The organism is Phreatobacter oligotrophus (assembly GCF_003046185.1).
Classification (GTDB): Bacteria; Pseudomonadota; Alphaproteobacteria; order Rhizobiales; family Phreatobacteraceae; genus Phreatobacter; species Phreatobacter oligotrophus.
This window is the reverse complement of the sequence record NZ_PZZL01000009.1, coordinates 164,074-211,339: the sequence shown is the minus strand read 5'-3', so window position 1 is coordinate 211,339 and position 47,266 is coordinate 164,074. Positions and strand designations below refer to the sequence as shown.

Here is a 47,266-nt window from a genome sequence, read left to right as displayed (position 1 = left end):
CCGAAGCCGAGGAACGCTATTACGCCTCGTTGGCAGAGACAGCGATGGCCGCATAACTTAAGACAACCGGCCTCCGGCAAAACCGGGGCGGTTCAGTACATCCCTAAAATGCGGAGGCTGCGCCGAGAGCCGCGTTGCTCTCATTCGATCCGCCTGCGTTTTTCTCCTTCCGAACAGTAGAAGTCGATAAGCCCCTAAGACTGATTTCTCTTGCCAAGTATTTCGAAAAATAGTCAGCTCCGACAAATATTGGGTGGGCGCGGTGCGATAATGAGTACGGAAGGCGATCTAGGCGAGAACGATCCGCCACCAGCGCGACCGCTCGAGCGGTATCAGAAATTGCTGGGCGCAATTTTGGCGTTGGCGATGCTTGCGTTGCTCGCAATGGTCATCACCATTTGGCCAGGCCCTCCTCGCGCGCCGGCAATCGGGCCGCAGCTGCTTGATGACTATACCAAGGCGCGTGCGGACGTCGCCCGGGTCGAAAAAGCTCACCTAGCCCTGTTGCAGCCACCCGCCGGCGATCAGCGCGCTCCCGACGTGGTCGCGGCAGAGGTCAGCAAGCTCGTTGGAGAGCGCGCGGCTGCGCAGCAGAAGCTCACAGTAGCGGAAGCCGCCATCGCCGCCTTGGCGACCGCCGGTCCTGCGCAGTCGTGCAGTTCTATTTTTTGCCTTGGTCCTGAACCGACACTGCTGCTGCTGGCCGCCCTCGCTGGCGCTCTCGGCGGTGCGGCGCACGCAGCCAACTCGTTGGCCGCGCATTCCGGCAGCGGTCGCATGACCCCAAGTTGGACACTTTGGTACTATTTGCGCATTCCCGCTGGCGCAGCGCTTGGTCTCATCGCCTATTGCGTGGTCAGGGCTGGCTTCGTAATCGGCTCGGTGAGCGCCCTCGGCAGCGGCGCCGAAACTATAAATCCATTCGGCGTGGCCGCGGTCAGCGCGCTCGCCGGCATTTCCGCGAAAGCCATCCTCGAGAAATTCGGGGCGCTGGCCGATGGTGTATTCGGCCCGCGCGCCCCGCAGCAGCAGACGGCGGAATTGCCGAAGGCGACCATTGATAGGGCCGGCAAGAAGTTGCTGCTGGAGTTCAAGCAAGATCCCGTAGGTGTCAAAGTCACGATCGGCAGCCGTATCGTGGCACCAGCCGTCTCAGGCCGCCGCGCAACAGTCGACCTTCAGGCAGACGAGCTCAACCAATCGAAGCTGTCAATTAAGCTTTCTGGGGCGGGGCTGCCTGCTGATACGACGATGCCCGTCGACGTGCCCACAGGTTGATAGGATCGACATCAAACGAGACCGGAGGATCAGATGAGTACAGGAAGAGCCATCGTCTCACCTCCCCTCCACCGAAAGCTACGCATATTCTCGTATGATCCGAGCGTTGCAGCCGAGCACGATAGCCTCGACATCGGCTCTGTCACCCTCAATGTCCGGTGGGAGGCGTTGGAGCCCGGCCCCGTCGGCGAATACATCGAGGTGGTCGATGTCGATCCCGCGAGCGGCGTCATCTATCTGCCCGTCGATCTCAACGATCCCCGGCTTCTGGCACAGGACGGGCATGCGCCCTCCGAAGCCAATCCGCAATCGCACCAGCAGATGACCTATGCGGTCGCCATGGCGACCATCGCGCATTTTGAGCGCGCCCTCGGTCGAGCGGTGCTCTGGTCGGATTACCGACCCGACAGCCAGAGTAGGCATTTCGTGCGGCGCCTCCGCATATATCCACATGCTTTGCGGGAGCGGAATGCCTATTACAGCCCCGCCAAGAAAGCCTTGCTCTTCGGATACTTTCCCGTCGATCGGAAGGATCGTCACAATACGCCGGGCACCATCGTCCATACCGCTTTGTCGCATGACATTATCGCGCATGAGGTGACGCACGCCCTGCTGGACGGTATCCACCCTCGCTTTAATGAACCCTTCAACGTCGACGTCCTTGCCTTCCACGAGGCCTTCGCCGACATCGTCGCGCTGTTCCAGCACTTCTCCTATCCTGGCGTCCTCAGGGAGCAGATGGCGCGCACCCGCGGCAACCTCGAAACTGAGAACGCCCTCGGCCAGTTGGCGCAGCAGTTCGGACGCGCCGCAGGCCGTGGCGGTTCGCTCCGCGATGCTCTTGGCGAATTCGACCCGGAGACCAATGCTTGGCGACTCAGGTCGCCCGATCCGACCGCACTAGAACGGACGGACGAGCCGCACGATCGCGGCTCGATTCTAGTGGCGGCTGTTTTCGGTGCCTTCATCACGGTCTACAAAAAACGCACTCGGGACCTCTACCGCATCGCTTCGGACGGCACCGGCATTCTGAAGGCCGGCGACATCCATCCCGACCTCTCCGGCCGGCTCGCAGATGAGGCGACTCGCTGCGCGCAGCGCATGCTGCAGATGTGCATCCGGGCGCTCGACTACGCGCCGCCCGTCGGTATCACCTTCGGCGACTACCTCCGTGCGCTGGTCACCGCAGATCACGATCTTCTGCCCGAAGATCCGGCGGGTTACCGCGTCGCTGTCGTCGAGAGCTTTCGGCGCTGGGGAATTTATCCCGCCGGTATGCGCTCGATGTCGGTCGAGAGCCTGCTCTGGCCCTCGGCAGAGGATCTCGCGACAGCGGAGGCAACGCGCGAGGTCACGCTCTACGCAGAAAAGGCGCTCCGTTTGCGCGACACCGAAGCCAGCCTACAGCGCCAATACAGCAAGCAACGGCCAATGTCGCAGACCTCGGAGTCCATCCAGCGCAGCATGCTCTCCGAAACCGGCGAAGTGCTCGACCCTGCCGCCCTACAGTTGCCGGACCGACTGGCAATCTGGAGGGGCGCGCAAGAGCAGGCCAAGGCCTTCTGGCACTGGCTGAATGACGAGGACGAGACACTGTTGCGCGCGATCGGCATCGTCCTCACTCCGCGGCAGCGAAAGCTGAGCATCTTCGAGAGGCACGGTCGCTACCGGACCGAAATCCACTCGGTTCGGATCGCCAACCGCGAAGGTCAGAATGGTTGGCCAGCCTCGGAGATGGTCGTCGAGATAACGCAGCGCCGGCGTGGTTATCTGGACCCTGCGGAGCAAGCCGCCGTGGACGATGGTCGGAAATTCGTCGGCGAGAATGACAAGGGAGATTTCCGCTACCGAGCAGGCTGCACACTTCTCGTCGATCCCGAGACCATGCGGCTGCGCCGCGTCATCCGCACGGGGGGAACCATCGACGACGATGTCGCGCTCGGCAAAGTTCGCGCCTTCTTGAGCGGAGAGCGTCTGTCGCCGGGCAACGCCTTCGAGGCCGCGAGCGCGGCAATTTCTCGCGCCGAGCCCTTCGCGATGTTGCATAGGGGAGGACATTGACATGCCGGGCAAAAAAAAGCCGAAAGCGAACCCTGCGGCGACGCCTGTGACGCAAGGCCTGATCGGCGATCCGCCTCCCGGCGGCTGCGTCATTCGCATGTACCGCATTGGCCATGGCGACTGCTTCCTGCTGGCTTTTCCGCGCGACGGCGGCGGCAAGCCCGTCTTCGTGATGATCGACTGCGGGTACAAGCCTGGCTCGACGAGCATGATCGAGAGTCCGTCGCCAGCTACCGTCGAAGAGGTCATCGCCAATCTCAAAGCGACGACCGGCGGCTTCATCGATGTGGTGGTCATAACGCATGAGCATCAGGACCACCTCAACGGCATTACCGAGAAACGATTTGGCGATGTCCACATCGGCGAGTTGTGGCTGGCATGGACGGAGAATCCCAAGGATGAAGTCGCCAATGCGTTGCGCCGCTCGTTCAAGGACCGACTGGTAGGCCTTATTGGCGCGCATCGGAGCATGGTCGGCCTGCTGGAGCAGAAGCGCAGCCTCGGCCTCGCCGGCACGTCGGAGGCGGAAGCAGAAGCGGCACGCGCCGAACGGCTCGCTGACCTTCTCGCGTTCGAGCTGGGCGGCGACCCCAGCGATGATATGCGGCCTTCGCTCGCTGTGGGCGTCGGAGCAGCCTTCCCGGCCGACGGAATCGGCGCCAACAAGGCGGCCATGGCGCTGTGCAAGCGCAACGCTTCCGAGGTCCGGTTCCTGTCGCCACAGGATCCTTCGATCGCGCCGCCCGGCGCTGGCGCAGTGAGGGTCTTCCCGCTCGGCCCGCCCCGCGACGAGGCGAAGATCGAGGACCTCGATCCCGAAGGCGACGAGCAGTTCCACCTCGCACTCGACTCGGGTGCGGAAGGCTTCCTGAGCTTGTTCGGCGCATCGGAAGCCGAAGCTGGGTCGACCGCTTGCGACTATCCCGACAGCTGGACGTCGCCGTTTCATCCTCGCTACGCTGTGTCCCTGTCTCAGGCCGGCGATGATCCTGAAGTAAGCGATTTCTATCGACGTCGGTATGATGGAGCCCCATTGCCGCCCAACGGCGACGAGGTTCCTGACAGCGCGAACTTCCGCCGCATCGATGGCGATTGGCTGGGCGCAGCCGAGCAGATAGCGCTCGACATGAACAGCTACACCAACAATGCGAGCCTCGTGCTCGCCTTCGAGCTTTCGCCAGGTGGCAAAGTCCTGCTCTTCGCCGCCGACGCCCAGCGCGGCAACTGGATGTCATGGGCCGAACAATCGTTCTCGGACGGGAACCGAACGGTGACCACCCGCGACCTCTTGGGCCGCACTGTGGTGTACAAAGTCGGGCATCACGGCAGCCACAATGCGACGTTGAACGGAACCGCCGCTGCGACTCACCCTTGTCTCGGCTGGATGGGACAGGGGCCGGCAGCCAAGGAGTTCGTGGCGATGATCACGGCAGTCTGGCCTTGGGCCAAGACGCAAAAGGGGTGGATCCATCCCCTGCCGGCCATCAAGGCGGCGCTGGCCGAGAAGGCATCAGGCCGCGTGTTCCAAACGGACACGGACTTCGAGACAATGGCAGCCAAGGCAGGCGCCAATCCCGAGTGGTCCGCTTTTGCAGCGCGTTCAGAGGGCAATCGTCTGTGGTTCGACCTGAAAATCAATCCGAGCTGACCGCTTCTAGCCAAGAAGTCAGGGCAGATAGAACTACACCAACTGAACCGATCTCAACGAACGCGTCAGAGAGTTGGTTTGAGGGCGCCTTTGATAACCAGCACAAAGTAACAAAATATCGCCTATCGAAGCCCTCGTTTCTTCTATACATCAGATAAAATATAAGCTATAGACATAGAGACCAACTATTGAATTTGGAGGATTACAAATGCCGGCGACATGGGAACTTCATATCCAGCGAACAGGTGAGCAAATCGGCAATAATAAGCGCCGTACAGTCGGACGCTATCAGGTGCTGTTGGATGGCTCCCCGGTGCAGGACTTGTCCGGTGCGACAGCCGAGACGCGCGGCCCTGGCGCAAACGCGCCAGCTGGCAACAACCGCTGCATCGAGGCTGGCTCGTATAATCTTCACGTCCAGAGTGGGGAGAAATACGCCACCATCGGCTACACCGCGAACACCAATCCCACCGCACTGAGACGCCCCGGCCTACTGCTGATGCCGACAGGCCAGCGCGTCGGCATTCTGATCCATCCAGCGCGTGGGTTCCTGTGGTCGGTCGGCTGCATCAATCCAACCGCAGCGCTTCCTAACGCCGCGAGTGCGATCGACTTTCTGGATTCCCGCCGCCGCGTAATCGCGCTCATCGACAGCCTGCGCGCTTTCTGCGGAGCGAGCTTCCCGACCCAAGCCGGCGCGCGCATTCCCGGCGCCAAGGTTATCATTAGCGAGACTTAATGGAGCTCCACCATGAATCTCCCGCAGGATTGGTTCGATGCCGCAGTCGCGATCACGCCTGGTTTCGAGGTGCAGGGCGACCCCTATCTTGGGGTCTCTGGCGATTTCGACGGCATGGGGATTTCGTGCGGCGCCCTACAATGGAATATCGGCAAGAAATCGCTTCAGCCGATGGTTCAAGCGGTCGGCGAAACAGTCGTGCGCAGCACAATGCCGACGTTTGGAGCAGACATGTGGTCAGCTTGCGGCGGCTCCATAGCCGAGGGGCTGGCGATTGTCCGGAGCTGGCAGAATGGAACCACGCTCAGACCGAAGCCGAAGGCGGAACTGCGGGCTCTGATGGGCTCTCCGGCAATGCGCCAGGAGCAGAACCGGAGGATTGGCAAGGTGGCGGATCGGGCGCTGAAGGCCGCCAACACATGGGCTGCTGACAGTTCAGGCGGAACAGCTACCAAGCGCTCCTTCTGCTGGTTCTTCGATCTGACCACGCAGAACGGCGGGCTGAATGGCCTCACGCCAGCGGTTCTGAAAGCTTTCATGCAGGACCACACCCCGGACCGCGTCGATGACTTCATTTGCGACTTCCTTGCCACACGACCCGGCAATAGTGGCCATGCCGCCGATGCCCGTAAGAATGCGACCCTCTGGCGTGGAACGACGCAAAACGAAAAACTTGAACTCTTGTGCATGAGTTTCTTGCGCTCCCAGAGCTCGCTGCCAAAATGGCGGCACGTGGTACTGAACCGGAAAGGCGCCATTGCAGTGGGCAAAGGATGGGTGAATAGCGGATTGAAGGACTTCTCTAGCTACGGTCTTTAATACAATAAGGCAGCGTCAGGGGGCAGACATGCCGGACATCAAGACTGTTCTCGATGAAGATCGGACCAAACCGTTGGAAGAGGCGCCGGGTCTGTGCCTATCGGGCGGCGGCTATCGCGCCATGGTGTTTCACGTTGGGGCGATCTACCGGCTGAACGAACTCGGGCTGCTCGGCAAGCTTGGTCGCATCTCCAGCGTGTCGGGTGGCTCAATGACCGCGGGCGCGCTAGCGGCGCATTGGCCTGATCTCGCCTGGAGCAACGGTCGCGCCACCAATCTTGATGAGCAACTGCTCAAACCGGTGCTCCGGCAGGCACGTGAGTCGATCGACGTCTCGTCGGCGCTGCAGCGTTTCAATCCGCTGTCGTCGCCAGCAAGAGCGGCAGCGAAAAGCTACAGCCGCAATCTCACGAAAGGCCTTGCGCTAAAGGACATCGTCGCGCCGCCAAACGGGCCACGCTTTGTATTCAACGCAACCAGTTTAATGACTGGCAAAGCAGTGCGCTTCAGGCAGGATTATATCGCAGACTATACAGTCGGCGTGTTTACTGGCGTCAACGTGAGCCTAGCGCAGGCTATCGCCGCTTCGGCAGCGTTCCCGCCAGTGCTGTCGCCGGCGTCACTTTCGCTAGCGGGGGCGGCGCTCGATCCTGCAACGAAAGGGCCCAGCGCGGCTGGAGCGATGCTTGAGACCTGGCTGCTTACCGATGGCGGCGTCTACGATAATCTTGGCTCAGAGACAGTATGGAAACGCTGCAGAACGATCTTCGTCAGCAATGCCGGCAAGCCCTTTGCAGTGGACGAGCAGCCCCCAACCGACCTGCTACAGCAGCCATTGCGTGTGCTGGATTTGATGGGCGCGCAGCAGGAGGATTTCCGCGAGCGAGTGCTAGCGCACGCCTTTGATATTGGTGCGCGCGTCGGCGCGATGTGGGGCCTGACCTCCAGCGGCATTAACCTGGCTGGGCCAACTTCTCTTTTAACACAAGACGAATTCCTGGCAGCGCAGGCAGTTGGTACGCGGCTGGAGGCAATGAGCGATGACACGCTGCGCCTGCTCCTGAAGGCAGGCTATGCCCGCGCGACCGCGCGGCTGCGCAGCAATTTCGGGCCAACCCAAGGTGGCGTGCCGGATGCAAATGAGAGTGGGGCGCCCAAGCCCACTCCAACCTGACGGAACGGTATCCGTCTGTCCGCCGTTAGCGCTGGCGGGACAGAATCTGGTCATTTGTGAAGAACAGACCTCTGGCTCGTTGCAGCTGACGGGAAACCAGACCCAGTGAGGTGATGACGCGCAGGCTTGGTGTTGCAAGCGGTAATTTGCGATGGTCATGCACTTGATCCCCTCCCTTTAGAAGTTAGATCAAGATGGTATGGCGGTCACCGATTTGGTTCCCTGAACCTAAATCGAATTGCGCGCGCTTTCCCTGTTCCGGCCCGAACATTTCCCTGTTATTGATCGTAGGGAAAGTGCACCTATCAAACTGTGAGATAATGCTATTTTCCGCATAAATTTGGCTATAACGGGCTAGTTTCTGCATTTTCCCTGTTCTTTTCCCTGTTAGCAGGGAAGTCACGCGCCAGAGCGGTTCGTGTTGGACTGCGTGGCGCACCAATTTTCTGCTTCTATGCAGATGAACGCTTGGCGTTAGCGCCCACTACCGCCTCCGTCCCGATCGTCTTGAAGCCTGCAACGGCCGGCAACACAAACTGTCCTGCAACGCATCTTCTCCCGCAGCCCCCGGAGCATCGCAAGGTCGATGGAGAGGCCTCTGGTCCCAGCCGATGGACCCCAGCACAGCCCGCGTTCGAAACCGCCGAGGTTCTCTCGCAACGCGCGTTACGCTGGTGTGTGGCAAGGCCCGTGGCGTGCCCGCACGATAATCCTGACGCGCAACGTCAAACTATTTCTTCGCCAGGCCTCACCCGGTTGACGCCGCCCCGACAGTCGCTGCCCTGCAGATGGTAGCGACCGTACGACAACATGCTCCGCTGCTCGGCGACTGCGGCGCAGACGTCGAGCCGGCAGCCAGGCGATGACATCGGCGAAGCGCGCCGCTAGGTTTGCCGGCTACGCCGCAGATCCTGAACCATAGCGGCGATGCAGCAGGGGAAGTGTCCATGGTCCGCTTGATCTCGCTCGCGGTGCTGGCTTGTCTCGCCTCGGTCCCGGCTCGGGCCCAGGGCGTGCTCAACCTCTACTGCTCCGTGCAGATCGAGTGGTGCCAGGCGGCTGCGACCAATTTCCAGCGCGAGACGGGCATCCGGGTGAACGTGACGCAGCGCGGCTCCGGCGAAACGCTGGCGGCAATCCGCGCCGAAGCGCAGAACCCGCGCGGCGACCTCTGGTTCGGCGGGACTGGGGATCCCCATCTCGCCGCTGCCGAGGAGAACCTCACCCAGGCCTATGAGAGCCCCCATGCCGGGCAGCTTCAGCCCTGGGCCCTCGCCCAGCACCGCCAGTCCGGCGGGCGAGCCATCGGCGTCTATGCCGGTGCCGTGGGCTTCGGCTTCAACAGCGAGCTTCTCCAGCGCCGTGGTCTGGCTCCGCCCCGCAGCTGGGCCGACCTGGTCGATCCACGCTATCGCGGCGAGATCCAGGTGGCGAACCCCAACTCCTCCGGCACCGCCTATGTGATCATCGCAACGCTCGTCCAGCTCATGGGCGAGGACCGCGCCTTCGCCTATCTGCGGGAGCTCCACCCCAACATCAACGCCTACGCGCGCTCCGGCACGGGACCGATCAAGGCAGTGGCGCGCGGCGAGACGGCCATCTCGCTGTCCTTCGTCCACGACGCGGTGACCGAGAAGAATGCCGGGTTTCCGGTGGGCTGGACCACTCCGACGGAGGGCACCGGCTTCGAGATCGGCTCGATGTCGATCCTGCGCGGCGCGCGCAACCTCGCCCAGGCGCGCCGCTTCTATGACTGGGCCCTGACGGTCGAGGCGCAGCGCCTCGGCTTCGACATCGGCAAGCAGTTGCAGACGCCCTCCAACAGGGCCGCCCCGCTGACGGAAGGCGCGCCCGACCTGACTGTCATCAGGCTCATCGACTATGATTTCGCGCGCTATGGTCGTTCGGCGGAGCGCCGCCGACTCATCGAGCGCTGGGACCGCGAGATCGGCGCCCTGCCGCGCTGACCATCGGAAGGGGGAACCATGTTCATCCGTGCAGCCCTGGCGGGATTGGCCGCCCTCGTCGCGCAGGTCCTGCCGGCCTCCGCCCAGGGGCAACTCACCATGCTCTGCGCCCCGCAGGCCGAATGGTGCGAGGCAATCGCCGCGGCGTTCCAGCGGGACACCGGCATCCGCGTGCTGATGACGCGCAAGTCGACCGGCGAGATCCTCGCCCAGTTGCGCGCGGAATCCGCCAATCCCCGCACCGACATCTGGTTCGGCGGCTCGGCCGAGACGCATTTCTCGGCAGCCGAGGAGAACCTTCTCCAGGCCTATACATCGCCGAACATGGCGGCGCTCCACCCCTGGGCGCGCAAGGTGCACGAGCAGTCGCGCGAGCGCTGCGTCGGCGTGTCGACCGGGGCCATCGGCTTCGCCTTCAACACCGAGATCGGCGCCCGCAAGAACCTGCCGGCGCCGAGGCGCTGGGCTGATCTCGTCGATCCGCGCTATCGCGGCGAAATCCAGATGCCGAACCCGAATTCGTCGGGCACGGCCTACACGATCATCGCCGGCCTGGTGCAGATCATGGGCGAGGATCCTGCCTTTACCTACCTCGCAAAGCTCCATGCCAACATCAATGCCTACACCCGTTCGGGAGCGGCGCCCCTCCAGGCGGTGGCGCGCGGCGAGACCTTCCTCGCCCCGACCTTCAACATGGAGACGCAGACGCAGGTCGCCGCCGGCTTCCCCGTCGCCATGACCTATCCGGAGGAGGGGACCAGCTACGAGGTGGCCTGCATGTCCATCATCCGCGGCTCGCGCAATGTCGCCAATGCCCGCCGCTTCTACGACTGGTACCTGACCCCGGCCGCCATGGACGTGATGCTGCGCGCCAACCAGTTCCACGTGCCTGCCCATCCGGGAGCGACCGCCGATCCGCGCATCCCCAACATGAGCGAGATCAAGCTCATCGACTACGACATTGCGACCTTCGGCACCTCGGCGGTCCGGCGGCGCCTGATCGAGCGCTGGGAGCGGGAGATCGGCGCGAGGCCGCGCTGACATGAGGCGGCAGGCGACGGGTCCCTTCGCGATCTGGCTGATCGCCGTCCTGGCGGTCTGCGTGCTGCCCTGGCACATGCCGCAGGGCAGCCTCACGCTGTCCGGTCTCATGGGGCTCGGCCGCAGTGATGCGGACGAGGCCTCGGCGCTCTGGCAGGCCATCGCCCACCGCCGCTTCTGGTTCTGGCCGGTCGCCGCGGCAGCGCTGCTGGTGCTGCCGGGGGTCCTGCCGACGCTGGCCAGGGACCGCCGGGCCACGGTCCTGCTGGCCGGCGGCATCGCGGGGCTGGTCGTCATCGCCGTCCAAGGGCTCGCCATCGGCGTGCAGGGCTGGTCCTTCCCGTTCCTGGAACGCCGCTTCGGCGATCTTGGCGACCGCCAGTTCGGCATTGGAGCCGGAGGCGCCCTCGCCTTTCTCGCCTTCCTGCTGCTCACCACCGACGGGCTGGCCTTGAAGGGCTATTTTCGCGGCGACCGTTTCGTCGCCGCGGTCGTGGGGATCCTCGTCGCCTGCATCGTGCTGTTCACCGCCTGGCCGGTGGGCACGGTTCTCTCGCAGATGCTGGTGCCGCGGGAGGGCCTGACGCTCACCGCCTCGCTCGGCGTGAGGCTGTTTGATGGCAAGGTCTGGGGCCTTGCCTGCGTCACCTCGAGCGCGCAGTGCGGCGTGTTCTGGAACACGCTCCTTCTGGCCACCGCCACCGCCACGGCCGCCACCATTCTCGGCCTGTGCTTCGCATTGCTCGTGACGCGCACGCGGATGCCGGGGCGGCGGGCAATGCGGCTGCTCACCGTTCTTCCCATCATCACGCCGCCCTTCGTCATCGGGCTCGGCCTGATCCTGATCTTTGGCCGCTCGGGCGTCGTCAACCAGGCGATGGAGGCCCTGTTCGGCCTGCAACTCGGCCGCTGGATCTACGGTTTCAACGGCGTTTTCCTGGCCCAGGTCTTCTCCTTCACGCCCACCGCCTTCCTGGTGCTGATCGGCGTTGTGGAGGGCCTTTCGCCAACCCTCGAGGAAGCCTCACTGACGCTGCGGGCAAGCCCCATGCGCAGCTTTCGCACCGTGACGCTGCCGCTGATGCTGCCGGGCCTCGCCAATGCTTTCCTCGTGGTCTTTGTCGAGAGCCTCGCCGATTTCGGCAATCCCATCGTGCTCGGCGGCTCCTTTGGCGTGCTGTCCACCGAGATCTTCTTCGCAGTGGTGGGCGCGCAGCAGGATTTCGGCCGCGCCGCAGCGCTCGCCCTGCTGATGCTCGTCCTGGCGCTCGGGGCCTTCCTCGTGCAGCGCCTGGTGGTCGGGTCGCGCTCCTATGTCTCGATGACCGGCAAGGGCGATGCGGGCCTTCGCCAGCCACTGCCGCGCCTGGTCGAAAGGGTCGCCTATGCGATCGCCGTCCCCTGGGCCATGCTGACGGTGGCCGTCTACGGCATGGCGCTGGCCGGCGGTTTCGTGAAGGTCTGGGGACGCGACTGGACCTTCACGCTCGACCATTTCCGCCGGGCCTTCGCGCTGGAATGGACGCGCGACGGCTCCATCATCTTCGCCGGTGGGGCCTGGCACTCGCTGGGGACCACGGTGCAGCTTGCCGCGACCGCGGCCCCCATCACCGCCGCCCTTGGACTTCTGGCGGCCTGGGTTCTCTCCCGCCAGCAGTTCACGGGCCGCGGCGCGCTGGAATTCGCGCTCATGCTCACCTTCGCCGTGCCGGGAACGGTGATCGGCGTCGCCTACATCCTGACCTACAACGTGCCGCCTCTGGAAATCACCGGCACGGCCATCGTGCTGGTCGCCTGCTTCGTTTTCCGCAACCTGCCCGTCGGCCTGCGGTCGGGCATGGCGGCGATGAGCCAGCTCGACCGGTCGCTGGACGAAGCAGCCCTGACCCTGCGGGCCTCCACCTTCCGTGTCCTGCGCACGGTGGTGCTGCCGCTGCTGCGGCCCGCCATCGTGACCGCCCTCGTCTATGCCTTCGTGCGGGCCATGACCACGGTCTCGGCGGTCATCTTCCTTGTCTCGGCCCAGTACGAGATGGCCACCGTCTTCATCATCAACCGGGTGATCAACGGCGATTACGGCCTTGCCATCGCCTACTGCGCTGTCCTCATCGCCCTGATGACCGTGGCGATCGGGCTCATCCAGCTTCTCGTCGGGGAGCGTCAGCTCGGCCGGCGCGTGGCCGCGGCCGACACCAGGAGCGCGCACGCATGAACGGCATCGGATGCGAGGTCGTCCTTGCGGGCGTCGCCAAGCGCTATGGATCGGTAACGGCGGTCAAGCCGCTGGACCTCGCCATTCCCGGCGGCACACTGACCACCCTGCTCGGACCGTCTGGCTGCGGCAAGACCACGTTGCTGCGGATGATCGCGGGACTCGAACAGGCGAGCGAGGGACGGATCCTCATCGGCGGCCAGGACGTGACGCGCCTGTCCGCCGGCGAGCGCAACGTCTCCATGGTGTTCCAGTCCTATGCGCTCTTTCCCCACATGAGCGTCGTCGAAAACGTCGCCTATGGCCTCGTCTCTGGCGGGATGACCCGGCGTGCCGCCGCTATCCGGGCTGAGGAGGCGCTGGCGACCGTGGGTCTTGCCGGCTTCGGCGACAGAATGCCGAGCCAGTTGTCAGGCGGCCAGCAGCAGCGTGTCGCGGTGGCCCGCGCGCTGGTGCTCGAGCCCGCGGTCCTGCTCTTCGACGAACCGCTGTCCAACCTCGACACCCGCCTGCGGCGCACGATGCGCGACGAGATCCGCTCGCTGCAGCAGCGCCTCGGCCTCACCGTCGTCTATGTGACCCACGACCAGACCGAGGCCATGGCCGTCTCCGACATGATCGTCGTCATGCGGAACGCCGAGATCGCCCAGTTCGGCACGCCCGAGGAACTCTATCGCCGACCGAAGTCAGTCTTCGTGGCCACTTTCATGGGCGAGGCCAATGCCGTGAAGGCCCGCATCGTCGAGACGATGGGCGACCGTGCGGTCGTGGACCTTGCCGGGGTGACCCTCACGGCGGCCAATCCGGGCCTGCCGCCCGGTTCGGCCGATCTGATCATCCGGCCGGAAGCGATCAGCGTCACCGCCCCGGGCGAAACGCCGTTTGCCGCCGAGGTGAGGACATCGACCTATATGGGCTCGCACGTCGAATATGTGCTAACGACCGCGCTTGGCGATCTCTACTGCCTGTCTCCCGCCGATGGCGGGCAAAGGATGACGGGGGAGGCCGTGTCGCTGCGCATCGCCGAGGAGGGCACCGTGCTCGTGCGGCCCTGACAGGCCGGCGACATCCAACCACGCCGGATACCCCCTGCCCCATCGTTCGGGGCGGATGGCTGTCCCGCTTGCGGGTTTCGTTTGCCCCGCCGATCACCCATCCACGAGGCGCTGCCGCGCAGGTCGCCGGCGGCCTCCGGAATGGGGACGGCAATGCTGGTCGGGTGCGAGACGATCCGCTCCAGGTCGCGCAGCACGTTTCGATGGAGGGTGCTGGTGGCCAGCGCTGCCGGAGAGCCCTGGCGCAGACGCTGGAGATGGGAGCGGATGGCCTCCGCCTCGGCGTCGCGGAATCGGTCCTTCTCGGCGACCGACAGCCGGGCAAGGGCCGGATCACGGCTCCGGATGGCTCGCCGTGTACCCGTGCGGTACGGATCACCAGCACCGGTGGCGGTTGGGGCTGCGGCTCCCCTCGCAGGCAGGATCGACCGGGTCGGCGCACGAAGCCGGGGGTCGTGCGCCTCTGGCATGCGTCCGGTGGTGTTCAGCCGAGACACGCCGCGAGGTCAGGGGAGATCAACGATCTCCACCCAGTTCGGATCCTTGCCGAGCGGCAGGCGGTGCACCGCGCTGAGATGGCCCGTCGCCGGGTCGATGGCATAGAGCGTCGCCGCATGGGACTTCTGCCCGACGGCGACGAGGAACTGGCCGGCCGCATCCAGAGAGAAGCCGCGCGGCTGTTCCTCGGTCGGGACCACGGCCGTGCGCCTCAGTTGGCCGGTCCCCTCATCAACCGCAAAGACGGACAGGGTGCTGGAGCGCCGCTCCGACGCGTAGAGCCTGCGGCCGTCCGCGGTGATGCGGATCTCGGCCGCCCAGGGCGCCCCGCCCTGGAAGCCATCCGGCAGGGCGCTGGCGCGCTGGATTCGGGCGCCCATCAGGCCCGTTGCGGCATCGTAGGGATAGACGTTGACCGTGGCATCGAGCTCGTTGAGCAGATAGGCGAAGCGGTCGCCCGGGTGAAAAACGAGGTGCCGGGGCCCCTGGCCCTTATCCGTTTCGATGGCAGGCGGCGCATTGGGGGCGAGCTGCCCTGTGGCGGCGTCAAAGTTGAACTGCAGCACCACGTCGCCGCCGAGATTGGTTGCGAAGGCGCGGCGATTGCTGCGGTCGGTCAGCAAAGCATGGGCGTGCCGGCGGGTCGCGACGACCTGCAAGGGTTCGGCCGCCACGGTGCCATTGGCGGCGATGGCATTCACGGCCAGCTTGTCGCCACCATAGGAGGCGCTGAGCAGGAACCGTCCCGTCCGATCGGTCGCGACATAGGCCATGCTGTCGGGCAGGGGCGAGGTGGCGATGGGACTCAGTTCGCCGGTCGACGGATTGATGCCGAACGCGGCGACCGAGAAGGGCTGCGAGCGCAGGGCGACGTAGAGGAACCGCTTGTCCGGCGAGATCGCCATGGGCATGGCGGTGCCGGTCACCTGAACCGTCTGAACCGGCCGCAGGACGCGTGCCTCGCGATCCAGCCGGAGGACGCTGATCTCCCGGCTTTCGGCATTGGAGACGTAGACATAGGTCGCTGCCACCGCTGGCGGTGCATGTGCACCGAAGACGGCCGCAAGCGCAGTCATGGCGAGCATCCAGCGTTTCATCGTTCCCTCCCGTATCGGCCGTCGGCCGTGCCCGCTTGTCGCGGTGCTTGAGGGCGAGGCTATCGTGACGGCCACGCCCCTCGCCAAGCCAATGACGCTATCGATCGATGCCGTGATGGAATGAGTGGAGTCCCGGCATCGATCGCCTGTTCAAGCGGCCTGCTGTCGCGCACCGAACAGACCGCCGTCGAGACGGGCGACGAGGGCGGCGAGTTCGGCGGTCTCCGCCTCGCTGAGGTCGGTGAGCGGAGGGCGGACCGGCCCGGAATCCCGGCCGACCACCTTCATGCCCGCCTTGATGATCGAGACGGCATAGCCCTTGCGGCGGTTGCGGATGGCCAGAAGAGGCAGGATGAACTGCTTGAGGCCTGCCTCGACGGTGCGATGGTCGCGCTGCCGGACGGCGGCATAGAAACGGGTCGAGAACTCCGGCACGAAGTTGAATACGGCCGAGGAGTAGGTCGTGACGCCCATCTCGAGGTAGGGCATGGCGAAGGTCTCGGCGGTCGGCAGGCCGCCGACATAGGTGAGCCGGTCGCCCATCCTGAGGCCGATCCGCTGCATCAGCTCGAGATCACCGACGCCATCCTTGAAGCCGACCAGGTTGGGGCAGCGCTCGCAGAGCCCCGCAATCGTGTCCTCGGTCAGGATGGCGTTGTCACGGTTGTAGACGATCACCCCGAGGCTCGTGGAGCGGCAGACCGCCTCGACATGGGCGGCGAGGCCCGCCTGCTCGCCATTGACCAGATAGGGCGGCAGCAGGAGGATTCCGTCGGCGCCTGCCGCCTCGACACGTCGTGCGAGGTCGCAGGCGATGGCCGTGCCGTAGCCGACGCCGGCGAGCACGGGAACACGACCGCCTGTCTCCGCCACGGCGATGGCGACGATGCGGGCGACCTCCTCCGGGGTCAGCGAGAAGAACTCGCCGGTGCCGCCGCAGGAGAACAGCCCGGCCACATCATATCCGCACAGCCAGTCGAGGTTCGAGCGATAGCGCTCCTCATCGAAGGCGAGGCCGGCGTCGAACGGCGTGACGGGGAAGGACAGCAGGCCGCCACCGATCGTCTGGGCCATTTCCTTGGGGGTCATCCGGGCCATTTCTGCCGCTCCTGTTCGGTCCCTGGGGGATTTCGATGGGGCGGAGAATGGCGCCCTCGCCGCCGGGGCGCCCGATCAAAGGCTGGATGCACCGATACCAAATTTGGAATGATCGGCTCAGGCCGCCATCTTTCGCGCAACGTCGAGCAGAATGGGGATGGCGGGATTGGTGCTCTGCTCCCGCCAGACCATGTAGAGTTCGGCGAGCGCCGGCTTCTGGGATGCGATGGGCCTCAGCACGACATTGCGGAACTGAAGATTGTCGGCGGCCTGCGGCACGATGGCGATCCCGACCCCGGCATGGACCAGCGCGAGGATCGAGTGGATCTGTGCGAGGTACTGCACGTAGTTGGGCGACAGGCCGCCTCGCGCCAGGATCTCGACCACGAGGTCGTGGAAGTAGCGGGACTCGTAGGGCGCGTACATGATGAAGGGGTCGGCGGCCAGCTGCTCCAGCGTCACGCTCGCCTGGCGCGCGCGTGGATGATTGCGCGGCAGCGCGACGAGCATCGGCTCGGCGATGACACGGAATGACCGGAAGCCGACGGGCGGCATGGGCGGGCGCATCAGCCCGACATCGATCTCGCCCGCCAGCAGGCGCTTGAGCTGGTCGCCACTGACCATTTCCTTCAGCGACAGCGCAACGTCCGGCAATTCGCTCCGGCACGCCGCGATGAGGCTCGGCAGATAGCTGTAGGCCGATGCGGCGGTGAAGCCGAGCTTCAGCGAGCCGGCGCGCCCACGCGCCACCCGCTTCACCAGCAGCGCCGAACTCTCGGCGAGGCCGAGAATGTGACGCGCCTCCGGCAGGAAGCTCTGCCCGGCCGGCGTCAGCTTCACGGAGCGGCTCGATCGCTCGATGAGCTGCACGTCGAGGATGCGCTCGAGGATCTGGATCTGCCGGCTCAGCGGGGGCTGCGTCATGTTCAGCCGCATGGCAGCGCGGCCGAAATGGAGTTCGTCAGCGACGGCGACGAAGCAGCGCAACTGGCCAAGGTCAAACATCGACCGATCCTCGTGGGCGGCATTCTGATCCGGCGGGCATGCTACTCTTGGAAGACCTCCTCGCGCTTGGCCCTGACCGCTGGAAGAACGAGAACGGCAAGAAGCAGCACGGTGAGAAAGAGCAGCGCAGCACTGATCGGACGTTCGACGAAGACCACGGGGTCGCCGCGCGACAGGTTCATCGCCCGGCGGAAATTCTCCTCCATCAGCGGCCCGAGGATGAAGCCGAGAATGAAGGGGGCCGGCTCGGCGCCCACCTTGACGAAGAACACCCCGACCAGGGCGAAGATCAGCATCAGGCCGATGTCCAGCTGGCTGTTGCTGATCGAATAGGTGCCGATGCAGCAGAACAGCGCGATGGCCGGGAAGAGGATGCGGTAGGGGACGCGCAGCAGGGATACCCACAGGCCCACCAGCGGCAGGTTGAGGATCACCAGCATCAGGTTGCCGAGCCACATCGAGGCGATGACGCCCCAGAACAGCTGCGGCTGCGCCGTCATCACCTGCGGGCCGGGCTGGATGCCCTGGATCATCAGGGCGCCGACCATCAGCGCCATGATGGCGTTGCCGGGAATGCCGAGCGTCAGCAGCGGAATGAACGAGGTCTGCGCGCCGGCATTGTTCGCGGCCTCCGGACCCGCCACCCCTTCGATGGCGCCGCGGCCAAATCTCTCGGGGGTCCGGGACGTCTTCTTCTCCACCGCATAGGACGCGAAGGACGACAGGGCCGCCCCGCCGCCCGGCAGGACGCCGAGGATCGAACCGATGGCCGTGCCGCGCAGCATCGGGGGAACGCAATCCCTGAGCTCCTTGCGGCTCGGCCATAGCTGGCTCAGCGCCACGGAGAGCAGGGTGCGGTCCTGCGGCCGCGACAGCGCCACCATCAGTTCGGAGATGCCGAAGAGACCGATGGCGATGGCGACGAAGCCGATGCCGTCGCCAAGTTCGCCGATTCCCAGCGTCATCCGCGGCAGGCCGGTGTTCACGTCGATGCCGACAAGGCCGAGGAGCAGGCCCAGCAGCACCATGGCAACGGCCTTGATGGCCGAGCCGTGGGCGAGGGCGATGGAGCCCGTGAGGCCCAGCACCATGAGGCTGAAATACTCGGCGGCCGTGAACTTCAGCGCGAGGGCGGAAAGGGGCACGCTCGCCACGGCGATGATGATGGTGGCGATGGTGCCGGCGAAGAACGAGGCGATGGCGGCGATGGCCAGGGCCGGGCCAGCCCGGCCCTGCTTCGCCATCTGGTGACCGTCGAGGCAGGTGACGATGGAGGAGGATTCTCCGGGCAGGTTGACGAGAATGGCCGTGGTCGAGCCGCCATACTGCGCGCCGTAGAAGATGCCGGAGAGCATGATCATCGCCGAGGCCGGCGGCAGGGTGAAGGTGAAGGGCAGCAGGATGGCGATGGTGGTGATCGGCGCGATGCCGGGCAGCACGCCGACCAGCGTTCCGATGAGGACCCCGAGGAAGCAGAAGGCGAGGTTGGCGGGGGTCAGGGCGACGGCAAAGCCGGTCGCGAGATTGGCGATGAGGTCCATGGATCAGGGCACCGGCCAGATGGGCATGGGAAGACCGAGGGCCTTGACGAACAGGAGAACGGCAAAGACCGAGAGCCCGACGGCGATGAGGATCAGTTCCTTCCAGCGCATGTCGGTCGCCGCCAGACCCGCGACGAGGACGACGATGAAGGCGGTGGCGGCGAGACCGAGCCTCGGCAGCAGCAGGCCGAACAGGCCCACGGCCGCCCCGACCAGCAGGATCGGCCGCCACGCGATCGCGGGAAAAGCATCGCCCGCCGTGACGAAGGCCCGCGCCGCGATGAAGGCACCGATGAGCGCGATGAGCACGGCCAACGCGCGGGGCACGTAGCCGGGCCCCATCCGCGCGGCCGTGCCCATGGGCAGATCGGCAATGAGGTACAGAGCGACCGCCGCCACGGCCACGAGGAACAGCCCGAAGGCGAGGTCGGCGGTACTCACGCGGCCCATGCACGCCATCCCGTATCGATGAAGGAGAGGCACGCCGGAGCGACCGGCGCCCGGTGCGCGGTCAGCCGTCGAGCGAAATGTTCTCGGCCTTCACCACCTCGCCCCACTCGACCATCGCCTTGTCCATCCAGGTGGCGAAAGCGGCCGGGCTGCTGGCCCTCACCTCGCTCCCGAGTTCCCTGATCTTGGCGGAGACGTCGGGCTGGGCGAGCACCTTGTTCAGTTCCTCGTTGAGGCGCGCGACGACGGGCGCCGGTGTGCCCTTGCTCGCATAGATCCCCTGCCACGAGCCCGCATCCTGAACCGGCGTGCCCAGTTCCTTGAAGGTCGGCAGGTTGGGCAGCGCCTCGAGCCGCTTGTCGCCGGAGACGGCGATGCCCTTGAGCTGGCCCTGCGTCACGAAGGGCAGCGTGGCGATGGCGCCGTTGAAGATGACGTTGCTTTCGCCCGACACCACGCCACGCACGGCGGCGGCGCCACCGCGATAGGGCACGGCACTCCACTTGAGGCCGAAATGCTTGCCCACCACCATCGCCGTGAGGTGATTGACCGCGCCGACGCCACTTGTGGCGACGTTGAGCTTGCCGGGATTGGCCTTGTCGTAAGCGGCGAGTTCAGCGAACGAGCTCGCCGGCACCTGCGGGTTGAGGGCCACGAGGTAGGGCGAGAAGGACACCATGCCGACCGGCACCAGGTCGGTCTTGACGTTGAAGGTCAGCCGCTTGAACAGCGCCGGGACGCTCGCCAGCGTGCCGGCATCGGCGATCAGCAGCGTGTGCCCGTCACCCGCCTGCCGCGCCACGAAGTCCGCGCCGACATTGCCGGAGGCGCTTGGACGATTGTCCACGACCACCGGCTGGCCAACGGCCTCGGACAGCTTCGGGCCGATCAGGCGCGCCAGAATGTCCGACGTGCCGCCAGGTGCAAAGGGCACGATGAGACTGATCTGGCGCGAGAAGGTCTGCGCCCGCAGCGAAGGTGCGAAGGGGGCAAGACCGGCGAAAGACAGGCTGGTGACGACGGACCGTCGTGTGAGCATGGCACGTTCTCCCATGGCCGGCCCCGCTTTGATGTCTTGGTCGTCGCGTTGACGTGTGGGGCCTTTCATCCAGCCTGATCCAGAATGGGGCGAACATCAATTCAATGATTGTATTGATCGGAAGCGCCTCGGCCGGGTGCTCCGACGGCTTGGAGAAACCGGAATTCTCGGCCGTCAGAGCCCGGCGGAACGGCCGTGGCGCAGGACGATCCCGGCGCTCATCGGGCCGTCAGGTTGCCGATAGGGGCGGCGCCACGCAGACGGATCAACAGGTTGCGGCCGGCCCGCATCAGCGGATAGGCGATCCGGGCGATGGCGGGCGAGCGGAAGAGCGCCGCGTTGAGGCGATTGAACCAGCCGTGGCTCGAACCAAGCAGGGCCATGACCTGGAGCGCATCCGCACCGTGGTAGAGACGGTCGCCGAAGGCGATGACCATGCCCTCGTCGAGATCGAGCCCGGCGGCGGTGATGCGCTGGATGAGGGGATGGTCCCGATCGGCCCGGGCGTCGAGGAGATGCAGCGCCCCGACGCTCTCGCGGATTCGCAGCGCCCGGGCCGCATAGGTACAGACGGGGCAGTCGCCGTCATAGACGAACCAGATCTCGCCGGTCTCCTGGCCGGTCAGCATCTCGTTCTCTCCCCGGCCTTGGTCGCGCCCGCACGCCGCGACGGCTGACGATGAGGCGAGGACCAGCGTGCCCCCGGCTCGGCGCCACCATCGATGCAGCATATGGAGGCCGGTATCCTGCCGATCCAGACAGCCCTCCCCCCTTGGAGCGGCGAAGCATTTCGCGAATCCACACATTCGGGAAGCAAACTGTAGCGCCCGGAGCTCGATCGAGAATAATTTTCCGTTTGCATCCGTATAACTGAGGATGTGATAATAAAATTATTCTAACCGGCCCGGCATTTGCGGGCCCGACACCGAGCCACGCCCGCCGCTTGCCATGACGACGGACCACGCCAGCCCCACCATCGCCGCCTTGACCGCGCGCGCCGATCGCGCGTCGGTGAGGCGCCTCGTCGTGGCAGGCGCGGTGGCAGGCCTTGCCGTCGCCATCCTCACGGCGCTCGGTTCGGGCCGTCTCCTCGCGCTCGGCGTCATCGGCCTGCTTCTCGGCCTCGCGCTCTATCATTCCGCCTTCGGCTTCAGCCATGGCTGGCGCGTGCTGATGGCGGAGGGGCGCACCGCCCATGTGCGAGCGCAGGTGCTCATGCTCGCCGTCGCCGTGGCGCTGTTCCTGCCACTGATCGCGCAGGGCGAGGTCTTCGACCAGCCGGTGCGCGGCTTCACCTTCCCGCTCGGGCTCGGCGTCGCCCTCGGCGCCTTCGTCTTCGGCGTCGGCATGCAGATCGCCGGCGGCTGCGTTTCAGGGACCCTCTACACGGTCGGCGGCGGCTCGGTGCGCATGGTGATCACGCTGCTTGCCGCCATCACTGGCGCGACGCTGGCCGCGCTCGCCTATCCGCTCTGGGAGGGCCTGCCGGCCGTCCCCGCCGTGTCGCTGCCGGCCATCCTCGGGTTGTGGCCGGCGCTCGCCCTCCACGCCCTCGTCTTCGCCGCCGCCTATGCCGGCCTCGTCGCGTGGGAGCGCCGCCGCACCGGCGGCCTCGCGCCCATCAGCGGCGGCGGCAACCTTCTCACCGGGCCCTGGCCCTATGCCTGGGGCGCCCTGGCGCTGGCGGTGCTCAACGCCGCGACGCTGCTCGTCGCCGGCCGCCCCTGGGGTGTGACGCAGGCCTTCGCCCTCTGGGGCTCGAAGGCGGTGGAAGCGACCGGTCTCGCCGATCCCGTCTTCTGGCCCTTCTGGGAGGAGCCGACGCGCGTCGAGGCGCTGATGCGCCCGCTGCTGGCGGATGCCACCAGCATCATGAATGTCGCGGTCATGGCGGGCGCCCTCGTCGCGGCGCTCGCCGCCGGCCGCTTCGCGCCCTCGCTGCGTATCCCGGTTGGAGCAGCGCTCGGCAGCCTCATCGGCGGGCTGATGATCGGCGGAGGCGCCATCGTCGCGACGGGCTGCAACATCTCCGCCTTTTTCTCCGGCGTCGCCTCGGGCAGCCTGCATGGCTGGCTCTGGGTCGCCGCCGCCCTTCCCGGCAACTGGCTCGGCCTGAAACTTAGGCCGCTCTTCGGACTTGATGGAGCCCCGTCCCGATGACCCGACTTCGTCCCGCCCTTCTGGGCCTCGCCCTGGCGCTGGCGCCTGCCGCCGCCCTCGCGCAATCGGCGCCCGCGCCGCTGATCGCCCTGTCCTGCGCCGGCTGCCACGGCCCGGCCGGTGCCGGCGAAGGCTCCGTGCCGCGCATTGCTGGCTATGATCGCGAGGCCTTCGTGCAGAGCTGGGCCGCCTTTCGCGCCAATGAGCGGCCGGCCTCGATCATGAACCGCATCGCCCGCGGCTTTACCGACGCGGAAGTTGCCGAACTCGCCGCCTATTTCGCCGCCCTGCGTTGAGGAGATAAGCCCATGACCCGCCTCTCCCGCCGCGCCTTTGCGCTCGCCGCCGGCACCGCCGGCCTCAGCCTTGCCGCCCCGGGCGTCCTGCACGCCCAGTCCACCGGCCGCCTTGTCGTGATCGGCGGCGGCTTCGGCGGCGCCTCGGCCGCCCGCTATGCCCGCATCGCCTTCCCGCGCCTCGACGTGACGCTGATCGAGCCGAAGGCCACCTTCGTCACCTGCCCCTATGGCAACCTGCTGCTGGCGGGCGAGCGCACCCTGCCGCAGATCACCCATTCCTATGATGGGCTGAAGGCCCGCGGCGTCCGCGTCGTGCAGGACTGGGCGGATGGGATCGATGCAACCGCCAAGACCGTGCGGCTGCGCGGCGGCCAGACCGTGCCTTACGACAAGCTGATCCTGTCGCCAGGCATCGCCATTCGCTGGAACGCCATCGAGGGCTACAATGAGGCCGCCGCCGAGGCGCTGCCCCATGCCTGGGTCCCCGGCGCTGGCGAGCAGACGACTCTGCTGCGCCGCCAGCTCGAGGCGCTGCCCGATGGCGGCGTCGTCGGCTTCGCCATCCCGCCGAACCCGTTCCGCTGCCCGCCCGGCCCCTACGAGCGGATCAGCATGGTCGCGAGCTATCTGAAGAAGCACAAGCCGCGAGCGAAGATCATCGCCCTCGACGCCAAGGACGCGTTCTCCAAGCAGGGCCTGTTCCAGGATGCCTGGAACGAGCTCTATCCGGGCATGATCGAGTGGGTGCCGCTGAACAAGGACGGCCGGGTGACCAAGGTCGACGCGCGCGAGAAGGTCTTCGAGACCGAACTCGGCACGCGCCACAAGGTCGATGTCGGCAATGTCATCCCGCCGCAGTCGGCGGCGAAGATCGCCATCGATGCCGGCCTCACCAACGAGACCGGCTGGGTGCCGGTGAACCCGCTGACCTTCGAGTCGGTGCGGGCGCGCGACATCCACGTCTTCGGCGACGCCAATATCGGGCAGGTCATGCCGAAGTCGGGCTACATCGCCAACTCGACCTCGAAGGTCGCGGTGGCAGCGGCTGCCGCGGCCCTGGAAGGCCGCCCGGCGCCCGGTCCGACCGTCTATTTCAACACCTGCTACAGCCATGTCGGCGACGAGTACGGCATCTCCGTCGTCGGCGTGTTCCGCCCGACCGAGACCGGCTTCGCAGAGACGCCGAATTCGGGCGGCGTGTCGCCGCGCGGTCCGCTCGCCCAGCAGCGCGAGCAGCGCCGGCTGGAGGCGCTCTACGCCGACGCCTGGTATGCCAGCATCACCAAGGATGCCTTCTCGTGAGCGGGATCATGATCGACCGGCGGCTCGCCATCGGCGGTCTCCTCGGGCTCGTCGCGCTCAAGGGCGCGGCGGCGAGCGAAGCCATTCCAGCGGAGGTCACAGCGGCCATCCGCGAGAAGGTCGGCGCCGCCGAGGCCTCGGAGGGCGGCATCACGCTGAAGGTCCCGGAAACAGCGGAGAACGGCGCCTTCGTGCCGGTCACCGTCACGGTCCATTCGGCCATGCGAGGGGATGACCGCTGCACGGCGATCCATCTCTTCGCCACCCGCAACCCGACGCCGGGGGTCGCGAGCTACCAGCTCGGGGCGGGCCTCGCCCGCGCCGAGGTGAGCGCTCGGATCCGCCTCGCCGAAGGCCAGGTGCTGCTTGCCTATGCGCGCATGGCCGACGGCTCGGTGCGCCGCGCCGCCGCGCGCGTGGCGGTGAGCACCGGCGGCTGCCTGACCTAGAGCGGCCGATCTGACTGCATCAGATCGGCCCGCTGTAGGTCATTGTTTTTTCGCATCATCTTGTCCATCAACCGGTGTCCACTTGATGGGATGATGCTCTGGAGGAGCGGACGATGAGCACACCCCGCATCCGCATGCCGGCGAGCGCCAGGGCCGGCGAGCCGGTCGAGATCCGCACGCTGATCGACCACCCGATGGAAACGGGCCTGCGCCAGCAGAACGGCCAGACCGTGCCGCGCAAGATGATCGTTCGCTTCGAGGCGCTGGCCGATGGCGAACTGCTCTTCGCCGCGGACCTGAGGAACGGCACTTCGGCCAATCCCTATCTCGCCTTCATCGCCCGCTTCGAGAAGGCGACGGCGCTCACCTTCGTCTGGCGCGAGGAGGACGGGCGCGAGTACCGCGCAACGCAGCGGATCAGCGTGAGCTGACCCGCTGCGCCTTGTTTGCCGGCTTCAGTTCTGCCGCTTGGTGATGGAGATGGCGTAGGCCGGCGTTCGGACGGCGAACATCGGGTCCTCGGCCGGGCCGTCGATGCCATCCGCGAGAATGGTCGGCGCGAAGATCTGGCTGTCGCAGCGGGCGGCGTCGGTGGCGGCGCGCACATGCAGGACGCCGAGCTCGACGGCGCGGCGCGTATCCTCGTCGTCCCAGCGACGGGTCACATCATTGGTCGGATCGCCGGGACGGCCGATGATCGCCATCATGCGCAGGCCCGTGGGCCGGTTCGCCGCGAGGCGGCCGGCGATCTCGGCGGCGAGGAAGTCGCGCGGCTTGGCGCGGGCCTCGTCATCGGTGAGGTCGACGCGGCCGTCGAGCGGCTCCCAGCGGAAGCGGACGACCTGGCGGGCGCCGGTGGCATTGGTCAGCGTGTAGGCGTGCAGCGCCCAGTAGTTCACGCCGACCCAGGAGCCCGGGATCGGCTGGCTGGCGAGATAGCGCCCCTGCGCCAGCGTCTCCGGATTCGCCTCGTTGAAGGCGCGGATCTTGTCCTGGTCGGGCTGGCCATTGGCGCCGGGGCGGCGCGACTCGAGGAAGGCCAGCATCTGCGCCGGGGTCTTGGCGAAGTTGACCGGCGCATTGACCATGACGAATTCGGTCTGGCCGGGCCCGTCACCGTCGATGCGAATGGAGAGGCCGCGATTGCCGCCGCGCGAGCCGTCGGCGACATTGGGATTGCCGCCGCCCACCGAGAAACGGACGAGGGCGGGCGTGTTCCGCGTGAAGATCACCGCCTTGGAGAGGTCGCGCGCGGCGGCCGAGGGGACGAATTCGGCGGCGTAGCACTGGCCCTTGGCGCCGCTCGGGCGATGCGTGCCAGGCCCGGCATTGGCGCGCATGATCTCGACGATCGGCGCGGGATCGAAGTCCTGCGCCGAGGCGGCGCCGAACGGCACGATAGCCGCGGCGGACAGGACGAGGCTCAGAAATGCGGGCGTTCGGTTCAGCACGGGGAAAAGAGACATGGGGACCCTCCGTCATGCCGCCGCCTTGTCTGGCGGTCGGCTTGTGGAGGGTACGGCGCATGAGGGCCCGGTCGTTACAACCAGAACCCTTCCCCTGCGTCACGGCTTCGTGATCAGCCGGCTCAGCCGAGCCTCTTCAGCCAGCGCTTCGCCTGCATCCGCACGTTCTTCGGCGCCGTACCGCCATAGCTGGTGCGGCTCGCCACCGATTTCGACACCGAAAGCACCGAGAAGACATCCGCGGTGATGCGCTTGTCGACGCCCTGCATGTCGGCCAGCGACAGCTTGTGCAGCGGCAGGCCCTTGGCGGAGGCGACGCCCACCGCCTTGGCCGCGATGTGGTGGCTCTCGCGGAAGGGAATGCCGAGTGAGCGCACGCACCAGTCGGCAAGGTCGGTGGCGGTGGAGTAGCCCTGGCCCGCGGCCTTCTTCATGACGGCAGCATTGGCCTTCATGTCGCGGACCATGCCGGCCGTGGCGGCGATGGCCAGGGACAGGGAGGCCAGCGCGTCCATGGTCGGCTCCTTATCCTCCTGCATGTCCTTCTGGTAGGTCAGCGGCAGGCCCTTGAGCACCACGACGATGGCGTTGAAGGCGCCGAGGACGCGCCCGACCTTGGCGCGCACCAGTTCCGCCGCGTCCGGGTTGCGCTTCTGCGGCATGATCGAGGAGCCGGTGGAGAAGGCATCCGACAGGCTCACGAAAGAGAAGGGCGAGGAGCACCAGATGACGATCTCCTCCGCCAGGCGGGAGAGATGCACCGCGGTGATGGTGGCTGCGGCGAGGCTCTCCATGACGAAGTCGCGGTCGGCCACGGAGTCGAGCGAGTTGGCGGTCGGACGGTCGAAGCCGAGCGCCGCGGCGGTCATGTGCCGGTCGATGGGGAAGGAGGTGCCGCAGAGCGCGGCGGCCCCCAGCGGGCTCTCGTTGAGGCGCTTGCGGGCATCTGTGAGGCGACCGCGGTCGCGCCCGACCATCTCGACATAGGCGAGCAGGTGGTGGCCGAAGGTGGTGGGCTGGGCCACCTGCAGGTGGGTGAAGCCGGGCATGACGGTGGCGGCTTCGGCAAGAGCCTTCTCGGCCAGGGCCTTCTGCAGGTCCTTCAGCTGGGCATCGAGGCCATCGACGGCGTCGCGCACCCAGAGCTTGAAATCAGTCGCCACCTGGTCGTTGCGCGAGCGCGCGGTGTGCAGGCGGCCGGCGGGCGCGCCGATGATCTCGGCGAGGCGGGCCTCGACGTTCATGTGGATGTCCTCGAGCGCCCGCTTGAAGACAAAGGTGCCGCCCTCGATCTCCGCGAGAACCTTGTCGAGGCCCCTGGTGATCGCGGCTTCGTCATCGCGGCTCACGATGCCTTGTTCGGCCAGCATCGCCACATGGGCTTTCGAGCCGGCGATGTCCTGCCTATAGAGACGCTTGTCGAAGTCGATCGAGACGTTGATGTCCTCCATCACGGCGGCCGGGCCGGACGCGTAGCGGCCGCCCCACATGGTATTGCCGGCGGTGTCGGCTTTGGTCATCGTCACGTCCCTGCAAAGGAGAAGAGCTTTTGTCCCGCGCCCGCATGACCATCCTCCTGGCAGGACTGATCGGTCTGGGCGCCGGTGGTATGGCCTTCTACTGGACGGGCGGGCCGGCGCGCAATGCATCGGCTCAGGCCTGCACTGCGGCCCGTGCCACGGCGGCCAAGCTCCAGCCGCTGGCTCGCGGCGAACTGGCGGCCTTCAAGGTCACCGAGTCGCCGATGGTTGCGCCGAACCTCGCCTTCAAGGGGCCTGACGGACGCCAGCTCACCATGGCCGATTTCCGTGGCCGCATGGTGCTGCTCAACCTCTGGGCCACCTGGTGCGCGCCCTGCCGGCACGAGATGCCCGCCCTCGACCGGTTGCAGGAGACGCTTGGCGGCGAGCGCTTCGAGGTGGTGGCGGTGAACATCGACACGCGCCATCCTGACCGCGCCACGACCTGGCTGAAAGAGACCGGCATCGCCAAGCTGGCCAATTACAACGACCACAGCGCCCGCATCTTCCAGGACCTGAAGACCGCCGGCCGCGCCTTCGGCATGCCGACGACGCTGCTGATCGACGCACAGGGCTGCGAGCTTGGCTTTCTCGCAGGGCCCGCCGAATGGGCGAGCGAGGATGCGCTTCGCCTCGTGCGCACCGCCCTCGACAACTAGGCCGCTGTCCGGACCAATCCAGATGACCGATACCGCCGCGCGCCGTGCCGCCCTCTTCGCCCTGTTCGACCGCCTCGGCATCGTCACCACGACGCACGAACACGAGGCCGTCTTCACCGTCGCGGAGAGCCGGCACGTCAAGGAGAGCATCCCCGGCGGGCACACCAAGAACCTCTTCCTCAAGGACAAGAAGGGCCGGCTGTTCCTGGTGGTGGCGCTGGGCGACGCGGTGATCGACCTGAAGCGCCTCCACGAGGTGATCGGCGCCTCGGGGCGGCTGTCCTTCGGCTCGGGCGAGCTCCTGGAGGAGGTCTGGGGTGTGAAACCGGGGTCGGTGACGCCCTTCGGGGCGATCTGCGACACGGCGGCGCAGGTCACCGTCGTGCTGGACGCGGCGATGATGCGCCACGGGATCCTGAACTATCACCCGCTCGAGAACACGGCGACCACCTCGATCCGCCGCGAGGATCTGGTGACGTTCCTCGCCGCCACGGGCCATGAGCCGCTGATCCTGCCCTGCAGCCAGGAAGACAACTGAGGTCCGCAGCTTTCTTGGCGATGCCGCCTCGCCGCGCGACAGAAACATCCGATCACGCGGCGGTGAGACATGCCATGCTACCGCCCCAATTCGGCCCCCGTGGGGCCAAGAGCGGGGACGACGTTCAGGCTGTTGCCTCGTTCCCCGGCTCGCGCCGCCCCGGACTCTTCAGCCCCCCAGCCCCCCGGGGTGCACGAACGGGACGAGCCCATCGGGTCCCCCGATGGCGAAACGTTCGGTCATCCCCTCCGACGCGAACGTGCGGGCCGGCGCTTCAGGCGCCGGCCCGTTTTCGTTTCCGCGCCACCGCTTGCCAGTGGTCGCGCGCGACCTAGATCCGGACTGCAGACAGAACGACGAGGGCCGCATGGCGCGAACCATGAAGAGACTGACCGACGACGAGCGCCGGGCGGCGCTGGCGTCGCTGCACGGCTGGATCGAGACCGAGGGCCGCGACGCCATCACGCGCCGCTTCGCGTTCCGCGACTTCTCGGAGGCCTGGGGCTTCATGAGCCGCGTCGCGCTGGTGGCCGAGCGGATGGACCACCATCCCGAATGGTTCAATGTCTATCGCACCGTTGAGGTGACGCTCTCCACCCACGATGCCGGTGGCCTGACCGAGAAGGATGTCGCGCTGGCCAAAGCGATGGATGCCATCGCCGGAATCTGATCAGCGGTCGCAGGTCCAGGCCATCACCGGCAGGCGAAGCTCGCGCTCGGCGATGAAGCCGCGGGCGTTGCGCGCCGGCACTTCCACCTCGACAAGACGCGCCGGCCCGAGTTCCACGACCTGGCGCAGGCTCACCCGCTCGCCGGCCGGCAGGCGCGCCACCGGCTGCCCGCCGAGCGGGGCGTCCACGAGATTGGCGCCCTCCGGACCAACCTCCAGTTCGAAGATGCGGCAGACGGTCGCCTGGGGTGTGGGGACCGGCGGCGCGTCGACAGCGGGCGTCGGCGCGACAGTGATGGGCACGGTGCGGACGCGCCGGGGCTGCTCGGGCGCGGCCACCTGCGGTTCGGGCGCCGCGCCGTCGCCGCCCGGCCTGACGAAGGTCATCAGCCCGGCGACGGCGAGCGCCGCCACGGCGGCGACGGCCAGAACGACGAGGATCCAGCGGAGGCGCCGCGGCCCGCGGTCGGGAACGCGGATCGAGCTGCCGCCGCGGGCGGCATCGAGGTCCTTCTCGAGCTGGAGCAGGGCGGCGAGATGGGCAATCTGCGCGTCGAGCTGGTCATACCAGCCGTCAAAATCGTGGGGTGCCGGATCGAAGGCCCGATAGGCCCTGTCGAGCCCGTCCAGGGTGGCACGCAGGTCGATATGCGGGCCGGTCGGCGGCGCGCCGATCTCCGTGCCGAAGCGGGTGATGGCGATGGCGAGGTCGTTCTCGGCCCGGGCGATGACATCGCGCAGGGCGGCGCGGGTCTCGGCATTGATGCGATGGGCGAGACGCTTCAACTGGCCCGGCGGGTCGGCGACGAGCTTCAGCTCGGCGGCGGCCCGGCGCAGCGCCTCCTCGATGGTCGCCGCCGGACGCGCGAGGCCACCGGTGCGCGCGCCATAGGCATCGAGCACATGGAAGCGGTAGCGATAGGCGGAGACGAGCGGGGCGACGTCCAAGGCAATGCGATCCCGGTTCAGGCCGTCATCGCGACGCCGGTCGTTGCGATCTGTGCGAAGCCGTGAGGGCGACCTTCGGGCCGAAGCGTGGCAAAAAGTCGCCGCCTGTCCGGTCGGACCGGCCGCACCGCGTCCCTAGCACTCGTCATGATGGTCCCCCCGCGAATCGCGAACGCGCCGGATGGCCTTCTGTTCCACGCTCTGTAGGCCAAAGGCCCCGGCGAGGCAAAACCGCGTCACGACCGACGCAGCGGGATGCGCGGCACGGTCACCGCGAGGACGCGCTCGTGGCTGAAGAGCTGCGCGTCGCGCTGCTTCATCACACCGACCAGTGCCGCACCGGCGACGAGCCCGCCGACATGGGCCCACCAGGCCGTTGCGCCGCCGTGGGAGGTGACGAGATGGACGATCTGCAGCACCACCCAGGTGCCCAGCGCCAGCCAGACGGGGATGGACAGCGGGATGATGTTGAAGACGAGTCCGAAGACACGCACCCGCGGGAAGAGCAGCAGATAGGCGGCGAGGACGCCGGAAATGGCGCCGGAGGCGCCGACCAGCGGGGCCTGCGAGCCGGCATTGACGAAAAGGTGGACCGCCCCGCCGAACAGGCCGCAGATGAGATAGAAGGCGAGGAAGCGCGCATGGCCCATGGCATCTTCGACATTGTCGGCGAAGACCCAGAGGAACAGCATGTTGCCGATGAGATGCATCCAGCCGGCGTGCATGAACATGTAGGTGAGCCAGGTCGCCCAGGAGGGCACCACCTGCAGATTCGGAGCCAGCATCGCCCCGTCGGTGAAGATCGCCGGGATCAGCCCCAGCCCCAGCGCATTGGCCTGGGCGCTCTCTGCCGGCACGAAGCCGGTGGTGAGCAGGAAGATCGCCACGTTCAGCCCAATCAGTGTGAAGGTCACATAGGGCTGGGCGATGCGACGATAGGGGTTGTTGTCGGCGAGGGGGAGGAACATGGTGCGAAGGTAGCGCGCCGCATCCCGCCCCGCCATGGCCCGCGCGGCTCGGCGCGCTTGATTCCATCATATGAGAGTTGTAGTTGCGGATGATGGAAGCGCGGTCCCGCCGCGCCCTGCCCTCCGCCCTCCAGAGGATCCCGCATGTCCGCCAAGCCTCCGACCAACGGCCTCGCGCCGCGCACCCTCGCCGCCCAGGCTCTCGGCTGGGAGGAGGCGGAGACCCATGCGGTCGTGACGCCGATCCATGTGGCGACCACCTTCATCCGCGATCCCGACAACCAGTATCGCAATGGCTTCGTCTATGGCCGCCCGGACAACCAGACGGTGCGCCAGTGCGAGGCGGTGCTGACCGCACTCGAAGAGGGCGCCGAGGCCATGCTGCTGGGCTCCGGCATGTCGGCGGCGACCGCCCTCGTCATGGCGCTGCCGGCGGGCGCACATATCGTCGCGCCGACGGTCATGTACTGGGCGCTGCGCAACTGGCTGATCAACGACGCCCCGACCTATGGCTACACGACGACCTTCGTCGACACGGCCGACCTGGCCGCGGTCAAGGCGGCCGTTGTGCCGGGCAAGACGAAGCTCGTCTGGCTCGAGACGCCGTCGAACCCGCTCTGGACAGTCTCGGACATTGCTGCGATCTCCGAGATCGCCCATGCGGCGGGGGCCATCTGCGCGGTCGATTCCACCGTCGCGACACCCGTGCTGACGCGGCCGCTGGCGCTCGGCGCCGACATCGTCATGCATGCCGCGACGAAGTACCTGAACGGCCACTCCGACGTGGTGGCGGGCGCCCTCGTCACCCGCGAGGCGAACGAGTTCTGGGCCAGGGTGCGCCGCGTGCGCTCCATGCACGGCCAGATCCTCGGGCCCTTCGAGGCCTTCCTGCTGATGCGCGGCATGCGCACGCTGCATGTGCGTGTCGAGGCGCAGGTGAAGGCGGCGCTGGCGCTCGCCGAGAAACTCGCTGCCCATCCCATGGTCGGCGAGGTGCTCTATCCCGGCCTCACCTCCCATCCCCAGCATGCGCTGGCGGCGCGGCAGATGACCGGCGGCTTCGGCGGCATGCTGTCGATCCGCGTGAAGGCCGGCGAGCAGGCGGCGATCTCGGCCGCCGCCCGCGTCGAACTGTGGAAGCGCGCCACCTCGCTCGGCGGCGTCGAGAGCCTCATCGAGCACCGTGCCTCGATCGAGGGGGCCGGCTCGCCCTGCCCGACCGACCTCCTGCGCATGTCGGTCGGCCTCGAGGCGGTGGACGATCTCTACGCCGACATCGACCGGGCGCTCAGGGCGGCGAACGCCTGAGCCACGTCACCCGCGACACAAAAAAGGCCGGCTCGGAGCCGGCCCTTTGTCGTTCCCGGGATGCGCTCGTCAGCGGAAGAGCAGCGAGGAGAGCTTGCGGCGGCCGGCAATGGTGGCCTCGTCCATCGGGCCCCAGGCCTCGAAGAACTGCACCAGCTGCTTGCGCGCGCCATCCTCGTTCCAGGTCCGGTCGCGGCGAAAGATTTCGAGCAGGTGGTCGGTCGCCTCCTCGCGCTTGCCCTTGGCATTGAGCGCCACGGCGAGGTCGAAGCGGGCCTGGTGGTCGGCCGGGTCCTGGGCGAGGCGATGCTCGAACTCGTGGATGGGACCGAGATCGGCCGCCTGCTCGGCGAGTTCCAGCGCTGCGCGGGCCGCCGCCACCGCCTTGTCATTCGCCTTGTCGGCCGGCACCTCGGCGAGGATGGCCCTGGCCTGCTCGAGGTCGCCGGTCTCGATGGCACAGCGGGCAAGGCCCGCCAGCGCATGGAGATTGTCCGGCTCGACGCCGAGGACCTGGGCATAGACCTGCGCCGCGCCGGCGGCATTGCCCTCGACGAGGGCCGCATCGGCAGCGGCCAACGCCTCGGCGAGGTCGGGGCTCACCTTGCCGCCCACCAGCTTCTCGATGAAGGCCTTCACCTGGCCTTCGGGCAGGGCGCCCATGAAACCGTCGATGCCCTGGCCCTTGTCGAAGGCAATCACCGCCGGGATCGACTGGATGCCGAGCTGCCCGGCGATCTCCGGGTGCTTGTCGATGTCCATCTTCACCAGCTTCACCTTGCCCTTGAAGGACTGGACGACCTTCTCGAGAACGGGGGTGAGCTGCTTGCAGGGGCCACACCAGGTGGCCCAGAAATCGACGAGAACCGGCTGCTTCTTCGATTCCTCCAGCACGTCCTTCACGAAGTCGCGGGTCGTGGTGTCCTTGATGAGGTCGCCGGCCGGAGCCGCAGCGGGAGCGGGGGCCGCAGCCGGGGGCTGGGGCGCGCCGCCGAAGCCGCCCCCGAAGGATCCGCCGAAAGATGCGCCGAACTTGGCGCCGCCATTGCCGCTCATGTGGATCTCCCTGGCGCGGCGGATGCTCGCCGCGCACGGTCGTTATCAATCGTCGCCGCATAGATGGCCGCTCGGCCACAAAATGCAACGCCGAAGTACGCGCTGACCCTGCGGCTCTCCGCCCTTCGGCATCGGCCAGACGGCCGGTCGGCCTCGCCTTGACTGCGAGGAGGCCGCCTTTAGCGTTCCCGATAGAACAGGACGGCGGCAGACCGGTCGGGAGGACAACGTGACGAGGACGGGGCCGCTTGCCGGCGTGACCATCGTGGAATTCCAGGGTCTTGGACCCGGACCCTTCTGCGCCATGATGCTGGCCGATCTCGGTGCCGACATCATCCGCATCGACCGTGCCGGCAAGGCGGCCTGGAACGCCGGTGACGCGCTCGGCCGCGGCCGCCGTTCCATCGCCGTGAACCTCAAGGCGCCGGGCGCCGCCGATCTCGTGCTGAAGATCATCGCCCGCGCCGATGCGCTGGTGGAAGGCTTCCGGCCGGGCGTCATGGAACGCCTCGGCCTCGGGCCGGACGTGTGCCTGACGGCCAATCCGCGGCTTGTCTATGGCCGCATGACCGGCTGGGGCCAGGAGGGGCCCTATGGCCCCGCTCCGGGCCACGACATCAACTATCTCGCGCTCTCCGGCATGCTCTGGCCGCTGGGGCCCGCCGACCGCCCGCCCGTACCGCCCTTGAACCTCGCCGCTGATTTCGGCGGCGGCGGCATGATGCTGGCGCTCGGTATCGTCGCAGCGCTCTACAGCGCCAAGGCGACCGGCAAGGGCCAGGTGGTCGATGCTGCCATGGTGGACGGAGCTGCCGTCCTCGGCACGATGATCTTCGGGATGATCAATGCCGGCACCTGGAAGGTGGCGCGCGAGGCCAACATGCTCGACGGTGGCGCGCCCTTCTACGGCGTCTATGACACCGCCGACGGCAAATATGTCTCGATCGGCTCTCTGGAGCCGCAGTTCTATGCCGAATTGCTGAAGGGCCTCGGGCTGACCGACCCGCGTTTTGCCAAGCAATGGGACAAGGCCATGTGGCCGGACCTGCGCCGCGCCATCGCCGACACGTTCCGCTCCAAGACGCGCGACGAATGGTCCGCCCTGCTCGACGGCCGGGAGATCTGCTACGCGCCCGTCCTCGATCCGCGCGAGGCTGCGACCCATCCGCACAACATCGCCCGCGGCACCTTCGTCGCGACGCCGACCGGCCCGGTGCCGAAGCCGGCGCCGCGCTTCTCCGTCACGGCGACCGAGGTCGCACCCCACGCGCGCGGACCAGGCGCGGAGAGCCGCGCCATCCTCACAGAGGCCGGCCTGTCCGCCGCCGAGATCGACGCCGCCCTCGCCTCCGGGCTGGTGGCAGAAAGGACCTGACCGATGGCCATCACCTATGAGGTCTCCGAGGGCATCGCCACCCTCACGCTGAACCGGCCCGAGCGGCTGAACGCCTTCAACGACGCGCTGGTGAACGGGGCGCTGACGTCCATCGCCGCGGCGCGGGTCGATCCGGCCGTGAAGGCATTGGTGATCACCGGCAATGGTCGCGGCTTCTGCGCCGGGGCCGATCTCGCGGGCGGGCTCGCCCCGACCGGCGAGGGCGTCAACGCCTCCATGCGCGACCTGTTCAATCCGCTCATCCTCGCCATCGATGATTTCCCGAAGCCGACGGTCGCGGCCATCAACGGCGTCGCGGCGGGCGCCGGCGTCGGACTGGCTCTTGTCTGCGACATCGCGGTCGCGGCCCGATCGGCCTCCTTCGTGCTGACCTTCGGACCGCAGCTCGGCCTCGTGCCGGATCTCGGCGTGACATGGTTCCTGCCGCGCGCCATCGGCCGCGCCCGCGCCCGGGCCCTGGCCCTGCTCGGCGACAAGCTGCCGGCGCAAACCGCGGCCGACTGGGGCCTCGTCTGGACCTGTGTCGACGACGAGCAGTGCATGCCGACGGCGCGGGCCCTCGCCACCCGTCTCGGCCGTGGTTCGGCGGAGGCGTTCTTCGAAATCCGCCGGCTGATGGACAAGGCCGAGACGAACGACCTTGCCACCCAGCTCGACGCCGAGCGGGAGACGCAGGTCGGCCTGATCGTCAAGCCGGCCTTCATGGAAGGCGTGAAGAACTTCCTTGCGAAGAAGGCGGGGTGACAGGGCCACGCGGGCGCCTATCCTGACGGCAAAACATCAGGAGGACGCCCATGACCGACAGCTTCGACGACATCATCGCCGCGGCGCGACCGCTCATCGCCTCGGCGCCGGTTTGCGACGCACTGGACGAGCACGGCTACCACCGCCAGATCCTTCCCGCCTCTATCCGCCCTGTCGATGACGGGACCGTGCTGTTCGGCCCGGCGCGAACGGGCAGCTACAAGGTCATCCACGAGCGCATCGCGAACATCTACGACCTTGAGATCGCCCTCGTCGACGACCTGAAGCCCGGCGAGGTCTGCGTCATGGCGACCGGCGCCAACACCGCCATCGGCCCCTGGGGCGAACTGCTCTCGACCCGCGCCCGCTATCTCGAAGCCGCCGGCTTCCTCACCGATGGCGCCGCACGCGACGTCGTCGCCATCCGCGCCATGGGCTTTCCGGTCTTCACCGGCGCCCTGTCACCCGCCGACACGCAATATCGCGGCATGATGGTGGAGAAGGATACGCCGATCCGCATCGGCGAGGTCGCCATCGCCCCCGGCGACATCATCGTCGGCGATGTCGACGGCGTCGTGGTGGTGCCGCGCGCGGCAGCCCTGGCCGTGCTCTCCACCGCCATGGGCAAGATCACCGGCGAGCGGCGCATGCGCGCCGATCTCGAGGCCGGCATGTCGCTGGCGGAGGCCTTCGCCAAGCATGGCCTGCTGTGAGGCCAAGCCTCAGGCCACGCTCTCCAGCGACGGTGCGGTGGGCGGGGAGGCCTGCTGGCGGTCTCCCCACTGCAGCTTCTTGTAGTTGAAGCCGCGCTGGATGGTCGGCTTGACGATGGCGAAGTAGGGGGAAATGTCGAAATCCCGCGGCGCGTAGAGGGAGTGGTGGCGGATGTGCAGGATCTCCCGCCGCGCCGCCTTGCCGCGCACCCGCTGTTCGCCGTCACGGGCGCAACGCTCGACCTTCGGCAGGATCGGATAGCGCACCTGTTCGAAGGCCTGGGCGATCAGCGTCGAGCAGATGGCACGCGTCGGGTCGCCCGAGCCGAAGGCGATCATCCGCCGACGCCAGCGCACCGGCACAGGCATGGGGATGAGGAAACGCAGCATGTCGAGGATGTTCTTCAGGTCGTAGTCGAGGCCAATGCGCTCGATCATGAAGCCGCAGGCCCGGCACTGGTCCTCTTCGGTCAGGCCGACCGGCCGGCAGATGCGGGTGTGGAAATCGCGATACTTCGACAGCGGCGCCGAAATCACGCCCTCACCGAGATAGGCCTCCACCAGCACATGCGGCTCGCCATTGGGCTCCGTGCGGCCGGCGATCGGCCCCACATACATGGCGGCATGCGACCAGGTGGACTGGGTCAGGTACTTGATGACGGCGGAGATGCGCGTGTCGCCCTCCACCAGCAGGATGTCGCCGGGCCTGAGCGTCGAGGCGAGCGCGTTGGGGTCGCTCGGCGTCGTCGGCTCGTAGCCGGGCGAGCGCTTTCCGAGAATGCCGGCGAGCCGCCGGCCTAAAGCATCGAGAATGCGGTCTCCCATGGTGGTCCCTCCCCAGGGACGTTCGTGTCTTGAGGTGCAAGTGTGGGTCGCCGCGTGTTGACAAGGCGTTCACGTCGCGGCATCCGCGCCGCCATGAAGCCGCCGAATGCGTGCTATAGCCCGTGCCAATGATCGGGATTCGCCAAGCACGATGAACGGACCGTTGATGACCCGGCGCCGCCTGCTCGCCGCCTCAGCCACCCTTCCTGCGGCCCCCGCGCTGGCCCAGACCGCGCGCCAGCCGGCGAGCGAGGTCGACGTGATCGTCATCGGTGCGGGCGCCGCCGGCATCGCCGCGGCCCGCCGCCTCACCGCCGCCGGCCGATCGGTGATCGTGCTGGAAGCCAAGGCGCAGGCGGGCGGTCGCTGCATCGTCGACACGGTCAATTTCGGCATGCCGATGGACCTCGGCGCGCACTGGATCCACGCTCCAGCCGACAATCCCGTCGTGCCGCTGGCGCGGGCCGCAGGGTTCACGCTCTACGACGATCCCGACCGTCCCCGCCTGATGATCAAGGGCCGGTCCCCGCGCGAGGGCGAGTGGGAGACGTTCGCCGCTGCCCTGGTCCGGGCGCAGCGGGCGATCATCGAGGCAGGCGAGGCCGGGCGGGAGATTCCGCTTTCGGCCGCCATGCCGACCAATCTCAGGGACTGGGCGGCGACGATCGATTTCCTCAAGGGCGCCTGGGATTCCGGCAAGGAGACATCGGAGATCTCCTGCGTCGACTTCTACAACGCCATCGAGACGCGCGATCTGTTCTGCCGCCAGGGCTATGGGGCGATCCTCGCCAAGCTGGCGGAGGGACTGCCCATTCGCCTGTCGACGCCGGTGACGAAGGTCGACTGGTCCGGCCGCGGAGTCACGGTGGAGACGCCCGCCGGGGCGCTGCGCGCGCGTGCCGTCATCGTCACGGTCTCGACTGCGGTGCTGGCGTCGGGGACGATCCGCTTCACCCCGGCCCTGCCGAAGCGCCAGGCGGATGCGGTGGCGGCCCTGACCTGCGGCACCTACGAGCATCTGATCGTGCGGCTGGCCGGCAATCCGCTGGACGCCAAGCCGGACGAGCCTCTGGTGGTGAAGGCCGACACAACCGCGACGGCCAAGCCGCTGGCGCGGATCGGCGGCTCCGACTGGTGGTATCTCGACATCGGCGGGCGCTTCGCCCGTGACCTGGCGGCAGCCGGCGAGACAGCCATGAAGGCCTTCGCGGCGGAGTTCGTCGGCAACGAATTCGGGCCGCAGGCGCGCCGGGCGCTCGGCGAGATCCACGTCACCTCCTGGTCCACCGATCCCTTCATCCGCGGCGCCTGGTCGGTCGCAGGACCTGGCGCCACGCCGCAGCGGCTGCGCCTCGCGGAGCCCGTGGGCCAGCGGCTGCTGATCGCTGGCGAGGCGACCGACGAGGGGCTGTGGGGCACGGTCGGCGGTGCCTTCGCCTCGGGCGAACGGGCGGCCGAGCAGGCGCTGCGCTGGATCGCTCCGGCGGCCCAGGGCCGGCGCCGCTGAGGCCATCTTAGCGGCTCGTTAACGTTAACGGATTATGACCGGACGACTTCGGGACTTCCCGTGGAGTTCGTCATGTCCGCCGCCCCTCGTCTTCGCCTCGCCGCCCTCCTCGCCTCGGCCGCGCTGCTCTGCGGCGGCTGCTCGCTCACCGCCGGCCGCGGCGGCGACATCACCGGCTCCGTCGGCTCGGCGCCGATGACCGAACAGGCCGCCCGCGCCCAGCTCGAAAGCCTCGCCGAGCGCTACCGCACGAACCCCGGCGACACCGCCAATGCCATGCGCTACAGCCGGGCGCTGCGCGCCACCGGCCAGGCCGTGCAGGCGGTGGCCGTGCTGGAGCGCGTCGCCATCCGCGACGGCCGCAACATGGCGCTGCTCGGCGAATTCGGCCGGGCGCTTGCCGATGCCGGCCGCTACGACCAGGCCCTGCAGGTGCTGCAGCGCGCCCATCGCCCGGACCAGCCGGACTGGCGCATCTACAACGTCCAGGGCACCATCTACGACCAGATGGGGCGGCCGCAGGAGGCCCAGGCGCTCTACAACGACGCGCTGAAGATCGCCCCGGGCGAACCTGCCATCCTCACCAATCTCGGCCTGTCCTACGCGCTCTCGCGCCAGTTGCCGCAGGCCGAGCAGACCCTGCGGCAAGCCGCCTCGCACCCGCAGGCCGACAAGCGGGCGCGGCAGAACCTCGCCCTGGTGGTGGGCCTTCAGGGCCGTTTCGCCGAGGCCGAGGAGATCGCCCGCAAGGACCTTCCCCCCGCCGAGGCGGAGGAAAACATGGCCTATCTCCGCGCCATGGTGGCGCAGCCGAATTCCTGGGCGCAGATCCGCCAGGCTGACCGGCGGGGACAGGGCCAGCGAACGGGACAGACGCCGCCCACGACGCCAGCTGCCCCGCCGGCTCCGCGCGGCTGAGGAAGCGGTGCGGCTCACCTCTCCCCGGCGGGGAGAGGTCGACGAGCGCAGCGAGGCGGGAGAGGGGGAGAGACCTCTCCGGACAAGCCTGGCCCCCTCTCCCGGCCTGCGGCCGACCTCTCCCCGCCGGGGGAGAGGTAAAGGGGGCGCCCTTGCCTTCGGGCACCTCCAACGAAAAAGCCCGGCGCGAGGCCGGGCTTTTCCAATAGGAGTCTTGAGCGAAGGGCTTACTCGGCGGCGAGCTGCACCGAGGGGGCGGCCGCCTTCACGTCGGCGTCCACATAGGGCTCGAACTTCGCGAAATTGTCCTGGAACATCTGCACGAGCTTGCGCGCGGTGGCGTCGAACTCGGCTTTGTCGCGCCAGGTCTTGATCGGATAGAGCATGTGCGGCGGCACGCCCGGCACCGAGGTCGGCACCGCGAAGCCGAAATAGGGATCGCGGCGGAAGTCGGCGCGGTTGAGCGAGCCGTCGAGGGCCGAGCGCAGCAGCAGGCGGGTGATCGAGATCGGCATGCGGCGGCCGACGCCGTGCTTGCCGCCGGTCCAGCCGGTGTTCACCAGCCAGCAGTCGACATGGTGCTTGCCGATCAGCTCGCGCAGCAGGTTGCCGTATTCCGACGGGTGGCGCGGCATGAAGGGCGCGCCGAAGCAGGTCGAGAAGGTCGGCTGCGGCTCGGTGACGCCCTTCTCCGTGCCGGCGACCTTCGCCGTGAAGCCGGAGAGGAAGTGGTACATCGCCTCGGCCGGGGTCAGCTTGGCGATGGGCGGCATGACACCGAAGGCATCGGCGGTCAGCATGACGATGTTCTTCGGATGGCCGGCGCGGCCGGTCTCCGAGGCATTGGCGATGAAGTGCAGCGGATAGGCGACGCGGGTGTTCTCGGTCTTCGAGCCGTCGTCGAAATCCGGAATGCGGGTGACCGGGTCGATCACCACGTTCTCCATCACCGAGCCGAAGCGCTCGGTGGTGGCGTAGATCTCGGGCTCGGCCTCGCGCGACAGCTTGATGGCCTTGGCGTAGCAGCCGCCCTCGAAATTGAAGATGCCGTCCTTGCCCCAGCCATGCTCGTCGTCACCGATGAGGGTCCGCGAGGCATCCGCCGACAGCGTGGTCTTGCCGGTGCCGGAGAGGCCGAAGAACACGGCGACGTCGCCGTTCGGGCCGACATTGGCCGAGCAGTGCATCGGCATGACCTTCTGCGGCGGCAGGAGGAAGTTGAGCATGGTGAAGACGCTCTTCTTCATCTCGCCGGCATAGGAGGTGCCGCCGATCAGCACGATCTTGCGGGTGAAGTCGCAGGCGATCACCGTCTCGGTGCGCACGCCGTACTTCTTCGGGTCGGCCTTGAACGAGGGCAGGTCGACGATGGTCATGTCCGGGACGAAGGAGGCGAGCTCCTCGTGCTTCGGACGGATCAGCAGGTTGCGGATGAAGAGGTTGTGCCAGGCATATTCGGTGAAGACGCGCGTCTTGATACGCGTCGCCGGGTCGGCGCCGCCATGCAGGTCCTGCACGAAGAGCTCGCGGCCCTTGGCATGCTCAAGCATGTCGGCCTTGAGCAGCTCGAAGGCTTCCGGCGTGATGGCGCCATTGTTGTCCCACCAGACCGTGTTTTCCGTCGTGGCGTCGCGGACGACGAACTTGTCCTTGGGCGAACGGCCGGTGTGCTGGCCGGTCTCGGCGACGAGCGGGCCGCCGGCGGAGAGCTTGGCTTCGCCGCGGGCGATCGATTCCTCGACCAGCTTCGGCTCCAGATAGTTCCAGTGCAGGGCCTTCAGCCCCGAAAAGCCGAACGCGTCGGCCCCATGCGCCTTGTTCCAGGTTCCGGTCTCGGCCAAGGAAGTCCTCCCCTACGGGTCATCGTCAGGGCGCGGCGAGCGCCTGTGCACTGCCATGATGTCGGCGCCGGGGACAGGGCCGCGGCGGAGGCGATCCCCCTAATCCAAAGGCGGTTTGCCGGCAAGCCCACCGCACGGCAGACAAGGCCGGAAACGCCGGGATTTTCGGGAACGCGGTGAACGGCGAAGGGGGTTCACATCGGGCGTGGCAGGGGGTGGATTCCACCCCCCGGCCCTTGCCATTCACCCCGGGACCGCCCATGAGGCGGGCCATGAGTGCCGGGACTCCTCCCCTGACGCGCCACAGGGCGCCGACCCTGCGCAGCGGCGCCGACCTCGCCGCGGCGGGCCTCGTCGCGCCGGAGGCGGTGGCGGCTGCGACCAAAGTCGGGGCCCGCTATGCGATCGCCGTCAGCCCGGCCATGGCCGATCTGATGGCGGGTCGTGGCGCGGATGACCCCATCGCGCGGCAGTTCCTGCCCGACGAGCGTGAGCTCGACATCCGGCCGGAGGAGCGCGCCGACCCGATCGGCGACGAAGCCCATTCGCCGGTGAAGGGCATCGTCCATCGCTATCCCGACCGGGTGCTCCTGAAGATCGTCCATGCCTGCCCGGTCTATTGCCGTTTCTGCTTCCGCCGCGAGATGGTGGGACCGGAGGGCCTGGGCGCATTGGACGCAGCCGAATTGTCCGCCGCCCTCGCCTATGTCGCGGCCCGGCCGGCCATCTTCGAGGTGATCCTCACCGGCGGCGACCCGATGGTGCTCTCGGCGAGGCGCGTCCGCGAGGTCACGCGGGCCATTGCCGCCATCCCGCATGTGAAGGTGATCCGCTGGCACACCCGCGTGCCGGTCGTGGCGCCCGAGCGCATCACGCCGGATTATGCCCGCGCCCTCCGCGCGCCGGGCAAGGCCGTCTATGTCGCCGTCCACGCCAACCATGCCCGCGAGTTCACGGCGGATGCCCAGCGGGCGCTTGGCCTCCTCGCCGATGCCGGCATCGCGCTCGTCAGCCAGTCGGTGCTGCTGCGGGGCGTCAACGACGATGCCGGGACGCTGGCCGACCTGATGCGCGCCTTCGTCGCCAACCGCGTGAAGCCCTACTACCTGCATCATCCCGACATGGCGCCGGGCACCGCCCATTTCCGCCTGTCGGTGGCCGAGGGGCAGGCGCTGGTGGCGCAGTTGCGCGGCCGGCTCTCGGGCCTCGCTCAGCCGACCTATGTGCTGGACATTCCCGGCGGCGAGGGCAAGGTCCCCGTCGGACCCGCCTATCTCGGCGACGGCGACGTCGCGGACTGGCGCGGCCGCCGCCACCCCTATCCCCCGCACGACACCGAAGGCTGAGCCATGGACGTCACGGATTCGAACGGGGCCGTCCTCAAGGACGGCGACAGCGTCACGCTGATCAAGGACCTCAAGGTGCGGGGCACTTCCGTCACGCTGAAGCGCGGCACGCGGGTGAAGGCGATCCGCCTCACCGACGACCCGGACGAGGTCGAGTGCAGCGTCGACAAGGTGAAGGGCCTGGTGCTCAGGACGGAGTTCCTGAAGAAGGCGTGAGGCGGGGGAGCAGAGCTCGGCAGTTACCGGCAGAGGCGTGAACGCCGTTTCCGTCGTTTCGTTGCGGTTGGCGGGCCCGAGGCCTTGGCCCTTGGCGATCTCCGCACCCTCCGATCAAGATTGCAGATTCAGTCAATCTGACTGACGAGCCAACGCTCGAACACGTCACCAGCCGGGTTGGTGGAGCGGAGAGGCTTCAGCAACCAATACCCGAAGCTGGATGGGGCAGCGATATCGGCCAGCGGGGTCAAGAGCCTTTCTGTCCTCAACAGGTCGGACAGCAACCACAGCCGCCCCATGGCAAGTCCGTGCCCGGCGAGAACGGTATCGACGACAAGGCCGTATTCCGTGAGGTGACTATCCCCGCCTCTCCAGGGTGACGTTACGGATGTTTCACGCCAACGCTCCCAATCGCTTGTCGTTGAATTGAGAATGCGCGGCGCCGATGCGAGATCGTCCAAAGTCGGGGCGGGCGGCAGTGTCTTTGCGAATGCCTGACTGACGATCGGCGATAAGCGCTCAGGGACGAGCAAGCGGCCATTGCATCCAGGCCATGGCCCAATTCCGTAGCGGATTGCGAGGTCACACTCACCTTTGCTCACATCGGAAAGGGCGAGGCTCGGGTCGATCCGGAGGTCAATGTCAGGATGGTCCTGCGCCCATGTTGGCAGGCGCGGCGCCAACCAGAAGCGGCCGAAGGAGGGCAGTACGCTCAGTCGGAGCACCCGCTTGCCGCGCGCGACGGTGGTTCGGACCTGTTCAGTGGCCAGCGCAATCCGAGTCAGAGCCTCGGTGACTGACTGGAAGTAGCGCTCGCCTTCCAACGTGAAGCGGATGCCACGGGCTTCCCGCACGAAGAGCCGGACGCCGAGGTCTGTCTCCAGATTGCGGATGTGATGGCTCACCGCACTCTGAGTGATCAGCAGTTCCTGTCCCGCCGCCCGAAAACTCTGGAGGCGCCCCACCGCTTCGAAGGCGCGCAGGCTGGGGAGGTTCGGCAGGTGCGGGGGCTGGCGCATGACTCTGACAGGGACGATCCAGACATGAGTGGGATCGATCGCTCGATTGTCAACTTTGAATGAGGTGCCGCGTTCGGGAAAAGCGTTCAATCCCGGTCCGCTGCTTAGGCCGAGGAGGCCCCATGGACATCACCCGCTTCGAACCCGCCACCCTGTATTCTGCCGCCGTGCGCTCGAACGGCTTTCTGTTCCTTTCAGGCATCACACCCAAGAACCGCCAGGCCGATATTCAGGGGCAAACACGCGAGGTGCTCGCCGAGATTGACCGCCTGCTCGGGCTCGGAGGTCTCGAACGCAGCCGGGTCGTCTCGGCAATGATCTGGGTGTCGGACATCAGGCTGCGCGATGCGATGAACGAGGAGTGGGTCGGCTGGGTCGGCGATCACCGTCCGGCACGGGCCTGCGTCGAGGCAAAACTCGCCGATCCAGCCATGCTGGTCGAGATTCAAGTCACCGCCGCAGCGTAGGGATCCGCCATGATCGATGTCGATAGCTTGCGGGCCGCCACTCCCGGCTGCACGCAGATCACGCATTTCAACAATGCCAGTTGCACTCTGCCGAGCCATGAGACCCTCGCGGTCATCAAGGCTCATCTCGACCGCGAAGCGTTTGAAGGCCCCAGCGAAGCCGGCGTGGCCGTGGCCGCGGACATCCAGCAGACGCGCGTCGCCGCAGCGACCCTGCTCGGCGCCGATGCATCGGAAATCGCGCTGACGGGGAGCGGTTCGCAGGGCTGGGGCCTCGCCTTTGCCGCGATGCCCCCCCTCGGTGCGGGCGACCGCGTGCTGGTCGGCATGCACGAATGGGGTGGCAACCTCAGCACCCTGGCCCGTGCCGCGGAGCGCGCCGGGGCGAGCGTGGAGATCGTCCCCAATGATGAGCAGGGGGCATTCTCGGTCGAGGCCCTGAGCGCTATGCTCGACGAGCGGGTTCGCCTGGTGGCGCTGACATGGTGTCCGGCCACCAACGGCGTGGTCAACGATGCAGCGGCCGTCGGCGCGATCACCCGAGCAGCAGGGATTCCATTCTTCGTCGATGCCGGTCAGGCGATCGGCCAATTGCCGGTTGATGTCGAGGCAATTGGCTGTGACGTTCTGAAAGGAGCCGGCCGCAAGGCTCTGCGCGGACCGCGCGGAACCGCGTTGCTCTATGTGCGGAAGTCGTTTCTCAGCCGACTGGAGCCCCCCTACCTCGATGTCGTGTCGGCGCCCTACGGGCCCGATGGCGCAACCCTGCGGGACGATGCCCGACGGTTCGAGACCGGCGAAAATCCGTTTGCGTTGCAACTGGCGCTGGGTGTGGCGATCCGCGCAACCCTGAAGCTCGGCGTTCCGGCAATTCGCGAGAGAATCGACCGGCAAGCCTCCACGCTGCGCGCGGTGCTGGCCGGGCTTCCCGGTGTGACCGTGCATGACGCCGGACCGGTTCGCTCATCGATTGTCAGCTTTACCGTGGAGGGCCATACGCCGGCGAGCGTCCGTGACCGGCTTGCTGCAGACGCGATCACCGTGGGAGCCATCGCCGAGGCCTATACGCCGTTCGACATGCGGGCCCGGCAACTGCCGGCCATCGTCAGAGCATCGGTCAGCTACCTGACCACCGATGCTGAGATCGACCGTCTGGCCTCCGCCGTCAACCAGATCTCAAGAGGACGCTGATCGACTGCGAGTTGAACCGGGCCCCCCACAGCGCTCCGCCCGAATGGGCGGCAACCGGCCTGGACCCCTGCCCCTCACGCCTTCGGCTCGGGCCGGTGCTTGCCGCCCGGCCCCTGGCCGCGGCGATAGACCATCACCGTGCGCTTGAAGGTGATCACCACGTCGCCGGCCTGGGTGTAGCCCTTGGTGCGCACCGTGAGGATGCCGACCTCCGGCCGCGAGCCGGAATCGCGCTTCTCCAGCACCTCGCTCTCCGAGTAAATCGTGTCCCCCTCATAGACCGGGTGCGGCAGGCGCACCTCGTCCCAGCCGAGATTGGCGAAGACGTTCTGGCTGATGTCGGTGACGGACTGGCCGGTGACCAGCGCGATGGTGAAGCAGGAATTGACCAGCTGCTTGCCGAAGCCGGTATTGGCCGCATAGTTCGCGTCGAAATGCGGGTGGGCGGTATTCTGGGTCAGCAGCGTGAACCAGATGTTGTCGGCCTGGGTGACGGTGCGCCCGAGCGGGTGCTTGTAGACGTCGCCGATCTCGAAATCCTCGAAGAAGCGGCCCTGCCAGCCCGGCTTCACGCTCATCGCTCACTCCATCGGTCGCGGCCCTCGCGCCTTGGCCACGCTCATGCCGCAGACGGGGGCGGGCGACAACCCGGCCGGACGGGGGCGGCTCATTCGGCGATGGGAACGCGCCCGGCGACGGTGATCGCCTCGGGCGTCAGGTGGCAGCGATAGGCCAGCATCTCGACGCCGCGGCCACGCGCCCGGTCGAAGGCCTCGCCATAGGCCCGGTCGATGTCACGGGCCAGCGCGAAGGTCTCCGCGCCGCCATACTGGATGAGGAAGACCATCACCGCCCGGTGGCCGGCTGCGACCATGTCGCCGAGCTCCTCGAGGTGCTTGGCGCCACGCGCCGTCACCGAATCCGGAAACTCGGCAAGGCCGGGCTGGCGCATGAGGTGGACGTTCTTCACCTCGACATAGCAGGGTGGACGATTCCCCCCGCTCAGCATCATGTCGAC

General features: G+C 67.3%; 45 protein-coding genes and 1 pseudogene (1 of these 46 cut by a window edge). 29 read left to right on the top strand and 17 right to left on the bottom strand.

What is annotated here, in order from left to right:
- Positions 1–270: 270 nt before the first annotated feature.
- The 10 genes from C8P69_RS19000 to C8P69_RS18955 all read left to right on the top strand — a co-directional run bounded on the left by C8P69_RS19000 (position 271) and on the right by C8P69_RS18955 (position 13,994).
- Complete coding sequence (locus tag C8P69_RS19000; RefSeq protein ID WP_146167381.1) at positions 271–1,278, top strand: hypothetical protein; 1,008 nt, start codon at positions 271–273, stop codon at positions 1,276–1,278.
- Positions 1,279–1,311: 33 nt separating this feature from the next.
- Positions 1,312–3,339 carry a gluzincin family metallopeptidase gene (locus C8P69_RS18995; protein WP_245902131.1) on the top strand — a complete coding sequence of 676 codons (2,028 nt, stop codon included), beginning with the start codon at positions 1,312–1,314 and terminating at the stop codon, positions 3,337–3,339.
- Between the two features lies 1 nt (position 3,340).
- Positions 3,341–4,987, top strand: coding sequence for a ComEC/Rec2 family competence protein (locus C8P69_RS18990; protein WP_108179008.1), 1,647 nt, complete (start codon positions 3,341–3,343; stop codon positions 4,985–4,987).
- A gap of 208 nt (positions 4,988–5,195) precedes the next feature.
- Positions 5,196–5,726 (top strand): hypothetical protein, encoded by a 531-nt coding sequence (locus C8P69_RS18985; protein WP_108179007.1) that lies wholly within the window; start codon positions 5,196–5,198, stop codon positions 5,724–5,726.
- Between the two features lie 12 nt (positions 5,727–5,738).
- Entirely contained in the window at positions 5,739–6,545 is an 807-nt protein-coding gene (locus tag C8P69_RS18980) for a peptidoglycan-binding domain 1 protein (RefSeq protein ID WP_108179006.1), read from the top strand.
- 28 nt (positions 6,546–6,573) lie between these two features.
- Positions 6,574–7,719 (top strand): patatin-like phospholipase family protein, encoded by a 1,146-nt coding sequence (locus C8P69_RS18975; RefSeq protein ID WP_108179005.1) that lies wholly within the window; start codon positions 6,574–6,576, stop codon positions 7,717–7,719.
- A gap of 947 nt (positions 7,720–8,666) precedes the next feature.
- Positions 8,667–9,686 (top strand): ABC transporter substrate-binding protein, encoded by a 1,020-nt coding sequence (locus C8P69_RS18970; protein ID WP_108179004.1) that lies wholly within the window; start codon positions 8,667–8,669, stop codon positions 9,684–9,686.
- Positions 9,687–9,704: 18 nt separating this feature from the next.
- Positions 9,705–10,727 carry an ABC transporter substrate-binding protein gene (locus tag C8P69_RS18965; RefSeq protein ID WP_108179003.1) on the top strand — a complete coding sequence of 341 codons (1,023 nt, stop codon included), beginning with the start codon at positions 9,705–9,707 and terminating at the stop codon, positions 10,725–10,727.
- Position 10,728: 1 nt separating this feature from the next.
- Positions 10,729–12,939 (top strand): ABC transporter permease, encoded by a 2,211-nt coding sequence (locus C8P69_RS18960; protein WP_108179002.1) that lies wholly within the window; start codon positions 10,729–10,731, stop codon positions 12,937–12,939.
- Complete coding sequence (locus tag C8P69_RS18955; protein ID WP_108179001.1) at positions 12,936–13,994, top strand: ABC transporter ATP-binding protein; 1,059 nt, start codon at positions 12,936–12,938, stop codon at positions 13,992–13,994. The genes C8P69_RS18960 and C8P69_RS18955 overlap by 4 nt, the downstream gene beginning before the upstream one ends.
- Positions 13,995–14,500: 506 nt before the next feature.
- On the opposite strand, the gene C8P69_RS18945 is transcribed toward C8P69_RS18955, so the two are convergent.
- Entirely contained in the window at positions 14,501–15,568 is a 1,068-nt protein-coding gene (locus tag C8P69_RS18945; protein WP_108179030.1) for a lactonase family protein, read from the bottom strand.
- Here C8P69_RS18945 and C8P69_RS23955 point away from each other — a divergent pair.
- Entirely contained in the window at positions 15,567–15,713 is a 147-nt protein-coding gene (locus C8P69_RS23955; RefSeq protein WP_170118306.1) for a hypothetical protein, read from the top strand. The genes C8P69_RS18945 and C8P69_RS23955 overlap by 2 nt on opposite strands.
- A 26-nt stretch (positions 15,714–15,739) precedes the next feature.
- Here C8P69_RS23955 and kdgD read toward each other — a convergent pair whose 3' ends face one another.
- The 6 genes from kdgD to C8P69_RS18915 form a co-directional block, all read right to left on the bottom strand.
- Entirely contained in the window at positions 15,740–16,687 is a 948-nt protein-coding gene (kdgD, locus tag C8P69_RS18940; RefSeq protein WP_108178999.1) for a 5-dehydro-4-deoxyglucarate dehydratase, read from the bottom strand.
- 117 nt (positions 16,688–16,804) lie between these two features.
- Positions 16,805–17,692: a LysR family transcriptional regulator gene (locus tag C8P69_RS18935; protein WP_108178998.1), complete on the bottom strand. Its 888-nt coding sequence runs from the start codon at positions 17,690–17,692 to the stop codon at positions 16,805–16,807.
- 41 nt (positions 17,693–17,733) lie between these two features.
- Entirely contained in the window at positions 17,734–19,233 is a 1,500-nt protein-coding gene (locus C8P69_RS18930) for a tripartite tricarboxylate transporter permease (RefSeq protein ID WP_108178997.1), read from the bottom strand.
- Positions 19,234–19,236: 3 nt separating this feature from the next.
- Entirely contained in the window at positions 19,237–19,683 is a 447-nt protein-coding gene (locus C8P69_RS18925) for a tripartite tricarboxylate transporter TctB family protein (protein WP_170118305.1), read from the bottom strand.
- Positions 19,684–19,744: 61 nt separating this feature from the next.
- Positions 19,745–20,722 (bottom strand): Bug family tripartite tricarboxylate transporter substrate binding protein, encoded by a 978-nt coding sequence (locus C8P69_RS18920; protein ID WP_108178995.1) that lies wholly within the window; start codon positions 20,720–20,722, stop codon positions 19,745–19,747.
- A gap of 218 nt (positions 20,723–20,940) precedes the next feature.
- The gene (locus tag C8P69_RS18915; RefSeq protein ID WP_108178994.1) at positions 20,941–21,351 is read right to left on the bottom strand and encodes a DCC1-like thiol-disulfide oxidoreductase family protein; all 411 of its coding nucleotides are present in this window, start codon (positions 21,349–21,351) and stop codon (positions 20,941–20,943) included.
- Between the two features lie 319 nt (positions 21,352–21,670).
- Between C8P69_RS18915 and C8P69_RS18910 the strand changes: the two genes are divergently transcribed.
- The 5 genes from C8P69_RS18910 to C8P69_RS18890 all read left to right on the top strand — a co-directional run bounded on the left by C8P69_RS18910 (position 21,671) and on the right by C8P69_RS18890 (position 25,363).
- Entirely contained in the window at positions 21,671–22,882 is a 1,212-nt protein-coding gene (locus C8P69_RS18910; RefSeq protein ID WP_108178993.1) for a YeeE/YedE family protein, read from the top strand.
- Entirely contained in the window at positions 22,879–23,178 is a 300-nt protein-coding gene (locus tag C8P69_RS18905) for a c-type cytochrome (protein ID WP_108178992.1), read from the top strand. Before C8P69_RS18910 ends, C8P69_RS18905 begins: the two co-directional genes overlap by 4 nt.
- A 12-nt stretch (positions 23,179–23,190) precedes the next feature.
- Entirely contained in the window at positions 23,191–24,483 is a 1,293-nt protein-coding gene (locus tag C8P69_RS18900) for an NAD(P)/FAD-dependent oxidoreductase (RefSeq protein WP_108178991.1), read from the top strand.
- On the top strand, positions 24,480–24,932 hold the full coding sequence (locus C8P69_RS18895) for a thiosulfate oxidation carrier protein SoxY (RefSeq protein WP_245902130.1): 453 nt from the start codon (positions 24,480–24,482) through the stop codon (positions 24,930–24,932). Before C8P69_RS18900 ends, C8P69_RS18895 begins: the two co-directional genes overlap by 4 nt.
- Positions 24,933–25,045: 113 nt before the next feature.
- A complete protein-coding gene (locus C8P69_RS18890) occupies positions 25,046–25,363 on the top strand; it encodes a thiosulfate oxidation carrier complex protein SoxZ (RefSeq protein WP_108178990.1) in 318 nt (105 codons plus the stop codon).
- A 24-nt stretch (positions 25,364–25,387) separates the two neighbouring features.
- On the opposite strand, the gene C8P69_RS18885 is transcribed toward C8P69_RS18890, so the two are convergent.
- Both C8P69_RS18885 and argH read right to left on the bottom strand, forming a co-directional pair.
- On the bottom strand, positions 25,388–26,398 hold the full coding sequence (locus C8P69_RS18885) for a catalase (protein ID WP_108178989.1): 1,011 nt from the start codon (positions 26,396–26,398) through the stop codon (positions 25,388–25,390).
- A gap of 122 nt (positions 26,399–26,520) precedes the next feature.
- Entirely contained in the window at positions 26,521–27,918 is a 1,398-nt protein-coding gene (gene argH / locus C8P69_RS18880) for an argininosuccinate lyase (protein WP_245902129.1), read from the bottom strand.
- Between the two features lie 29 nt (positions 27,919–27,947).
- On the opposite strand from argH, the gene tlpA reads away from it, so the two are divergent.
- From tlpA to C8P69_RS18865, 3 genes are all read left to right on the top strand, one after another.
- A complete protein-coding gene (gene tlpA / locus C8P69_RS18875) occupies positions 27,948–28,577 on the top strand; it encodes a thiol:disulfide interchange protein TlpA (protein ID WP_245902128.1) in 630 nt (209 codons plus the stop codon).
- Positions 28,578–28,599: 22 nt separating this feature from the next.
- The gene (locus tag C8P69_RS18870; RefSeq protein ID WP_108178988.1) at positions 28,600–29,115 is read left to right on the top strand and encodes a prolyl-tRNA synthetase associated domain-containing protein; all 516 of its coding nucleotides are present in this window, start codon (positions 28,600–28,602) and stop codon (positions 29,113–29,115) included.
- Between the two features lie 367 nt (positions 29,116–29,482).
- A complete protein-coding gene (locus C8P69_RS18865; RefSeq protein ID WP_108178987.1) occupies positions 29,483–29,785 on the top strand; it encodes a 4a-hydroxytetrahydrobiopterin dehydratase in 303 nt (100 codons plus the stop codon).
- Here the strand turns inward: C8P69_RS18865 and C8P69_RS18860 are convergent, their stop codons facing one another.
- Both C8P69_RS18860 and C8P69_RS18855 read right to left on the bottom strand, forming a co-directional pair.
- The gene (locus C8P69_RS18860; protein ID WP_108178986.1) at positions 29,786–30,733 is read right to left on the bottom strand and encodes a hypothetical protein; all 948 of its coding nucleotides are present in this window, start codon (positions 30,731–30,733) and stop codon (positions 29,786–29,788) included. It abuts the gene before it with no gap.
- A gap of 236 nt (positions 30,734–30,969) precedes the next feature.
- Positions 30,970–31,737 carry a rhomboid family intramembrane serine protease gene (locus C8P69_RS18855; protein ID WP_245902127.1) on the bottom strand — a complete coding sequence of 256 codons (768 nt, stop codon included), beginning with the start codon at positions 31,735–31,737 and terminating at the stop codon, positions 30,970–30,972.
- A 108-nt stretch (positions 31,738–31,845) separates the two neighbouring features.
- Between C8P69_RS18855 and C8P69_RS18850 the strand changes: the two genes are divergently transcribed.
- Complete coding sequence (locus C8P69_RS18850) at positions 31,846–33,009, top strand: trans-sulfuration enzyme family protein (RefSeq protein WP_108178985.1); 1,164 nt, start codon at positions 31,846–31,848, stop codon at positions 33,007–33,009.
- Positions 33,010–33,078: 69 nt separating this feature from the next.
- Here the strand turns inward: C8P69_RS18850 and trxA are convergent, their stop codons facing one another.
- Complete coding sequence (gene trxA / locus C8P69_RS18845; protein WP_108178984.1) at positions 33,079–34,065, bottom strand: thioredoxin; 987 nt, start codon at positions 34,063–34,065, stop codon at positions 33,079–33,081.
- Between the two features lie 229 nt (positions 34,066–34,294).
- On the opposite strand from trxA, the gene C8P69_RS18840 reads away from it, so the two are divergent.
- Genes C8P69_RS18840 through C8P69_RS18830 form a run of 3 tightly spaced genes read left to right on the top strand, consistent with a single transcriptional unit; the run spans position 34,295 to position 36,918 of the window.
- Positions 34,295–35,440 carry a CaiB/BaiF CoA transferase family protein gene (locus C8P69_RS18840; protein WP_108178983.1) on the top strand — a complete coding sequence of 382 codons (1,146 nt, stop codon included), beginning with the start codon at positions 34,295–34,297 and terminating at the stop codon, positions 35,438–35,440.
- Positions 35,441–35,443: 3 nt separating this feature from the next.
- Positions 35,444–36,205, top strand: a complete 762-nt coding sequence (locus tag C8P69_RS18835) for an enoyl-CoA hydratase-related protein (RefSeq protein WP_108178982.1) — start codon at positions 35,444–35,446, stop codon at positions 36,203–36,205.
- A 50-nt stretch (positions 36,206–36,255) separates the two neighbouring features.
- Entirely contained in the window at positions 36,256–36,918 is a 663-nt protein-coding gene (locus C8P69_RS18830; RefSeq protein ID WP_108178981.1) for an RraA family protein, read from the top strand.
- A gap of 51 nt (positions 36,919–36,969) precedes the next feature.
- Here the strand turns inward: C8P69_RS18830 and C8P69_RS18825 are convergent.
- Positions 36,970–37,743: pseudogene (locus C8P69_RS18825) on the bottom strand (lipo-like protein); the annotation flags it as partial.
- A gap of 166 nt (positions 37,744–37,909) precedes the next feature.
- Between C8P69_RS18825 and C8P69_RS18820 the strand changes: the two are divergent.
- Together C8P69_RS18820 and C8P69_RS18815 are read left to right on the top strand one after the other, a co-directional pair.
- Entirely contained in the window at positions 37,910–39,250 is a 1,341-nt protein-coding gene (locus tag C8P69_RS18820) for a flavin monoamine oxidase family protein (protein WP_170118304.1), read from the top strand.
- Between the two features lie 72 nt (positions 39,251–39,322).
- Entirely contained in the window at positions 39,323–40,168 is an 846-nt protein-coding gene (locus C8P69_RS18815; protein WP_108178978.1) for a tetratricopeptide repeat protein, read from the top strand.
- Positions 40,169–40,395: 227 nt separating this feature from the next.
- Here C8P69_RS18815 and C8P69_RS18810 read toward each other — a convergent pair whose 3' ends face one another.
- Positions 40,396–42,009: a phosphoenolpyruvate carboxykinase gene (locus C8P69_RS18810; protein WP_108178977.1), complete on the bottom strand. Its 1,614-nt coding sequence runs from the start codon at positions 42,007–42,009 to the stop codon at positions 40,396–40,398.
- Positions 42,010–42,302: 293 nt separating this feature from the next.
- Between C8P69_RS18810 and C8P69_RS18805 the strand changes: the two genes are divergently transcribed.
- Positions 42,303–43,355 (top strand): lysine-2,3-aminomutase-like protein, encoded by a 1,053-nt coding sequence (locus C8P69_RS18805; RefSeq protein WP_108179025.1) that lies wholly within the window; start codon positions 42,303–42,305, stop codon positions 43,353–43,355.
- Positions 43,356–43,358: 3 nt separating this feature from the next.
- Positions 43,359–43,571 carry an alkylphosphonate utilization protein gene (locus tag C8P69_RS18800; protein ID WP_108178976.1) on the top strand — a complete coding sequence of 71 codons (213 nt, stop codon included), beginning with the start codon at positions 43,359–43,361 and terminating at the stop codon, positions 43,569–43,571.
- A 128-nt stretch (positions 43,572–43,699) separates the two neighbouring features.
- Here C8P69_RS18800 and C8P69_RS18795 read toward each other — a convergent pair whose 3' ends face one another.
- The gene (locus C8P69_RS18795; protein WP_146167379.1) at positions 43,700–44,680 is read right to left on the bottom strand and encodes a LysR substrate-binding domain-containing protein; all 981 of its coding nucleotides are present in this window, start codon (positions 44,678–44,680) and stop codon (positions 43,700–43,702) included.
- 32 nt (positions 44,681–44,712) lie between these two features.
- On the opposite strand from C8P69_RS18795, the gene C8P69_RS18790 reads away from it, so the two are divergent.
- Together C8P69_RS18790 and C8P69_RS18785 are read left to right on the top strand one after the other, a co-directional pair.
- The gene (locus C8P69_RS18790; RefSeq protein WP_108178974.1) at positions 44,713–45,057 is read left to right on the top strand and encodes a RidA family protein; all 345 of its coding nucleotides are present in this window, start codon (positions 44,713–44,715) and stop codon (positions 45,055–45,057) included.
- Between the two features lie 9 nt (positions 45,058–45,066).
- Positions 45,067–46,248, top strand: coding sequence for an aminotransferase class V-fold PLP-dependent enzyme (locus C8P69_RS18785; RefSeq protein ID WP_108178973.1), 1,182 nt, complete (start codon positions 45,067–45,069; stop codon positions 46,246–46,248).
- 74 nt (positions 46,249–46,322) lie between these two features.
- Here C8P69_RS18785 and C8P69_RS18780 read toward each other — a convergent pair whose 3' ends face one another.
- Both C8P69_RS18780 and sfsA read right to left on the bottom strand, forming a co-directional pair.
- Positions 46,323–46,826, bottom strand: a complete 504-nt coding sequence (locus tag C8P69_RS18780; RefSeq protein WP_108178972.1) for a MaoC family dehydratase — start codon at positions 46,824–46,826, stop codon at positions 46,323–46,325.
- Positions 46,827–46,915: 89 nt separating this feature from the next.
- Positions 46,916–47,266, bottom strand: the 3' end of a protein-coding gene (sfsA, locus tag C8P69_RS18775; protein ID WP_108178971.1) for a DNA/RNA nuclease SfsA. The gene runs 363 nt beyond the window's last position; 351 of the gene's 714 nt are visible here — the last part of the coding sequence; its start codon lies off the right edge, out of view — the gene reads right to left on this strand; the stop codon is at positions 46,916–46,918.

What these genes read in the sequence shown, in the direction of transcription:
- argH (WP_245902129.1), bottom strand. Translation starts at nt 27,918, where the DNA reads ATGACCAAAGCCGACACCGCCGGCAATACCATGTGGGGCGGCCGCTAC.
- C8P69_RS18915 (WP_108178994.1), bottom strand. Translation starts at nt 21,351, where the DNA reads ATGCTGACCGGCCAGGAGACCGGCGAGATCTGGTTCGTCTATGACGGC.
- C8P69_RS18985 (WP_108179007.1), top strand. Translation starts at nt 5,196, where the DNA reads ATGCCGGCGACATGGGAACTTCATATCCAGCGAACAGGTGAGCAAATC.
- trxA (WP_108178984.1), bottom strand. Translation starts at nt 34,065, where the DNA reads ATGAGCGGCAATGGCGGCGCCAAGTTCGGCGCATCTTTCGGCGGATCC.
- C8P69_RS23955 (WP_170118306.1), top strand. Translation starts at nt 15,567, where the DNA reads ATGGCGAGCATCCAGCGTTTCATCGTTCCCTCCCGTATCGGCCGTCGG.
- C8P69_RS19000 (WP_146167381.1), top strand. Translation starts at nt 271, where the DNA reads ATGAGTACGGAAGGCGATCTAGGCGAGAACGATCCGCCACCAGCGCGA.
- C8P69_RS18970 (WP_108179004.1), top strand. Translation starts at nt 8,667, where the DNA reads ATGGTCCGCTTGATCTCGCTCGCGGTGCTGGCTTGTCTCGCCTCGGTC.
- C8P69_RS18930 (WP_108178997.1), bottom strand. Translation starts at nt 19,233, where the DNA reads ATGGACCTCATCGCCAATCTCGCGACCGGCTTTGCCGTCGCCCTGACC.
- C8P69_RS18990 (WP_108179008.1), top strand. Translation starts at nt 3,341, where the DNA reads ATGCCGGGCAAAAAAAAGCCGAAAGCGAACCCTGCGGCGACGCCTGTG.
- C8P69_RS18885 (WP_108178989.1), bottom strand. Translation starts at nt 26,398, where the DNA reads ATGTCTCTTTTCCCCGTGCTGAACCGAACGCCCGCATTTCTGAGCCTC.
- C8P69_RS18965 (WP_108179003.1), top strand. Translation starts at nt 9,705, where the DNA reads ATGTTCATCCGTGCAGCCCTGGCGGGATTGGCCGCCCTCGTCGCGCAG.
- C8P69_RS18870 (WP_108178988.1), top strand. Translation starts at nt 28,600, where the DNA reads ATGACCGATACCGCCGCGCGCCGTGCCGCCCTCTTCGCCCTGTTCGAC.
- C8P69_RS18900 (WP_108178991.1), top strand. Translation starts at nt 23,191, where the DNA reads ATGACCCGCCTCTCCCGCCGCGCCTTTGCGCTCGCCGCCGGCACCGCC.
- C8P69_RS18850 (WP_108178985.1), top strand. Translation starts at nt 31,846, where the DNA reads ATGTCCGCCAAGCCTCCGACCAACGGCCTCGCGCCGCGCACCCTCGCC.
- C8P69_RS18790 (WP_108178974.1), top strand. Translation starts at nt 44,713, where the DNA reads ATGGACATCACCCGCTTCGAACCCGCCACCCTGTATTCTGCCGCCGTG.
- C8P69_RS18815 (WP_108178978.1), top strand. Translation starts at nt 39,323, where the DNA reads ATGTCCGCCGCCCCTCGTCTTCGCCTCGCCGCCCTCCTCGCCTCGGCC.
- C8P69_RS18890 (WP_108178990.1), top strand. Translation starts at nt 25,046, where the DNA reads ATGAGCACACCCCGCATCCGCATGCCGGCGAGCGCCAGGGCCGGCGAG.
- C8P69_RS18960 (WP_108179002.1), top strand. Translation starts at nt 10,729, where the DNA reads ATGAGGCGGCAGGCGACGGGTCCCTTCGCGATCTGGCTGATCGCCGTC.
- kdgD (WP_108178999.1), bottom strand. Translation starts at nt 16,687, where the DNA reads ATGGCCCGGATGACCCCCAAGGAAATGGCCCAGACGATCGGTGGCGGC.
- C8P69_RS18980 (WP_108179006.1), top strand. Translation starts at nt 5,739, where the DNA reads ATGAATCTCCCGCAGGATTGGTTCGATGCCGCAGTCGCGATCACGCCT.
- C8P69_RS18830 (WP_108178981.1), top strand. Translation starts at nt 36,256, where the DNA reads ATGACCGACAGCTTCGACGACATCATCGCCGCGGCGCGACCGCTCATC.
- C8P69_RS18975 (WP_108179005.1), top strand. Translation starts at nt 6,574, where the DNA reads ATGCCGGACATCAAGACTGTTCTCGATGAAGATCGGACCAAACCGTTG.
- C8P69_RS18865 (WP_108178987.1), top strand. Translation starts at nt 29,483, where the DNA reads ATGGCGCGAACCATGAAGAGACTGACCGACGACGAGCGCCGGGCGGCG.
- C8P69_RS18995 (WP_245902131.1), top strand. Translation starts at nt 1,312, where the DNA reads ATGAGTACAGGAAGAGCCATCGTCTCACCTCCCCTCCACCGAAAGCTA.
- C8P69_RS18800 (WP_108178976.1), top strand. Translation starts at nt 43,359, where the DNA reads ATGGACGTCACGGATTCGAACGGGGCCGTCCTCAAGGACGGCGACAGC.
- C8P69_RS18935 (WP_108178998.1), bottom strand. Translation starts at nt 17,692, where the DNA reads ATGTTTGACCTTGGCCAGTTGCGCTGCTTCGTCGCCGTCGCTGACGAA.
- C8P69_RS18855 (WP_245902127.1), bottom strand. Translation starts at nt 31,737, where the DNA reads ATGGCGGGGCGGGATGCGGCGCGCTACCTTCGCACCATGTTCCTCCCC.
- C8P69_RS18910 (WP_108178993.1), top strand. Translation starts at nt 21,671, where the DNA reads ATGACGACGGACCACGCCAGCCCCACCATCGCCGCCTTGACCGCGCGC.
- C8P69_RS18945 (WP_108179030.1), bottom strand. Translation starts at nt 15,568, where the DNA reads ATGACTGCGCTTGCGGCCGTCTTCGGTGCACATGCACCGCCAGCGGTG.
- C8P69_RS18905 (WP_108178992.1), top strand. Translation starts at nt 22,879, where the DNA reads ATGACCCGACTTCGTCCCGCCCTTCTGGGCCTCGCCCTGGCGCTGGCG.
- C8P69_RS18785 (WP_108178973.1), top strand. Translation starts at nt 45,067, where the DNA reads ATGATCGATGTCGATAGCTTGCGGGCCGCCACTCCCGGCTGCACGCAG.
- C8P69_RS18780 (WP_108178972.1), bottom strand. Translation starts at nt 46,826, where the DNA reads ATGAGCGTGAAGCCGGGCTGGCAGGGCCGCTTCTTCGAGGATTTCGAG.
- C8P69_RS18820 (WP_170118304.1), top strand. Translation starts at nt 37,910, where the DNA reads ATGACCCGGCGCCGCCTGCTCGCCGCCTCAGCCACCCTTCCTGCGGCC.
- C8P69_RS18835 (WP_108178982.1), top strand. Translation starts at nt 35,444, where the DNA reads ATGGCCATCACCTATGAGGTCTCCGAGGGCATCGCCACCCTCACGCTG.
- C8P69_RS18920 (WP_108178995.1), bottom strand. Translation starts at nt 20,722, where the DNA reads ATGCTCACACGACGGTCCGTCGTCACCAGCCTGTCTTTCGCCGGTCTT.
- C8P69_RS18925 (WP_170118305.1), bottom strand. Translation starts at nt 19,683, where the DNA reads ATGGGCCGCGTGAGTACCGCCGACCTCGCCTTCGGGCTGTTCCTCGTG.
- C8P69_RS18955 (WP_108179001.1), top strand. Translation starts at nt 12,936, where the DNA reads ATGAACGGCATCGGATGCGAGGTCGTCCTTGCGGGCGTCGCCAAGCGC.